Below are 56,664 nucleotides of genomic sequence, written 5' to 3' on the forward strand. Positions count from 1 at the left end.
AATGGTGCTGCCGGCTTTCTGACGGATGGTTTCCTTCAGATGAAAAACCGGAAGAATTGCAGATTCCGCCAGATCCCGCAGCACCTGTCCCGGCCCGACGCTTGGAAGCTGGTCGTAGTCCCCCACCAGCAACACCGTGGTTCCTGATGGAATTGCCGCGAGGAATGCAGCCAGCAGCTCCGTATCGCACATACTCATTTCATCCGCAATGATCAGATCATACGGCAACGGTTCCGGCCGGATGTCCCGGTTATACCATTTCAGCCCCATGGATTTATGCATGGTCATGGCCGGGAATCCGCTTACTTCCGACATTCTGGAAGCCGCACGCCCGGTCGGGGCACATAAAAGGATCCGGTCCGACGGATGGACATTCCGGTATGCCTGTACCAGACCGTTGATCGTTGTGGTCTTCCCGGTACCCGGACCACCAAGAAGCACTGCAATACCGCCGGAAGAAAGAAGTTCGAATGCAGACTTCTGTTCCTCGTTATAACAGATATGGTTAAATTGCTCCACATCCTCAATGATCAGGCCAAAATCAGTGGAGCACGGCTTTGCCGACCGCATCAGTCTTTTAAAATTGGCAACGATCTCTTTCTCCATATCAAAAAGCGTCCGGTCCGTCACAAACATCGTTTCGCCGTCCTGACAGAGCCGAATGGAACTGCTTGAGCAGAGAGCGATTTCTGCCAGTTCTTTTGGCACATCCATTGTGCTCTTTCCATATTTGTTCGCATAAGCACAGATCCATTCTACCATTTTGTCATATTCCATCCGTGTGTGGCCACCATGTTTCATTCTGCTTACAGCATGCCGTACCAACGCATCCAGTCTTTCAAATGCCCATGGATCCTGTCCAAAACGCGCTGCCATCCGGTCGCAGACCAGGAATGAAACTCCATACCGATAAAGGATAAAAGGGTTTTCCATGACTGTATTCAGACTGCCTCCATGGCTCATATATGTACAGATCCCGTTATACGGAACATTCATGGACGCCAGGAAATAAACCAGACGATCATCTTCCATCCCGTCACGCAGGAATCCGGCAACGGCATCCGCTCGTTGTTCCCCCAATCCTGGGATACCAAGCAGGGTCTGCTTCAGGTCGTCATTCATCCGTGCGTACCCGAAGATGTCCGACCCGATCCGCTGCACCACCTTTTCAGCCCATTCCGCTCTCATGCCGGACACACGGTTCGTCAGTACGTGTACCGCTTCTTCTTCATTTTCCGTCCATTGGCGGGCGCTCTGCAGTCGAAATGTTCCATCGTAGGCATAATCTCCATCCAGCAGATAATTTGCCCGCACATCCGGGTTCCGGAAAAGTCCGACGGCTGTCACGCGTTTCTTTTCCGGTCGGATAAAAAAATCATAATAACCGATTCCCGTATCTGGATCACGCTGAAGTTCTTGTATGAATTTTCCTTTTAGCTGCATCTTCTTTCTCCTTTTCTGTCCGTATCGTACCATGTCCGTACCTATGTGCACCAATTCCTTCTTTCTGCGGATAAGCATTTTCCCTGCTTTGCAAAAAGAAAAACGGATTCCGTTTGGAACCCGTTTCTGTTCTTATTTTTTAACACCTGGGCCTGTGGCGCTGTCTGCCAGTTCGGAACTATCCGCGGTTTTCGAAGCTCCTTCCACAGTGCCATCTGCACCGATTGCGCGTCCGTCCGGCGCCTTTCCTCCGATCTGCATCTTTCCGTCTGCCTTGAAGTAATAATCCTTTCCACCCCAGGCTGCCAAGCCATCCGTTACCATGTAGCCGTCCTTATCAAAGAAGTACCAGGCATCCCCTTCCTGTTTCCAGTCCTGTTGGAGGTAGGATCCGTCTTCATTCCGGTAGAAATATCTGCCGTCTTCCGCCTGCTGCCATCCGGTGTTTAAATACGTCACCTGCTGGTTGGACGGGCTTTTTTCGCCTCCCAGGTAAGTCGTTTCGGTCAGCACCCTATATTTCTCTTTATTGGCGGCCGCCTGTTCCTCGGATACCTGGAAACTCCCTCCTTCCGTCCATTCCCCGAGTCTGCCATCTTCCGCAACCGGGCGTACTTTATAAGCGTAGGAGCCCGCTTTTGTCATGAATGGGCGGAAATCATACTGTACGCCGCCAGTCTGCGCAAGTCTGGTCTTATTTTTCGAATCTGTCAGCCGCAGTTTATAATACTGGGTACCGTTTGCCGCTTCCCAGATACCGTATCCGTCCTTGTTCCAGGATGCTGCATCCACGGTTCCAAGGTAGGATTCGATGTTATTCAGCTTTGCGGTAATAATCAGGGTAGAACCGTTATCCCGGCGGGATGCGCGCACGAACTGGGCGCCCTCACCGTTTAACTTGACTTTATCGGATTTGGTGATGTTGAAATAATAACCGTCATCCGCGGACAGTTCCACCACATAGGTTTTATTATCCCCTTCGTATTTTTTTGATTCGCTCTCATCCCCGGAATAATACTCTGAAGCTAAAGATACGCTCCCTGCCGAATAGTGGTTGCCGCGGGTATCCGCCTCCACATCCGGTTCTTCCTCCCCGGAATCTTCCGCGTGGAAGGAAATACTCACACTGTTGATCTTTTCTGCTGCATTTGCCGTCAGTGGCACTGCCATGACCACGGCTGCCGCCATGGCCGGCCATAACCATTTTCTCATGATGCCTTGTCCTCCTCTTTCTTTTTTGTGTTCTGACAAATATATTCATATATCTGCCGGATACATCGGTTTACGTTGTTCTGATTGATAAATAAAAGTTTTGCGTCCTTGTTCTTAAAATCCAGACATTTGTAATACATACTGTGGTTTGCATGCTGTAAATGGTACACCACAAAGTTTGCGTTACGGAACACGGACTGGGGAACTGAATACTCCCTTGGTTCGATAAACCTGGACTGCGGGAATTCCACCTTCATTGCCGTGCGCCATGAAGGATGTCCGCATACAAAGATAGTTCCGGCATCCACGATCGCTTTCTTCATTGCTTCAATCTCCCCAGTCTTGTCCGCAATATCCGTATCATCCTCTTCTGTTTCCTGTGCGGACAGCAACTGTTCCATCATTTCTTTTAACTGGGCATTTTCCGCAACCAGTGCACTCTTTCTGTTTTCTGCTTCCTTTTCCAGTTTTCGGCTCTTTTCCTTTTCTGCGCCAATTTTCGTCACCAGTTCCCGGTTCTTTGTGCGGAGCATTTGTATTTCTTCCGTATCTTTTTGCTTCTGCGGACCGTTTTTTATTTCCGGTACCGAAAGCTGTGTTGTTTCCGACTGCATTCCTGTTTCCTGTATGTTTGATAAAACCTGCTCCAATACATTTTCCGCATTGATGGCGCGCCTTGCAAGGATGCGAATCAGGAGAGCCGCGATTTTTTCCCACGTATGAAGGGACTCCCACATATCCGGTCCCAGATCCTCTTCCTGTACATCTTCTTGCTGAGCGCAGGCGGCGTTTACTGCCGTCAGATCTTCCGGGTATACCTCTGCGTTGTACAGCTCTTCCACACTGAGTCCGGAATTTTGCATCATACTGCAGATAAAAAACAGGTAATCCGCATTTGTATTATGTTGCTCCTTATCGAATGTCCGTTTCGCCTCTTTTTTTACTTCCGGATCCTCATCCCATACAGTCCCGGAAAATCCATCCTCACGTTCTGCTACTGCAGGATGTTCCAGGGCTTTTTTCATCATATTCGTACAGGTATTCGGCAGCTGCATAAATGGCCTTAAAAACTCATCCGGCCCATCCGGCAGTGGCTGGACGGCAAGTGGGAACTTCGGCATTTTTGAGAAAGCGCTTTTTTGTTTTTGTTCTTTTTCCAGTATCTGCCTAGTCGCCCTTGCGGTACGGTAATAGAATATTTCCGTTGCCCCCGCAACATTTCCAATCAGATCTCCGAACCGGATTCCTGTTTTTGCTTTGCACTTTTCCGGTATTTCGTTAAAATACGGCAATGGGATGTTACGGCGGACATGTTCAACAAAATCACGGACAACCGCATCCAGGCTTGGAGTTGTAAAGTCCATGGTTGTCCTATTAAAATATAATGACAGCCAGGCCGTGGCAATGTGTCTGGTATCAAATGCCCCGGCAGTCAATACAGCTGCCATATACATGGTGCCGTCTCCTTCCATGCATGCATTTGGTTGGGCTTTCTTTAGTAATTTAAACACCTGTTTCCATGTCTGACTGTTTTCATAGAGGCAGATCATGACGATTTCCCGGTATCTCACCCGAGCCTGCGGAGTCAGTGTTCTTGCCAGTTCCTCTACACCGTATTCCTGATAAAGCTTTTCGGTTTCCTCGTCGTCGACACGATAGGACTGGTAAATCCGGTCAATCCTGTCATGGATTCCCGGGCAGGATGCCAGGATATACGCTAATAGCGGTATGACTTCCCGGTGCATCTTCTCCCTGTTTTTTAAATTCTGTTCTTCTTCCTCATGAAAGATTCGGATGTCCCCAATCAGAGCATCCAGTTTCTTGTAATAATCTCTGAGTTTCTGCATTTGCCTTTCCTTTCTCCGGTACTATACTGATTGTTCCGGGTCGTCGTGTTCATTATCCGCAGGATTCACAGGCTGGATCGGATAAAAAGAAAATACCTTCATGCCCTCTCCGATTGCTTCCACCATGGCAAGAAATTCTTCCCTTGCATCTTCCATCCGCTCATAACTTGCAATCACCGCCCCGGAGTCCGGAAGTTTTTCCGTTCCCCGGTATGCGCGGATGGAAAAACGGTTGGTTTTGCAATCCGGCCGGTTTTTCCGTATGTGTTCCGTGTCATTCACGATCATGATGTCACTGCAATCTTCAGTCTTGAAAAGTTTTGTTCCGGTCTGATCCAAAAGATACATTTGATTCGCCTCCTACAGTTTTGATACAAGCAGTGCCGTAGCTGTATCCACACCTGCTACAAATGCGCTGCAGACTGCCATGGAAAGCATGACAACCGCGGTCCCCTTGGCGGTTTCCAGCTTCGACGGAAGTGTCAGGCCGACCGGCTTTTTCCAGTTTTTCCACGTCTGTGCGACTTTTTTATGAAATGCCAATTTTTCTTTCTGCTTTTTTTCTTTTCCCATTCTTTTCCTGCCCGGCACGGTGCCGGGCGCCTCCTTTCGCTATCGATACGTTTTGGCAAGACCTGCCGGGATCAGAAAATTCTTTCTTCCCATGGACCGTAATGCAAGGCCTGCGCGTACTTTCTTATACTCTTCCAGCGCTACGTTTGCGCAGATGAAGCTGGATGTTCCCGCAATGGATACGGAACCGATCCCTGCCGCATTGCAAATGCCGTATGAGGCAAGTACCACCGCTACCATAATGAGGTTGCCGCGCATGGCTACTTTTCTGCTGAGCCGTCCGATGTAATCTGCCGTCGGTCTTCCCGGGCGGATTCCCGGGATAACTCCACCCTGTTTCTTTAAGTTATCCGCAATTTCTACCGGATTAAATCCAATGTCCAGATAAAAATAGGTAAACAGAATAGTGAGTATCAGGTAAAGTGCGGCACCGACCGTGTATTTCGGCATATCCGGTCTAAACCACATGGAGGTGTTTAAAGCACGGATCACCTTTCCAATCAGTCCTTCCTGCAGCTTTGGAACAAACTGTGCGACCAGGATCGGGAAACTCATCATGGATCCGGCAAAGATTACCGGCATGACGGAACAGGTTAATAACGGAATCGGAAAGGTACTGTCTGAACCGGCCACCGTTTTCCTGGTCTGGACAACCTGCAGTTTTTTCACCGTTTCCTGACATACCACGCAGATTGTAAGCACTGCCATGGCCAGTACGGCTGCTGCAATGCAGGTCACGATCATCCCGGTGCGGCTCTTGACCGATGCGTATTCCCAGATGCCGGTCAGATCGGACGGGATGGATGAAACGATGTTGCAGAACAGAATCATGGAGATTCCGCTCCCAATCTCAAGCTTTTCCAGGAATTCCCCGAGGAAAATGATAAAGATGCCGCCGACGGACCAGATCAGTGTTGCTGCCAGGACGGTTTTCCAGTTATACGGGTCAAGCAGGCCCCGCCCGCCAAGGCCAATGGCCATGGAAACTGCCTGGAGAATTCCCAGTACGCCTCCTGTGATATTGATCAGCCGTTTATAACGATCCATTCCTGTTTTGCCATCTTTACGCATTTCTTCCAATGCCGGGAACACCACGGTAAGAAGCTGGATGATAATGGATGCAGTGATGTATGGACTTACGGATAGTGCAAAGAATGACATCTGAAGCATTGATCCGCCCGTGATGGAATTGAAGAATCCAAGCCCGTCCACGTTTAACAGTGACTGGATATAAAGTCGGTTTACAAACGGTAATGGGATGTTGGATCCCACCCGCACAAACGCCATGCTGAGAATGACAATGGCGATTTTCTGCCATAAAGGAAGCTCCTTTAAACGGCGTGTCATGGATCTGTAGCTGTACATTTATGATTCCTCCTGTTCTGTTTTGGTTCGTGCGGCACGCAGGCGTTCTGCCGCTTCCTGCCTCTGTTCTTCCGTGAGTTCCCGTTTGACAATGGATGAGCGCGAAGAGATCAGACGTTTCTTAGTGCGGTATACCTTTGCTACCAGATTGCCGTACATGTCACGGATTTCTTTCAGGCATGTCCAGTCCGGGCAGTCATCACTCTGCGCGAATTTGTCATATTTTGTCATCATGGTGGTGTCCGATGTATAAATGTTTGCGTATTCCTCATCCCGTGAAAAGGTGATACATGTTTCCTGTTCCGCGATGCTTACTCCCATGCTTTTTCTCCTTTCTCTTTCCAATAGACCCTGAGATTTTTACAAGCTCCGAAGCAACGTTCCATACGTTCCGGCAGTTCTCCTGCTGCTTTCCCGCCAGCACATACAATATATACGGTCTCTTCATCCGGGCGCAGGGCCTTCATCCTGCCGTACAACGCGCACAGATCGTCAAAACCATAGGCTTCTTTGCCTGCCAGGGTAAAATCATACACAGCAACCATACCGCGTTCATCCCGGAAACGGAACACATCAGCTTCTGGTTCATCTCCGTATACCCGGTAGCACCGACGTTTTCCCATGTTGCGGTACATAGCCAGTTCCATGGCATTACGTTCCTTCCGAATCCTATCGTTTGCCGCCGGCCCCTGGGTTTCCGGCTGCTTTGTCATAGTTTCGGTACAAGTCTTTGTTATTTTCGGTTCCGGGTCTGACTGAGCTATTGCCATGGCCGCCCTCTGCATTGCCATAGCAGCTTTCTGCTCCGGCATCTGTTCTGTCTGCACTTTTTTCAGACTGCGTTTTTCTTTTTTTATCTTCTTTGGTTCCGGCAACGTCTGCGTATCTGCCGTTACCGGCTCAGTGTCCTTTGCAACCGCTGTCTTTCTGGCTTCCGGCTTCGTGTTTAAAAATTCTTCCGGAATATGGATGTTTTCCTTCGGCACCGTCATCAGGTCTTCCTGATTCTCATAACTGAAACGTTCCAGATATTGCTGTCGTTTCTCCGCATCTTTTGCCGCTTCCTGCAGTGTCTGGATACAACCGTCAATTTCAGTTCTGAGTACTTCCGTTGTTTTTTTCGGCGGTTGCGTTCTTTCTCCAGTTTCCGGATGAATTTCCGTTTCGTCCTGTTCATATCCGGCTGCCATTTTCAGTTCCTTTAAGGTAACAAGTCCCTGGGATGATGCCGCGATCTGTTGCATAATGCCGATGCTCGGCGGCTTTTTCACCTGCATGGTCATCAATCGGTCTATGTACTCACTATTCAGCTTTGATAGCCTGCAGTATTCAAATGGCGTTTTTTCTCCCATGGCCTGCTTGACCAGCTGGGACATTTTCTGCTTGTCAAATTGCTGTTCCAAAATTCTCCCTCCTTTGTTCGTGATACGAAAAAGTATACTGCGCGTTCCGTTTTGCATCGATTTCGTGACCCTTGCGGATAAGCGATTTCATACTTTTTCCTGTAGAAATTATGGAAAGAAAACACTTCTTTTTGGTTTCCTTTGCCGCGCTTTTGAAATATGTGATTTTCTGATATCCGCAGAAATTCATTTACGGGGCTACGATATATTTCATGCTATAATAGGTGCATCAAAATAGGAAGGAGCTGACCGGGATTTCCCGGCAGCATGGAAATTTATGGACAGCATTTTAGAAAGAAAGCAGAAACGGATCCATGAGCTGGACCGTGAAATTGAAAAAGCTGGTCTTGAGTGCGGCTGGGATGACGGCAGCGGCACCTTTGAGGTCTTGGATCGCCTGGCAGAAGGCAGGGCATCCGCACTGGAACAGAAACGTGCGGATAAGCAGCCGGTCGGACGCGAGCTGGAAGTCCTGCGTATGATGCATGAGCGCAGCCGGCTGATCCGTGACCTCGAAGCTGGAAACAATAATGAGAGGGGAAGATAACCATGAAGAAAATGATACTGGTATGGCTTGCGATTCTTTCTTGCGGCGTCGCATTTCTGGCGTTTTTAGCATACAAAGGAATTCCCGCATCGAAAGAATCCTGGAAACATGCGATCGTCGAAGAAGCAAATTAAGAAGGAGGAAAACTAAATGAGCTATCAGACAGATTTGGAGTTTGCCAGAGGTAAGGCAAATGCATGGAAACATTTACAGGAAAAAGCGGCGAATGGCTGGCGTCCTGCTTATGCAGAAGAGCTGGAGCAGTATGCATGCCGCAAGCGCATGGAGGCTGAGGATGAGATGCAGAAAATCCTTGCAGAGATGCCTTCAGAGGAGGATTCCGCAAAACCAGAAGGTGGCAGAAAAATTACATTAACCAAAACCGGCACCAACATTTGCGTCGATTCGAATCTCGAAGATCAGGATTTGATAACATCAATCGTCGCATACTCGTGACTTCAGTCGTGAGTTAGGCGATTGTCAATTTGTGCAGCGATTCTTCCATAATTCTCACAGAAAGGAGGCTGCCAGATGAAACTCAGTATGACATACCGCATCAGAACAAAGGGATTTAATCACATCTTCAATGAAACGGTCCGTCTGTATCGTCAGGCCGTCTCTTTCTTCGTGGATGTATGCCTGAAAGAATGGAACCGTATTTCTGTCATTCAGGGACAGAAGATCCGTTCCGGCTTCGTGGAATCACTCACGGTCAAAACCAAACAGAATCCCGTTGTTCCTTATGACTTCTCGGCGAAGTTCTACAAGTTCCCAAGCTACCTTCGGCGGGCGGTCATTGCGGAAGCACTGGGCAAGGCATCTTCCTACCAAAGCAACCTGGAAAACTGGGAGGCAGCGGAGCCGGAGAAACGCGGTGCGAAACCGTCGCTGCCGCAGACAGGCTTTGTGTATCCGGCCATGTACCGTTCCGGTATGTTTATCCGTACCGGTATGTATCAGGCGGCGGTAAAAGTTTTTATCCGAAACACCTGGGACTGGGTTCTGGTGGATCTTCGGAAAAGTGACGTGGATTATATCGAACATCACTGTGCAAATTACAAGGAATGCGTGCCGACCTTACAGAAACGCGGAAAGAAATGGTATCTGGACTTTGTGTTCCAGACAGCCGTGCAGCTTCCGGAAGTTTCTATCAAAGACACCCGTATCCTGGCGGTGGACTTAGGACTGAACAGTGCGTGTACATGCAGCGTCATGACTTCGGAGGGCGCGGTCCTCGGAAGGGAATTTCTTTCCCTTCCGGGAGAATACGACTCCCTGGAGCATGCGGTAAGCCACATCAAACACGCACAGAAGCTCTGTGCCCGTAAAACACCGGGTCTCTGGAAACAGGCAAAGGGCATCAACGATGACATTGCGGTCAAGACCGCCCGGTTCATCGTGGATACGGCCATAAAGTATGACGTGGACTGCATTGTCATGGAATACCTGGATTTCGCCGGAAAGAAGCGCGGCAGCAAGAAGCAGCGTCTCCACCTCTGGCGGGCAAAGTATGTACAGTCCATGGTAACGGACAAGGCACACCGGAACACGATCCGGGTTGCCAGAGTCTGTGCCTGGAATACATCAAGGCTTGCATTTGACGGAAGCGGCAGAGTCATGAGAGGGAAAGAAGCAGATCTTCCAAGCTACAGCCTCTGCCGGTTTCCGACCGGGAAGCAGTACAACTGTGACCTGAATGCAAGCTATAACATCGGTTCCCGGTATTATATCCGGGAACTCTTAAAGACCCTTCCGGCAACGGCGGGGCAGGCGGTTGCGGCAAAAGTACCGGAACTGGCCCATAGAAGCAGATGTACCTTATCCTCGTTAATTAGGCTGAATGCGGTGCTTGCGGCATAATGCAGCAAAGCCACTGAGTTCAGCCTGTATGGAGGAAGGGCAGCCCGGAAGCCCTAAAGACTTCAACCGGACAGGAAATCCGGCGATCGGGACACTTTCATGGCAGAGCTTTCAGGAACGGGATCCAACCGGATACCGGAAGCTTGTGACTTTAGTCATGAGAGACAGCTTCACGAGTGCTCTGGCAGTGATGATCAGCTATGTAGGCGGACATTTACAGGATCCATCACAGATTTCATATGTCTGCGGTCTTGCATGTGGTGATGCTCTTAAGATGTTGGAAGAGAAGGGATTAATTCGGTCAGACTCTGCGCAGGATCAGGCAAATCCTTCCAAGACTAAGCAGGTATAGGCATTCTTTCTGTGTTGGAGACTACAACCACCTTATGTGTAACTGGCAACCGAGCGCCGGCACCTAGAACTTACAAAAAAAAGAACCGAGAAGAAATATTCTCCCTGGTTCTTTTTTCATTTTCCTGCCTATGCAATCTGTGCCGGGAAGAGGATATCATACATCTCCTCTTCTGTTGCGATCCAGCCCATGGCCATCTCATAGACTTCGTCGATAAGATCCCATTTTGTCTGGGTTTTATTGAAGTCTCTGATAAAGCCGGCAAGGAAACTGCATCCGCTCTCACGGTTCAGTCTTACGACCTGACCGATCAGGCGGGTCAGCACCTGTACCTCCGTTTCGCGCCGGATGACAATGCGCTCCGGTGACATCGAGTACTCGCTGGTTCGCGCCTGGAAAGCGTAGAGCTGTGCAATGCCGCGAATTAATTCACGAAACTTTGCGTTGAGTTCCTTGTCCTCGGTTACCATTCTTTTTGCTTCGATTGCGTTAATATACATATAATTCCCCTTTCTGCCGCTACATGCGGACTTACATACGCGGGAAACCGGCATGAAAACTATTTCTCAATGCCTATCCCTGTCTGGGAAAATTATGGAAGCGGATGTATTGCGTTACTGCCCGATGAAAAAGATACGGAACAGCCCGATCACAAGCAGGTGTACCGGATAAAAGGCATAGTAAAGGTATTTGTTGCCGTGTACCTTTCCGCGTTTGCCGTTATAAGAACGGATCAGGTATATGTATATCCCGCTGATGGCCAACCCCAGCAGACAGGCAGTGAAGCCGGCACCGCACAGCTTGTACACTCCAAGGAAGATTACCCCTGCCCCGGCTGCTGCCTGTGTCCATGGATTTTCGAAAAAGCAGGCATACAAGACCAGAACGCCGGCCATTCCGTAATCGGCATGCAGCAGTCCGGCCACAACCAGCGCCGTTAAGAGCACCATCCCTTTGATGAACGGATTTTTTACATTTACTGTTACCCAGTATGCGGTTACCGCCAGCGCCAATGTGAAGTACACATTTTGACTGTGTGGCCAAAACGGATATCCGAAGGCAGCCAGGTCAAACGGAATCTCAGAAAGCAGGGCAAATCCCCACAGTGATACCGCATACTGCTTGGTGTCATGGGAATGCCGCACGCCCTGTGCTGTTAAAAAGCAGTACAGCGGGAATGCAATGCGTCCGATCGTTCTTGTGCAGAGGTAATACTGTAAAAGCGCATCCGTGACGCCGGCTTTCATGAGCGGCAGTATGATACCGTCTGCCACATGATCCAACAGCATGCAAACCATAGCGATGTATTTGAGCTGCATGCCGCTTAACTGCAGGTCATTTCTTTTCTGATTCTTTTCCATTTTCCACACTTTCTTTGGCATAAACAAAAAGAGAGGCGCCTGCCCCTCTTTTTTGCTCCTCAGATAACTTTAGATGTATGCGTCAATCGGTTCTACCTTATCCGCAAGTTCTTTCAGCTCATCATAATGTTCGCCAAGACTTAAGAAGATATCATTGGCCTCATTGCTGTTGCTGATCACTTCGTTCAGACGATAATAGAAGGTATCCGCGGAATCGGTGATCTGGAAAACGGTCAGGATATAGGGTACCATGGCATGCTTTGCGCCGTATTCGGTTGCCAGCTTTTTAAATGCTTCGTATGCTTCTCCTTCAATGCCGCCACCGTCAAAATCATCCGGATATACCCGTGCATTGACACGGTCTGTCTGATCGTACACGATCTGGGCAGTCGTTTCGGCTGCGTCCTGTGTCTGACCGAAATCTGTGCTTTCATCTGCATCCGTGTTGTCTGTCGAATCCGTAAGCGCTTCTTTTGTGGCGACCTCCTGCATGGTATTGTCCGGTTCCATATCGGTTCCGTGTACGACTTCTTCTTCCGGGGCATTCATGAAGGCATCGTCAGGATGATTGGCCTCGTCCGTTCTCTGTTCCGGTGCAACAGTCTTCTGCTCCATGGTGACCGTCGCTTCCGTGTTTCTGGTCTCCGGTTCTGTTACGGTTGCCGGTTTTACGGTTTCTTTCTCCTTACGGCTCTTTCTTACAGATGCCTGTTTCTTCCCGGATTTCTTGTACGCCTCCAGGGCATCTTTGATGTTTCCAGCAAACAGAAGGGAATATTTTCCATTTTCCACCCTGCCGGTATTTAAAAGCGTCTCGTCATCGGTGATCAGAATGCCATCCGTGGCCAGCGCGGATAAAGATCCGGCAATCAGACCATTATCCAGGATCGGATTACCGGTCTTTACGAAACTGACATATTCCAGTTTCAGCCCGGCTCCGGAAAGCCAGATGTGATCCGCTACGGACAGGCTGTCTTCCATCTGACAAAGCGCCTTTAACGGTGCTCCTGCCAGTTTCTTTGCTTCGTCTTTCTCCTTCAGCAGTTTTTCCAGTGCTAATGCGATGTACATATATTTCTCCTTTCTCTAGGCCACGTGGCCGGTCAGTATATCATAAAGTTCCGTTGCCTGTCCGGCCACCAGAGTTGTGTTATGGCGGACATACGGAAGCGTTTCCCGTGGGATTTCCATCATTCCCTGACGTTTTAAGTCCAGGCAGGTGCGATTTGGCTTCAAAATAAACTTAATCACGCCGCTCTCTAAGACAAATGGGGAAGCGATGATGTTTAGTACTGCATCCCTGTCTTTTAATGACATGCAACTGCCTCCTCCATCTGACAGGATATTCAATTCCACCGGATAAACAATCTCTCTGTCCAATGCAAGGGAAGTCAGAAAATACTTTGCGGATACAAAGACCCGCTTGGTAGTCGGGGTTCTTTTTTCTTTCTGATCACGCATCTTCTTTTTCCTCCATTGCGCGGCCATTCTCGCGGATGACACGACTGCCACTGATCTCATAAACCTCACGGGTTTCAACTGTTCCGTCTGCACGTTTTTTCTGATATGTGCGGCTCTGAATACGTCCGTTGACGGCAATTCGGTCTCCTACCTGACAGCCAGCCGTCAGATCTGCCAGCCTGCCCCATGCAAGTACCGGAATATAGTCCGATTTTCCGTATGGACGGTTTACCGCAAGCAGCAGGTCCGTAATATGGCGTCCACTCGTTTTCTTGATACGGAAGTACGGCGGCTTGCATAAGAAACCATTCAGATAAATATGGTTATCTCCGTTTCTTCCGGTTGTTTCTTTTTCCTGTTCCATGGTATCTGCAAACAGGAAAAGATCCAGATGGTGCTTTCCGCCTTCGTCCATGTGAGTGTAGGAACGGAAGCTACCGGAAATTTTCAGGCATGTTCCAGGCTTGATTGCATTGACATCCCCTTCTCCCATCAATACTTCCGAGACCATGATACGGATGCGATCAACCGTTCCGCTGAGTCTTGGAGTTTCCAGGATGGAACTGTAAAATTTCTCTCCGAAAATTTCATGATCCATGGCAAATGTTTTTGCCAGTGTACCGGTTACGGTTGCCTGGTTGTTGCTGTGCGGCTGAATACCGCTATTGATATCTTTTTCCATTGGTATCGCTCCTTTTGTTTTCATATTTTCATTTTTTGCATTTGTTGCGTCAGGCAAAAAGAAAGGCTGCATATCCGCAGCCTTCCTTTCCACTCATCACTGTGTCAGGCGTCTGCCTTTGCTTAATTGAACGGCAGTCCCTCGTCTTCTACCCCATCCGGGATATTCATGAAGCCGCCATCGTTACCGTAGCCATAACCGCCGTCACCGTAGCCTCCGCCATAGTTCTGGGACTGGTCACCGTAAGCTCCATTGTAGCCACCGCCGTTATTGCCGTTGTTCGCTCCGTTTCCATTGCCGCCGTTACCACCGTTACTGTTTGTCCGCTTGGAATCCGCGAACTCCTGGCTGTTTACTACAACCTCAGTGGTATAGACCTTCTGCCCGTCACGGTTTGTGTAGCTGCCTGTCTGGATACGGCCACTGATCAGGACACGCATACCCTGGCGGAAATACTTTTCCGCATGCTCTCCGGACTTGCCGAATGCCACGCAGTTAATGAAATCCGCACCGGGCTCCTGATTGTTACGGGTCTTCGGACGGTCCACTGCAAGGCTGTATCTTGCGATCGCCATGGCATTCTCTCCCTGGCTGTAGCGTACCTCCGGGTCACGAGTCAGTCTTCCCATTAAAATTACTGTGTTCATAAAAATCCTCCTGTTCTGAGTGGAGCTCTTTCCTCCACGCCTTTTATTTTTTTCAGGATAATTATGGAGACGGATTCCTGCAAATAAATTACGAGTTTGTTTGTAGCGGACTGTCTGTCCAGAAAACAGGTGTATGGGTACTGTGTGAGACGTATTTCTGAAAACTGCATCGCTGGTTTTCTAATTTCTGCAGTGCCTGTCTGACATGTTCTTCCTGCAGTCCGCCTTCCTCCATGGTATGGCAGAAATACCTGGTCCTTACCAGGCAGTGACCAATACCGGTTTCGTCATATGCTTCCTGTGAGAAATCATCATCTAAGCTGACAAAACAGATCTGTCTGTCCGTCTGCATTTCCAGCCATGCCCTGATTTCTTCCGGACGATTTCCGTGGATGCGCGGTGTCATAGAATATACAGACATACCGTAATGGCCGAGTGCCTTGAGAAGTCCCTGATACATGTTCCGACACTGTGTGTCTCCTGCGTCTTTCAATTCCCGCCAGGTTGAAGACAAAACGATCTGCGCCTGCGTTTCCCGATATAAGACTGCCAGGTCTCTCAGATTGTCTTCGCTAATGTCCACATAACTTCCGATTGGTGCGGTCTGACAGTACGGAAGGGAGTTAAGGACGCCGTCCACATCCAGGAAAATAATGTTGATCGGTTCTGTCATTCTTTATCCTTTCTCAGTTCCATGAAATAGGCATCTTTGTGTGCGCCAAAATCAATGTCCGGATGCATGACTGTCATGTCCTGCTTGACCTTCTGAAATACTTCTTCCGTGACCGTGGAATCAAGCAGGTGCAAATTCCCGTCATTTGCACCGAAATAATATGTTTTCGGTCGAAGGAGTGCCAGCCGCTGTCCGATGTTGACTTTAAACATCGCTCCAATCGTTCCATCCTGGTCTGTCATCAGATAGGCGAACTCCACTTTGACCCTTGGCATGTCCGCAAGGGTCATGTAATGCATGTTCAGCAACACGGAGAGAGCCGTGTCACATAACATTTCCTTGGTTTTCCGGTTGGCAATTGCGTTTTCCCATACTTTTTCTTTTTTGATCATGATTTTGATCTCCTTTTCATTTTTCTGTGGTAATTATGGAAGAAATGTTGGAAATATTGGTTTTGGTGTCTTACTCACGACTAAAGTTACGAGAATGCAACGCTAATGGCTCTTTCAAAATTTTTTCATGATTAGGCATAAGAAAACGCAGGCCATGAAGACCTGCGCTTTCAATCAATTCTTGATTATGATGATGGTGTGAAGGTACCGCTGCTATTCCATGTACCTTTGCGTTTTGTAAAGTTCGGATGGGATGGCGCTCCCTGAAAGGCATTTCTGAAGTTTGTGACTTTGCCAATGTCCCAGTTATTGATTGCGGAACAATCCGTTAATTGATCGCAGCCACGGAACGCCTCTGCTAATGTAGTGACCTTACTTGTATTCCAGTTTTCCAGTCCCGATAAATTCTTGACAGGTATTCCGCGGAATGTCGAACGCATAATTTTTACATTGCTGACATCCCAATGTGATAATGGTGTTAAATCTGAAACTTTAAAGCAATTAAAGGTACTCTCCATGCTTGTTACACTGCTTGTATTCCAATTTGCAATCGGGGACAAATCGGTAATGTTCTGTGCGCAATAGAACAGGCTGTCCATAATATCCGCCATTCGCATCATAGGTAACTGTAAACGGTGCTTTTGGAATCTGCGGGTTAATCTCAACACTGAAGGCGTCCGTTACCGTGATTCCATTTTCCGCATAGGAAACATTCACCGTATATCCCGCGCCGGAAGCATTATTGCTGCCGGTTACCGTAGCCGGATCAATGGTAAGGTCCGCAAAGGATACGTTTTTGCTGCTGCCATCATCATAATAAGCGACAGCTTCCAGATCATCTGCGGTAAAGGTATATTCGCTTTCCGTATCGGATTCGATTTTTGCCGGTCCTTTATAGGTTATCTGGAACCCGGTCAGTTTTGCTGCTGTATTAATGATGCTTGTTGTGATTCCCGAGTGGCTGAATTTTTCATACTGCATCATGGTTCCGGAGAACGTCACTTCCGCTTCTTTTTCGGATGTGAGATTTGCGGTTGCTGTTCCGTTTGACACGGTCACATTCTTACCTGCCGTTACATTATCCTGCTTGTAGCGTTCAACATTCTTTTCCGTTACCGTATAAGTGCCGGAAGGGATACCGGCCAGAACCGTGCTGCCGGATTGGGAACCGCTTGATAACGCAATTGTTTTATTCCAAGTATGGGACGCGCCATTGATATCTGTTCCTTTGATCTCAAATAAAAATACCGCGTTCCCAAATGGCTCGTACTGCTCGTTGATCGTCTTGTTGATCATGATCTGCACTTGCTCAACCGGACTGTAATCGGTCAGGTTCTGCACGGTCGCGCAGTTTTCCTCGTTGACGGAGAAACGGATTTTGGAAGCACTGAGCCCATATCCTGCCGGGGCTTTGGTTTCCTCAAAATAATAGGATCCCCACTCCAGATCCGCTACGGAAATCGTTCCGTTTTCATCTGTTGTAAGTCCTGACTTTAAGAGGCTTCCGTCATTTTTGTAAAGGCAGAACTCTGCCCCCGTAATTTTTTTACTCTTTGTTGCCGCATCCAGTTTTGTCAGTACTACGGAACCGAGAATACGGTCATTGACGATACGTACCGTCTGTACTGCGTCCGCGTTTTCCGCCGTTACCGCAAACTCAAACCGTGTCTCTGATTTCCGGTACCCGGTTGGGGCTTTTGTCTCCGCAAAATAATAATCTCCCCATGCCAGTCCAGAAACCACATCTGTGGAACCCTCGGTTCCTGTGGTCAGATTTTCCTTTACAAGCGTATCAGCCGTTTTGGAATTTTCTGATTTTTTATAGAGTGAAAACTGTGCACCGGCGAGCGGCATGCCGTCTGCGGAATCTTTCTGCAGCTTTACGGAGCCTGTCTTTCTTGAACCGGTCTGGCTGATCTTTACAATCGTGCCAACGGTTGTTTCGTCCAGGTCTGTTTCCACCGGGTCGGATGAGAGTTTGTATCCGACTGCCGGCATGGATTCCACAAACCGGTAATGGCCAAATTTCAAATCCTCAACCGTTAATTCACCGGCTGCATTGGTTTTTAAAAACTCATAGATTTTTTCATAAGTTCCATCTGCTTTTTTCTTATATACGTCATAATAAGCATTTTTCAGCAGATCTCCGTTTACTGCATCTGTTTTTGTCAGGCAAATGGATGCCGGAAGTTCCGCGTCTTTTGCCTCCAGTGTGGTGCTGACCGTATCAGAATCTGCATGATACTGGGCTTTACCAACTTCAAAGGAAAGCTGTTTGGTATTCAGCTCATACCCGGCAGCAGCTTCTGTTTCCTGCACGTAATAACTGCCCCATGGCAGATTTGATATCGTGACGGTTCCATCGCTTCCGGTCATGAAGCTATCCTTTGTGCCGGATTCGCTGTATGCATATGTTCCATTTTCTTCTGTCAGGAATATCTGCGTTCCGTCTGCTTTAAAAAGCTGGTACTTTGCATTCGCGAGTGGGGCATGGGTCTCATCATCTGCATCCCGCTGTGTCAGTGTCATGCTTCCCGGGATTCTGTGGTTTTCAATCAGAACCGTTTCCGGAATATCCGTAATCGTGAATGTGTGTTTGCCGCTCAGTTTCTGGTATCCGGCCGGTGCCTGCACCATTTCCCAGGAGTACTCTCCGCCGCGGATGTTGTTTAAAATAACGCGGCCAAGGACATTTAATTCTTTGCCACCATTCTCAAACAGAGCGGTTCCATCCGGATTGTAAATCTGGACTTTTCCTCCGGTCAGGGAGGTGTAATGTACGGTACCGTCTTCGTCTGTTTTCTGAATGTTGTCCGCATCCACACTCTGAAGGATCAGTTTTCCGACATTGTCCAGGCATTTTACATAGGTTTCCGCTGACGGCAGGGTGTATGTTTTTTCAAACCCGCTTGTCAGTCCGTATGCATCATACTGAACTGTGTACTGGTTGACCGCTTTCTTATCGATCGTGGACCGGTCCGCCGGTGCCTGCATGTTAACAGTCACGTATGCCATCTGCTGCGTTTTCATGACACCATCAGTCATCTGTGATGTGTCCAGCGCAATGGCGATGCTCTTTACCTGTCCCGGCTGCGTTGTCGTCCATCCGGACGCGGTTAAATCAAATTCCTGACTTGCATCCTCGGAATAGTATACAGTCGGTACCAGGCCCAGTTTTTTCACTGCGGAAGTATCAACGGATATGAAGGTACCCTGCCATGCACTGCTGATGTTTTTATAGTTACTGTTTCCATCTCCGTCCGTTTCTTCAATCTTCGCGCCCTGCTCGATATTATCAAAGAAAATGATATTTTTCGCGTTTGAGGAACCAAGACCAAAATCCAGACGATAGGAATAATCGGATTTTTCTTTATTCTCTTTGGTATCTTTGCTGTCATACAGTCTTGCAACCGTGTCATCCACATAACCGTTTGAGTAATAACTCTTCACATACTTGGAAACAAATTCGCGCCATTCCGTTGCATTATCCTGTACGTTGATGCTTCCACATGCGTAAGCCATTTTATTATCGGTGCGGCCATCTTCATCCAGATCATATTCATCTGCCCGGATGGAATATCCGCCAACCTTATCCAGACCCTCATCATGCGGCATCAGGTAAGCGGCTGTGCTGTAATGGGTGCCATAAACGGTATAGTCTGCGTAAGCCAGGTAGACATTAAAGGTCATTTCTGCCGTGGTGAGCTTTGAAATATCCAGCGGCGAATCTGAAAAATCGAAATCACATACGACTACTGTCTTATCATTCACTTCCCTTGATGATGCCGTCATGTAATCCCCGAAGTTTGTAACCTCGTTACCATTTAAGTCCGTAGCGCTTCCGGTTACTTCAACCCCTTCCTCGTCCAGGTCTACTGTCATTCCATCCGGCACTTCCGTATAAAGGGAAAATCTCTTTAATTCCCCATGGTTATCGGACTGCAGTGTGCCTGTTGAAGTAATGGATGTTTTAAAACCGGTCTTACCGTTTCCTTCCATTGCCGGAACGAGCATGCTTGCGTTTAAGGTCAGGACCGGGTTTCTTAACCAGACGTTCGTGTAATCCCGCATCAGACACTCCCCATAGAGGCTCTGATCTCTTTCACTCAGTTCTTCTCCAAATGCGCCTTCATAGCTGCCTGCTTCCTGGGCACAGTCGTTTACTTCTTCCTCATTGTCTTCGTCCACGTATACGGAACGCAGATAAGAGAAATTTACAACTGCCTTCTCTCGGTCCACCTGTTCTTCCTCTGTTTTTTCCTGTTCCTCATTCCAGTCGAGGTGGAATCTTATACCGACATTGATCTTATAATCATACGATCCGGTGATTCCGTTCACGCGAACGAAAACGGCCTTGATACCTGCCGGAAGCTGTTTGGCTGTATAGGAACCGGTGGTTCCGGAACTGATAAGGACGTAGGAGTCAAGAGGTGTTTCGTCCGGATCCCCACTGGTTCCGAAAATTTCGTATCCATAACTTTTGGAGGTGTTTGGGATGAGTACATACACAATATCGTATTCATCCGGTTCCAGCGTTCTCATGCTGCCGTCATTTAAGGTAACAGCCAGTTTGTCATCACCGATGATTAAGGAGTGTTCCTGGTCGGCACCGATCTGGCTGGTTTTTGTTGCATTTTCGGATGCCACTGTAAGTGCCGTTGCATCTTTATCATCCGCGTCAGACGGTGTTGCGATATTGCTTGCGTAGCTGGTCAGGGAGAAAAGATCAGCCGGTACTGCTTTCAAAAGCTTTGAAAAAACGGAGGAAATCGGATGCCGTGTTTTCACAGTGGTTTCATCTGCATTTTTTGCTTTACCTACCATCTCGGTTTTATTTTCCGTTTCTTTTATCTTTTCTTTTCCTTCCTCGGATTCCATTGCAGCGGCGTTACTTTTTTCATCTTTACTTTCTGCCTTATCACTGGAAGAATCTTCCTTTGCCGTGGAATCCACGTTTTCCGTTTCTTTCACAGTTTCCTCCGTGGTTACTTCGGCAGTCTCTTTTGCATTTTCTTTTGTTTCTTCCGTTGCGTCTTTTTCGCCTTTTTCAGTTTCTGATTCCTGCGTCTCATCTGTTTCGGATTTGGAAGAATTTGAAGTTTCAGGCTGTGTGGTATCTTCGGCTTCGATATCAATATCCCGAAGTTCCGGATCTGCAGTTGCATCCGCATACAAATCTCCATATGTCATGCCATTCAGCTCTTCCGGTTCATACAGACCATTTTCATTCCAGTTTAAATCGTCCCAGTCAGAGAGTTCCATATCTCCGACACTGATATCTTCCAGGGACATCATATCCGCATCCGATGCAGTTGCCACCATTTTTCTGGCAGCACGACGACGCTGGGAAGCGGTGTATTTACGCTGTGATTTTCCACTGATGGTAAAATCTATGATTTTGCCATTGTAGAGATTGGTCGCCGGCAGGCGGTCTGCATAGTTGCTTGGATTTGTATGATCGAACCTTTCATACGTGTTTTTGGAATCAATACCGTAAGTGTAGCCTTCGTGTATAAAGGAATAACTGGTTACGGTAAAGGTCTGTTCCGCGTCCACGATTTCGTTGGAAGCAGCGGATTTTGTCCAAGTGGATTCATCCTGATACATTCTATCCAGATGACCATGGACCGTTACCTGTTTTCCATCCAGGGCAGTCTTTTTAAATCCAATCGAAAAATACTGGTATGTTTCCGGTCCTCCGTACTGTTCCTTAAACGGATAGAAACCGGTTTCTCCGTCCTCATTCCTGGTAAGTGTCAAAGTTTTTTTACCCTGTAAGACCTTAACGTCCGAAGTCTTGGCTTCGTCCGGAAGATCCAGGCTTACAAAATACGTGGACTTGTAAACGCCCCTGGAAAGAACATCCTTATCGAAGCGGGTTGTGAAATCATACCAGACATAATTCTGATCTGCATTCTCATACTGTTCCCCTGTGAGATTTTCCTTAGACAAATAGATTCTGTACCGGTCTTTTGCGGAAGTGAATTTGTAAGACAACGGTTCCATCACAATGCTGCCATCTCCGTCAATAGAAAAATACGGGCTTTTTGTCTGAGCGAACCCATTTTCGCAATTTCTTGCGTTGAAATTCCACATCAGCTCAAAACCTCCGGATACAGACTGGCCTGTTTTTACGTCAAACTGGTTCGTGAACGCATACAGGTCATTGCCCTGATCCCAGTCATAGCTCCATTCAGAATCAGACTGGTCTGCCGCAAGCTTGCTTGCTTTTGCCGTGGAATTGCGGTTGGCGTTTCCAATGCCCGGGATGGCAAAATGCATACTCCCGGCCGGATAATCCTTTTCTGCATTCTCGATCCGGTACGTGACAACAATTTTGGGCTGCCTCGTCGAATCCCCGGCTGCGTTCCATTCATAGTCTGTCGATAGCGTACTCCACGCCACATCAACTTTCCAGCCATCCAGATAATTGGAATAATGATCCGTGACGCCTTCCGCAAATGTCTGCCACTGAATATTAGTAAATGCTATTATGACCGACAAGCATAACGCGAGGAAGCGTTTCGGGCTGGAACACATCTTGTTTTTCATGTGTAACTCTCCTTTCTCAAATTTCTTATGACAATTATGGAAAGATATGTAGTGAAAATGGATTTTTATAATTTGACTGATGTTGCGAAGTTGTCTCTCCTGACTGAAGTCACGAGCTTCCGGCAGATGGATTTCCTGCCCGGTTGGACTCTTTAGGACTTCCGGCGGTCCTTCTTTCATACAGGCTGGATTCAGTGCTTTGCTGCATTATGCCGCAAGCACCGCATTCAGCTTAATGAACGAGGAGGTACACTGACTTCGATGGGGCAGTTCCGGTACGTTTGCTGCAACCGCCTGCCCGCCGTTACCGGAAGGGTCTTTAAGAGTTCCCGGATATCATACCGGGCACCGATGTTGTAAGACGCGTTCAGGTCGCAGTTGTACTGCTTCCCTGTCTGGCACCGGCAGAGGCTATAGCTTAGAAGATCCGCTTCCTTACCTCACATGACCCCGCTGCTTCCTTGTCATATTCACGATGAACCGCGCGGTCTTGACCACAATGTCATCATTGATGCCTTTCGCCTGTCTCCACAGTCCTGGAGTACGCCGGCACATAACCGCTGTGCGTGCTTGATGTGGTTTACCGCATGTTCCAGGGAGTCGCATTCTCCCGGAAGGGAAAGAAATTTCTTTCCGAGGACCGTGCGCTCCGGGTCATGATGCTGCACGTACACGCACTGCTGAGTCCCAAGTCCACTGCCAGGATACTGGTATCTTTGATGGGAACATCCGGAAGCTTCGCGGATGTCTGGAATACGAAGTCCAGAAACCATTTCTTTCCGCGTTTCTGCAAGGCCAGGACACATTCCTTGCAGTTCTTACAACGACGGAGAATGTAATCCGCATCACTCTTTCTGAAATCTACCAGAACCCAGTCCCAGGTATTGCGGATAAAGACATTTACCGTTGCCCGATACATCTCGGTACAGACAAACATACCGGAACGGTACATGGCCGGATACACGTATCCCACCTGCGGCAGTGACGGTTGCTTCCCGCGTTTTGCCGACTCCGCTGCTTCCCAGTTCGCCAGATTGCTCCGGTAGGATGAAACCTTGCCAAGCGCTTCCACAATGGCCGCCCGCCGAAGGTAGCTTGGGAATTTATAGCACTTCGCCGAGAAATCGTAGGAAACGATGGGATTCCTCATATGGATCGTCTGATTCCGAACCACGGGAGTGTTCTTTTCTGTCCGAACCCATACATTGGCAAAGAAGACAACCGGTTGATGTATACGAAGCCTTTCCGCAAGGGATGTGATTTCTGCCGATACAGTTATTGTTAACCGATGCATTACACAATGCCAGTTCCGCCTCTCCACATGATGGGAGGCAGCGTATACGACTCGGTTATTGATAACCAGTATGGTTCTGTATTCCGATACCTGCATCTGTACTGCGGATGGGATATTGTGGCGGTCTGTCCATGCGTTTCAAAAAAGGATATGTGATCTCTGCCACTACGTTGTCCTTCTCCAGTAACTTCGCCATAGACAATCCACATTCTCCAAAAGGGTTCAGTATGTAGAGGATGCTGATGCCTTTCCAAGAGTCGACACTGTTACTGGGTCATTTAACAGTGGCTGGGTCGGTCGGTTCTGCTTATGGGGAACCGGCTCCGTAAGCTTATCGCAGCGGAGTCCATTTGTGGTTTGTTCTACGATATAGTTTTTGCTTACGAGTTTCTTTTTCTTTTTTAAACTTTTTGGCGGTCGGAAAATTTTTTCCGCCACGAAATTTTTTTCGTGTTGTTTATAAATACTGTTTACGGCGCAGCCGCTTATTGCGCGCAAACCCTTACGCTGTGCGGGTTTCCGGGTTCTTTCCCGATCTCGAAAGGTCCAACAAATGACGTGAAAGGTCCAACTTTTGACGTATTTGGCCAAAAATCGGCCCATTTTTTGGCTTTTTTGAAGACCTAAATACGTCATTTTATGGACCTTTCGCAGCTGGTTTTTGTGTGGAAGTTATCACGTAAGCTGATATATTGATTTCTTGCAGATCCAGAGAAAGCTATCACATACGTGATAGTATTGTGGAATTCGTTGCTATCACGAAGCTGATATTTTCTGCTCCGGTGACTATCACGTATACTGATATCCGCAGCCCAGTTGTTATCACGTATGCTGATATCTTCCGGTACGCTGATTATCACGAAGCTGATATCTTTTTGGTTTTTATTTTGTTTCTGATATTTTGTCTGTTGGTATGCACCACTGTATAATCTTTTTTGATATGGGATTGGATGTAAATTGCGGATATGAAATAAATAATTTTTCTTTTTTGGCTCTTTTTATTCTTTGTTTTTACTACTGATATTGGTTTGGCATTGGTGCATTGGCCGAGGAATGTTGATGGATGGTGACTTGGTGTTGCCAACAGGCGGATGGAATGGGTGGAGTCTACGGATATATGATCTTGCGACTGTGTTGACGAAGGGTGAGTGCGTGGTTTGGGCTGATATGGGGAAATGGGAGGTGAGACGTTATACCGAAAGTAAACAATGTACCATATTTTACTTATAGGACTCTTAACTTTTTAGAAAAAGAAAAAATGCTTCGTTCTAACATTGTGACCGAAATAAATTTTGACATATAAAGAACGTTAACTTACTAGCAAATTCAAAATGCTAAATGAATATTAGCAATTTGAAAGCTATTCTATATAACCACACCTGATTTTCTCTATCCCACTTCCATAATTTGTTTATCACAGAATAGAAAGGATAATGGACATGGGAATGGACAATCTTATGCTTTCATGCATCCGCGCCCTGGCGGAAAACCGTATCCAGGACGCAAAACAGGCAGCGATCGCCTGCTGCGTGAATGATACAACCAAAAAGAATGCAGGAAAAACCGGATATTATAAAAAATTATTGGAAAACGGGACAACAACCCTGTTTGAGCTGCCGACAAACTTAAAAGGACTGATACTGATGCAGGATGTGTCCGATTTTAATGAATCCAGGTACTATCTCGGTGCCAAACAGCGGGCTCTGTACAGCCAGATCAAGATGGGAGCCGATGTGACGACCAAAATGCTGGCGTATGGCATCCCATACACCAATAGTACGCTGTTACACGGAGTCCCCGGGACCGGAAAGACGGCCAAGAACCTGAATCAGGTATTTGATTATTGCAAGGGAGAGAAATGCGTATTGATGCTTGATGAAATCGACTGCATCGGACTCGCAAGAGGGCATGACCATGGCGTGGACGGAGAACTCGGAAGAACGACGATCGCACTGATGCAGTCTTTGGACAGTCTGGTTGACGGACAGGTAGTCATCGCTGCCACGAACCGCCGCGACCGTCTGGATCCGGCATTATTAAGACGTTTCCAGCGCCAGGAAGAATTCCTTCCATTTGAGTACGAAGAGCGAAAAGCCATGATACAGGCATATATGCAGAGTGTTAATCCGGACTTTCTGACGGATGAGATCCTGGGTTACGCAAATGATGCCCACACGCAGTCCGACATCACGAAATACCTGATCGAACAGATTGTGAGTAGGGTCACGGCCGAGGTAACCGGGGCGGTATAACCTTTATCCGCCAAGAAAAGCAAAAGCCCGCCGGACGACCGACGGGCAGATTTGTGGGAACGGGAGTCGAACCCGCTATCACCAGAAAATGAGTCTGGTGTTCGAAATGCAAGTATCTTTTTAAAATATTTTTTATTTTTTAGTGCAGACGGTCGGATTCGAACCGACACGGGTGTCCCCATCCGGGTTTAAGCCGAATGCGTTTGCCAATTACGCCACATCTGCCAAAACGATCGCGGCATTTTTCTTATGTAAGCGGAGAATCTGGGATTTGAACCCAGGAACCGAGATCTCCCGGTCTGCAGTTTTCAAGGCTGCCGCCAAATCTCCGTAATGCCGTTAGTGGGATTCGAACCCACATGCTTTCGCGCTTGCTCCTTGGGCAAGTGTGTATACCAGTTCCACCATGACGGCCTAAAGCGTGGACCGAGGGAGTCGAACCCTCACGACGAACCATTTCGCCTGCCGGTTTTCGAGACCAGTGCTGTACCAGTTGAGCCAGATCCACAGATACTGATGACCGGACTTGAACCGGTATGGATTGTTCCAGCTGGGTTTGAGCCAACCGCGTCTGCCATTTCGCCACATCAGCATTTATTGCACGAGCAGAGAATCGAACTCTGCAGGTATGCTCCGCATCACCATGTCCAAACAACGAATTGTTTTTATGGACACGATTTCTGCACGCCATTGCATACATCCCATTGCTTCCTACGCGTTTCCCATTTCGCCATCGTGCAGTGATCCCATCGGGGATCGAACCCGAGTTTACGCCGTGAGGTGGCGTTGTCTTACCGCTCGACTATGGGACCGTGGGGTGGCCACGGGGAATCGAACCCCGATGAGCAGATCCACAATCTGCCGTTCTGCCGTTGAACTATGGCCACAGTGACTCCAACGGGTATCGGACCCGTGCCTGCGGCGTGAAGGGCCGCCGTCTTAACCGCTTGACTATGGAGCCATAAATCGGTGAGGGAGGATGTGCGCCTCCGTGTTTCTCATGTGCCTGATTTACAGTCAGGTGCCGTCGCTACTGGGCCACTCACCGTTATATATCCGGGGCGCGCTTCGCGTCCCGTTATGCTGTTTTTCTGCCCTCTGCGGGCATATCAACGATCAACAGATCGTCAATTTTACATCCAAGGGTTACTGCCAGGATAACCAGGTTATCTATCGTCGGCATGGCCGTCCCATTCTTCCATTTGTAAATGGCCTGCGGTGTTGCGAATCCGAAGATTTCCTGCAGGTCTTTGACCGTCATTCCTGCGGCTTTCATCATTCTGGTTATATTTTTCCCGGTTGCTGTCATATCGATCGTAGGCATTTCGTTTTCTCCTTTTCACATTAAAAAACCGTCTGCCCATCAGGACAAACGGTTTATGCGAAAAAGATATTTATCATGCATGACGATACTTAAATCGCTGCAGTTTAAATGCCCGGACCTAAAGACCCATCTTTGCATAATGTCTGAAACCTGTATGAGCACATCTCAAATAATCCCTCGTAACTATGTTCGAGTGATAAATGACTGAGGCTATACAGATATGACAATGCAAACATGTTCTTTCTCATAGTTCTTTTCCTTTCCGGGATTTTCTTTCTGATTTTTGTCCCTTGTTGTTTATGTCAGTATCATAGCATACTTTTTTCTGGTTGTCATTATACTTGTGGTATAATCCGCAAATGCTACTCCTTATACAGTTTTTTGAAGTTGAATGACACTTCTCCCGTTTTTTCAGCTTGTAAGCATGTTTTCCAAGCATCTGGAAATGTAGTATGCAGCAAAATCTGTTCCGGCAGTTTTTTGACCGTCAGTAAAAATTCAATCATTAAGCTAATCTGTCTTCTGGTAAGTCTATCGAATTCCGTTTCTTTTTTGTCCAGAAAAACACCGGTTTCATTACGCAGCTGTTTTACAAATCCGATCTGCCGCGGCGTAGCCGGTAAACCCTTTCCGATGGAACAGGTTAGCAATACAGGCATAATATGATTTGATTTTGCTTCTTCCAAAATTTTTGCTTCCTGTTTTTTCTTTTCCACCTGTGTTTTAATCATGTTTTCTCCATGTAGGCATATTTCATTTTTGAACCGTTGAAACACTTCCGGTTTCGTAAGAGTGATCTCCCCACTTGATTCTTTCACGTATGAATCTACCAGTATTTTTGCGGTAGCGGCCTTTTTTGTTTTCTTTCCGGATTCTGCCTGTTTGAATGCTTCAGCAAGTTTTAAATTGCGCTTATATTCCATTGACAGGTCAATTAGATTGGATGCTTCCAATTTATTGATCTTTACATTCGGTGGCACATGTATGTCCTGATTAAGGTATGTATGAAATAGTTTATGTTTTTGCGCTTCGGTTGCATCCGCACATCCCCAGACGCGTCTTGCCGACTGACTCCATGAATAGGAAAGATAATCCGGCTGCGCAACGCAATAAAGATAAGCCAACTGTACGGCATCTTGAAGCTTCATTTTTGCAGTTAGATTCCTCTTTGATGGATCATATTTTTTGTTTAGATGAAACTGGATAATCACATCATCAAGTACATCAGGTTCCGAAATCCAGATTTCTTCGTCCCAGTTTGGCCGAATCCGGTATCGTTTTCGCTCATCTGGAAATACTTCCACATTCAGATCTCCGAATACAGATAAATCTACGCCTTCCAGCTGATTCTTATTTTGAGCATTCAGATTTCTAGCCAGAATTGAGATATCTTTATTTCTCGCTTCTGCAAACAGATGTTCTGTTTCCTCTACAAATCGATTCACGTTCTGGCTGATGATGGCAATTCTTTCCGATGCTTCCTTGCAAAGAAGACTGATACGGTCACAAAATTCAAGGAGATCCTCATCTTCTGTCAGCTTTTTATAATCCCCGGGGCTTAATAATTTTGGGTCAAGACCAAACAGGGTCGGTGCTGTACAAAGCGAGCGCGGAGAGGATTCTATATTATCCGGTATGATATCGATCACCAAACAGTATTCTTTTTCAGAATACAATCTGGTTCCGCGGCCAACCATCTGCTGATACAGGGTATTTCTGCAGGTAGGGCGCAGATTCAGGATTGCATCACAGATTGGTAAGTCTGTTCCTTCTGTCAGAACCATGCAGTTAATCAGACACCGTACGCTTCCGCTCTGAAAATCCGCAAGAGCTTTTGTACGTTCGTCTCCAGGCGTGTCGCCAAGAATGACCCGTATGGTATCATGCTCCGATTTTGGTAAAGATTTTTTCAAAGTTTCTGCCAAAACCATGCAAATCCGTTTTGTCACGCAATAAATGATTGTATGCTTTCCTGCGTTATGGCATTTCTCAATATATGTTTTCGCCGCTACCGGAATTACACCCAGTTCATTATCGCCAAGTAGAGCGGCTTCTACCTGCGTCGCGCTGTAATCGCCGTTTGTTTTCGTGATTCCAGCCAGGCTGTATTGTCCGCGGATTTCTTCGCAGCGTATGCGTGAAAGATATCCGTGCGTAATGCCCCAACGGATATCCCTGTCAAAGATAATATCGTCAAAAACGCATGACAGACCGATATCGTCCCCTCGCTTGGGGGTTGCTGTAAAACCGAGAATTCTAGTTGCGCCTGAAAAATGATCCAGTACCTTTCGGTACGTTGGTGCGGCGGCATGGTGTGCCTCGTCTACAATGACGGTATCAAATGTATCAGCAGCATAACTGTTCAGTCTTGTATCCTGTGATAAGGACTGTATGCTCGCGGAAACGATGTCTTCACCATTGGCATGCTCATCTGCCTTTTCGATGCCAAAACTTATTCCTCTTCCTTTGTAGTATTTTTCCGGCTGGCGTACCAGTTCATCCCGGTGTGACAAGATCAGTGTGCGTCCACGGTTTGGAATGCCGGTGAATATCACGGTCTTACCAAGACCGGTTGCCAAAGCAATCAGGTGTTTTCCAGCTCCGGCGGATTCAATGGCATCGAGGCATTCTTCCTGATAAGGTCGGTACTGTAAGTTCTGCATATATGGGTTCTCCTTTTGAATGTTTTGTATACGGAAAATACCGAAAGGCAAGCTTACTGCGTCTTTCGGTATCCTGTTCTATCTATAATTATAATATATACATTATGCTGTGACAGATCGCGTAAATCTGCGGATAAGTAGAATCTATGTTTTTAGACACATTTAACATGCAATTCGAATCATTCGACTGTTTAACGCCTCTCTCAGTACATCTTCGCGGATCTGCCTCTGTGTCTCCTCGAATAAAACGGCTCCACGTTTCTGATATTCCAGCAGAGGATCTGTCTGCGCATACGCAATTAGACCGATTCCTTCTTTCAGTTTATCCATAGCTTCCAGATGCCGCATCCAGTTCACATTCATCGCGCGCAGCACGGTACGGCGTACCAGTCTCTGCATGGCTTCTTCTCCGCCGGCTTCTACTTCCACTTTCTTATAATGTTCCCGAACCAGGTGCTTCAGTTCCTGTTCAAGATCCTTGGTATTCTTTTTGTGGCCATCTGCCAGGAAATCTGCATTCGGGCGGACACCAAGCACATCGCAAATTTTATGCATGTCTGTGTGATTATCGCCGTTTAAGGTATCCGCAATAAAACCATCCGCATAATACAGGAGCACATCTTCCACACTGCTGTTTTTCAGGAAAATATTTCGCATCTCATACAGTTCTTCCCTCTGTCTGCAGTTTACCGTATCATATTTCAGTAACTGTTCTCTGGAAGCAAAGTTCAGGCTTTCGATTTTTTTCTGCGCATTGGTGATTGCTTTGGAAAGCAATGGGCTGCCAATTTCCTCATCTTTTTCGATATCCATGCTGTTAAAAAGATCCATCATGTTTTTACCTGCAAAGATTCCCATAAGCCGGTCTTCCAGGGAAATATAGAATTTTGACTCCCCGGGATCCCCCTGTCTGCCGGAACGGCCGGACAACTGGTTGTCGATTCTGCGCGATTCATGTCTCTGGGTTCCAATGACATACAGACCACCGGCTGCCCTGGCTTCATCATCCAGCTTAATATCCGTGCCTCTGCCGGCCATATTGGTCGCAAGGGTCACCGCTCCATGTTTGCCCGCCTGCGCAATAATCTCTGCTTCCAGTTCATGGTTCTTTGCATTCAGGACTTCATGTTTTAATCCTTCTTTTTTTAACATGGCGGACAGAGTTTCGGATGTTTTGATATCCGTAGTGCCGACAAGGACCGGCTGTCCTTTTGCGTGTACCTCTTTGATTTTGTGGATAATGGCACGGTACTTTTCATCCATGGTCTTATATACCGCATCTTCGTGATCCACACGAATCACCGGGCGGTTTGTCGGGATAGCAATCACATCCATACCGTAAATATCGCGGAATTCTTTTTTCTCAGTCATGGCGGTGCCGGTCATTCCGGATTTCTTCTCATATTTATTGAAAAAGTTCTGAAAAGTAATGGTAGCGTAGGTTCGGTTCTCCTCCATCACCTGCACGCCCTCCTTGGCTTCAATAGCCTGGTGTAGTCCGTCCGAATAACGGCGGTCCGGCATCACGCGCCCCGTGAACTCGTCCACAATCTGGACGGCACCGTCTTTCACCATGTAATCCTTATCGCGTTTCATCAGCTCTTTCGCCCGCAGAGCCAGAATCACGTGGTGATGAATGGTCAGGTTTTTGGGGTCTGACAGGTCATCAATGTGGAAGAACTGTTCTACTTTGCGGATACCGTTTGCGGTCAGGACAATATTCTTTTCCTTTTCATCAACAGCATAATCCCCGGTTTCTTTCATTTCATCCGCATCAAAAATTTTTGTGGCAGAAAATTCTGTCTGCGTTCCACGCTCCAACTGCCCGGCAAGCACATCACAGATCTCATACATTTTTGTGGACTTTCCACCCTGTCCGGAAATAATGAGCGGTGTCCGGGCCTCGTCGATCAGTACGGAGTCGGCCTCATCAATGATGGCATAACCAAGTCCCCGCATGACTGTCTCGCTTTCGTCCATAGCCATGTTGTCGCGGAGGTAATCAAACCCCAGCTCATGATTTGTGGCGTATGTGATATCACACGCATATGCCGCCCGGCGTTCCTCCTGCGACATTTCGCCCAGGATACAGCCAACCGTAAGACCAAGGAAACGATGAATCTGCCCGATCTCATCCGCATCACGCTTTGCCAGATAATCATTTACGGTGACAACGTGTACAGGTTTTCCGCTCAGAGCACTTAAGTATGCAGGAGCCGCACATACCAGTGTTTTACCCTCACCAGTCTTCTGTTCTGAAATGCAGCCATTATATAACATCAGGCCGCTCAGTAACTGCACCGGGTACTGCTTCATGCCCAATGTACGGAAAGAAGCTTCGCGGACTACAGCGAATGCCTCCGGTAGAATTTTTGCAACCGGTTTGCCGTCACGGATCCACTGTCGGAATTTTTCTGTTTGCCCTTTCAGTTCCTCATCGGACATCTGCTGCATGGCAGAGTCAAGACGCAGAATCTCCTTTACGATTGGTTTTACCTTTTTCAATACTCTTTCACTATGTGTTTTGAAGATATGCATAAAAAGCCTCCTTGTTAATTTTCTGGAGGAATTATGGGTGAAAATAAAAGAAAATTGGTCAAAAAAGAGGACTGGCTGGCAGTCCTCTTTGTCGTATTAGGGATTATTGTTCTTTTGTTCGTCCAGATACTTTCAGAAGCGAATCGAATCAGCCGAGTCTGCATGAATAGTATTTGCGCACGTTCGCTCATTTGATTTCCTCCTTATGTGCAGTTATTCTATGGATACATAGTATAGAGTGAAACGATAGGGCTGTCAAGTTTCTGACAGTCCTATCAGATTTTGGGTATCTGCTGCAGATATATGCATTATTTAGTCTACACAGACATTTCTGATCCACATTTTGGGCAGTAGAGCCATTTTACAGCAACGTACTCTGCGTCACTTCGTCCGGCTTCTACGGCATTGTACATCTCCGTTCGATATCCGCATTCAGAACACTGTGTCCACAAATAATCGTTGTATTGTGCACGGTTCTCCCACTTTGCCTTTTTCCTTTTTGATGAACTTACTTCGGAAGGCTGTATTTTTGCAGGCATACCATCGGTGCTTTCAACTACGCCCAGAATTTCCACAATTTTCCACTGTCCTGTTCCAAACTGTTTGGTTTCTGCCCAAGCCTCGTCATCCGAGAATCCGGCTTCATCGTTCTCTGACGCCTTGATGATTTCATCCAAAGAAGCATAGTTGGTCATCAGCAGAATATCTTTAACCATAGCGTCAACCGCTTCCTGTTTTGTTGCACAGAAATTCTCACTAATGCTTAGTTCATCCCTGGTTACGGACATTAATATAAACATTTCTTCTCCTATCCACAGTATCTCCTCCCTTACAGGAGATACTGCTTTTGTGCCTGTAAGGGAGCTTATGATGAATGGTTATTTTCCGAATTTTGCAACGAATATATCTTCCGACAGGATCGGAATATTCAGTTCATGCGCTTTTTTATTCTTCCCACTCGTGCTTTCCAGATCATTATTGACCAGATACGTTGTTTTGGAAGAAACAGATCCTGAAACTTTGCCGCCACGTGCTTCTACAGAAGCTTTAAATTCGTCGCGGTTTTTGTAGATGTGGACATTTCCGGTAATCACGAATGTCAGTCCCTTTAAAGACTGATCTACTTTCTGAGCCGGCTTCTCCACTTCCAGTTCTTCCATCAGAATATGAATCATCAGGTTCTTCACGGCGTCTGATTTCGTAAATCGGCACCAGTCATAAACAGAACATGCTTTGACATCGCCGATGCCATCCAATTCTACTAAGGTTTCGTAAGACGGGTTCTCATAATATTCCAAGAACTTTTTCGGATCTCCTTCCCAGAAAGCAGATAACTTTTTGGAGAGGTCATTCCCGAGCAGCGGGATTCCCAGACTGAACAGGATTTTCTGTAGTGTTGTCTTTCTGGAAGTGTCAATGGCATCCAGAAGATTTTTCCAGGATTTTTCGCCCCAGCCGTCTTTCGCCGCTAATGCCGCCGGAAGCGTTCCGTTGGTACGTTTTTTTAATGTATATGCTTCTGCTGGATAAAGTTCCAGTAAGCCGGTCTGCTGCAGATCCTCAATCTGGGACGGTCCAAGTCCTTTTATGTTCAGTCCTGAACGGCTGAACGCATTTACTAACATCCCTCTTGTCCTTGCTGGGCACCCAGCGTTTGGGCAATACAGCACTTTAACGCCGTTACGGTTTTTCTGTAAAGTCTTTTCACCACACACCGGGCAGGTTTCTGGCACATGAATGGGATGCATGGCTTCAGCTTGTCCCGGAGTCTGTGTGTAGACTTGTGGAATGATCATGTTTGCCAAGCCAACCTGGATTTTTGAACCAATCTGCAGTGTGGAAGGTGTATCTTCCTCTTCCGAAGGAATACTTTCCATGACGGATAAGTTATGCATGGAAGCTCGCGTTACTGTGGAACCCGCACCGAGACGAATCGGATCAAAAATTGCCACCGGAGTGATGACGCCGGTTTTCCCGACGGACCACTCGATATCACGTAAAGTGGTTTCTTTTGTTTCATCCGTCCACTTCATGGCAATGCTGCCACGCGGATGATGCTCTGTACTTCCCAGGCTGGCTGCATATTCTTGATCGTTATAGGCAAGAACCAGTCCATCCGTTGGGCATGGATTGTCTTTTAACTGTTCCTGCCATTTTTCAATATCCGCAAGGATATGCTCACGGTCAGTCAGGCAACTTGTTACCGTCTGGATGCCAAGGCCACGCAGAAAGCTGAAACGGATATCTTCATATCGCAATGTCTTGACAGAAGCATCTGGCTCCACCAGTTCAAAGGCATAGAACTGGATTTCGCGTTTTCTGGAATCACGGCTGTCAAGCATACGAACGGTTGCGGCAGCCAGATTTCTGGCGTTCTCGTAAATCCCATCATTTTCTGCGTTGACGCGCTCAAATTCCGCATACGTCATGACCGCTTCGCCGCGTACTACAATATGGCGTTTGTCTGCGATCTTTTCAGGAAGCCCTTTAAAAAATCTCGCGTTATGTGTGACTTCCTCACCTTCCTCTCCGTTACCTCTTGTGACAGCACTGGTCAGTCTTCCGTTGTCATAGGTGGCTACCACAGTCAGACCGTCCATTTTCCAGGAAAGCATGCCCGGTTTATCGGACAGCCAGCTAAGCAAGGATTCGCGCTCTACGTACTTGACTTTATCCAGTGACTGCGCGAGCTGCTCATGCCGCACAGTTTTCAGTTTTGTTACGGCTACCGGCGCCCCGACAGCAATGGTTGGACTTCCCTCATAAACGAATCCGTTTTTTATTTCCATCTCTTTGAGTCTGGCCGCTTGGCGATCAAACTCAAAATCTGACATGGAGGCAGCGCCTGTGTTGTAATACTGATCTGCTGCAATTTTCAGGGTTCTGGTTAAAAGTGCCTGCACATCTTTATTTGCATCTGTTAATGTTCTGATTTCCATATTTTATCTCCTTTTATGTTCAAATCCATCTTTTTTTTGCATTACCTATTATCATGAGCACTGTTTCTCTTTCTCACTCATTGTAGCACAAACATGTGTTTGCGCATAGCAGTTTAGCTCATATACAAATTTATCGCAGGGATGTTGGAAGTTTCTTGAAATGTTCATCGCTGTCGTACTGGAACAAGGTTTTGCACCATTCTTCTGACCTCAGTTTTTCCATAACGGCATTACGAATGCTGGAATGAACGTAAAAGCATTTATGGGTTTCTTCCTGTGCATCTCTGCTATGGTCGGTCCATTTGGTAACTCGCATCAAATAATATTGTTCTTTATTTGCTCTAACTGGCTGCGCGTAAATTTCTCCGGTATACAGGGGTTTTATAGGCACATGGAATTGTCTCGCATGTTCCTGTTCCATTTTCTCACGTACTAGCGCCATTGCAATATTGATTGACTGACGCAAAACGGTGGCATCATACTCTTTCGCTGTAAACACCCGTTCTGGGTTTGCGCTCGGGTATCTCCAACCGCTTGGAAGATATCCGCATTTGATGCGGTCCAACTGCTGTAAAACTGTCTCGAAGTCCATATATTCAAGTTCTTTGATATCTTGATTTGTATATTCTGTTACCGTGTATGTTCTTGACATATTCATTATCCTTTCACGTATTTAAAAATGTTTTGTCTGGCATTCATAATGGTTTGCAGATCAAGTTTCATGATTGCTGCAGCGGCCTGTTTTTCGCATTTTCCACTGAAATCTGATTCCTGATAAGATGGTTGGAATAAAACTTCCATGACCGGGTCAAATTTGCCGATCTTTATTCCATGTTTCTTAAACTCTGCACCCATATAGCAAGCCATTAGCTGACGCATTTGTGTCCGTTTTTCAGGATGGTTCTTGTAATACACTGTGGCCTGATCAGCTGCATGCACGGTTTTGGGCACTTCAGGAATAGTTGTGGATTTTGTCAGCGTCGTTGCAGACTTGATGATTGTGCTTTTTGTTTTGGTTTTCTTTCCATCGCAGTACGGTTCCTCGCGTCTTGCACGTATACCTTTTGTCAACCAGAATCTGATAACCGGATCGTATCCATGATCTTTTGAAACGATTATGAATTCCTGTTTGTCCGGCTCGCAGAAAGCGATCATGAAACCCATGGCACTGACAATCTGGGCATCTAGCGCATTCTTCTCTCCGTTGGTACAATGTTCCAAATGAACTTGCTTTTGCCTCTGCAGGATGATTTCCAATGCCCCAAATGGAAGATTGGAAGACTCGTCCGTATAAAACAGGTGCAGTGCATCGTTATCTCCTATGGATCGAAGCAGTTCATAAATTGCCGCTCCGTTTACGTTTTCCGTATCCACCAGATAGTGGGTTCCATAATGCGGTACAAGCTCGGTCATGGAATCGCAGCGTTTGGACATGTCGAACTTGTTGCGGTCCATAACATTCTGTTCCGGATGAAGATGTGTGCTGTCCTTAACTGATGCGGATTCATTTTCTATCGTCCATGGTTCTGTCGATACCGGTATTTCACAGTTTTGTTGTCCAGGAAGCTGTTTATATTCCCAGAGATCCAATGCCTGTTGCACTGCTTCAATTAGGACGGCGTTGCGCGGATAAAGCGGCAGATTGTTTTTCAAAAACCGAAGTTGTTCTTTCATGGTTTCCACAATCTCCATTGCATTTCCATCGTGGATTGCCTCTGTCAGGATGTCGCCTGGCGTGCGTGCTTTCCAATCTGAAAACCAATATTCCGTTTGGAATGCGGATAATGTTTTAAGGATTTCCGGTGTCATCCGTGGAATATCCTGATTGTCTACCAACTCCTCGTGCCCATTTTGGGGCTCATCCGGCTGTTCGGTAGGGTCCGGTGCTGGAATCAGATGTTTATAACGGTACCAGCACGTCCGTACTGCAGGTACAGTCGTTTTTAGCTCCGCCGCAATCTCTTTCCATGATTTGCGGCTGGCTAAGCCGGCACAAATCACGTTGAGACGCCGCATACGCTCTGCCTCCTGTATCTCCAGCATTTCTTTTCTTGTAACACTCATTTTGTTTAATTACCCCTTTCTCTTATGACTTATGATTGTTTCGAGAAAATTATGGATGTGGATGCAACGCGCTGGGTTTTGGCATAAAAAAGAGGTGCCAGAAACAGGCACCTCATAGAAAGGATCACTACCATTTAGAACAGTGAGATTATTTTGTCATCCGCGCCGCAGCTTCACGGAGATCATCCGCACTATATCCCATCAGAGACATATGTATCCACTCTCCGTACTCTTCCACGCACTCGGCTTCCATATACAGGTCGTCCTTCGTGATGCGGCAGCGCACAATAATTTCATCCAGTTCCTTTTTCTCTTTCTCAGACATATTTTCCTCCATTTTCTAATCATATACAATTTCGATCAGTGCATACCGCTCCGGGTGCGCAAGCACAAAATCCATGGCTTTTTCCTCCATGGTTACACCATGACAGGGCCATTCCATGCCGTTTTGATCCTCGTACGTGAAGTATGCAAGGTTGGATAGGGAGCCGTAAGAAAAGATTCCGTCGGCCGCATCCAGTGCTTTTCGTAATTCATACAAGGATGCAGGATAATGGATTTCTTCAAATGTCCCGGTTTTGCTGATCTTTGCGGTTAAAAACTGCGACAGAGTTTCGAACCCTTCTTTTTCTGCCTGCTGTTCCAGATTTTGAAACTTGCGAATACACTGCTTGGCATTTTCTACGTTCCAGTTCTGAACGCATGTTTTGATACGCTCTGGAAATTCTGTGCCTAAAATGAAGCTGTCGCTGTCCTGGGAGACATCAGGAACATATTCTTTGATGTAGTCAATATGTCCTTTGTAATCTTCCATTAAGTCGTATTCCATCTTATTTCTCAAACGTTCTGCTAATTTTACACGGTTTTCGGGAGCCTGTATGCGGATACGAAATGCTTCGCGATCTTTCTGATCGATGATATCGCAGCCATTTTCGTCCTCAGTCACATTGACAAACACCATCATTGAACAACCCATATTTTTTCTCCTTTCGCTTACAAAGCCGATTCTATTCTTCTGGATCCGGGTCCCCGGTTTCCCAGAGGAAATTTCCATGTACGTCTTCTACAATAATGCAGTCGCCGTCAATATCTTCCAGTTTTCCGAAATCCGCATCCGTGTACTCATTGACGGCCAGTTCCTTGGCTTCCGTAACGGTTTCCGCAAGGACTTTCACGATAAACCTGCCTTCGACTTTCATCGTCACATAATATTCCTGCTTTTCCGGAATATAATGCTCACGGTAGAATTTCCACATTTCTTCATGGTCGTCCATCAGCTCGATCAAGCCCATCATGTAACCGGGATCCTGGAATTCCGCCTGTAAAAATTCATCCAGGCAGACCCACAGACTGCCATCGAATCCAGTATCCATAATGAAAGCATCGTGCGCTTCATTCATAAGTGCTTTTGTACTGTTTTCGTCCGTCGCAGCATTCATAGCATTATCTTCTACAGATTCTGCAACAATGTCACCGATTGTATTGAATAATTCTTTCAGCGTGTCTCCGTGGGCGATCATCCATCGAAGCTTATAAGCTTCATAGCATTTTTTCTCAAAAACACTTTTTTCTGCCTCCAGAGTGCTTTTCACTCCATCAGATCTGTTTTCTTTTTTCATCGTCTTTCCTCCATTATTCCCATGGCCCGGTATAATACCATTCGACTATGTTTGCATGTTCTTTTTTCGCCTTTTCTTTCGAGTTTTCCTCACCATCCCATGGATTTTTCCATGAAGTAGGGGTGTGCTGATAACGATCCACAAGCTCGAACAAATATCCTTCGCTGGTTAAAATACGATACAAATCCGGGATGTCTCCGTAGTTTCCGCCGTCTAAATAAATTTCAGTTGAAATGAGCGTTAATGGGTCAATGTATTTACGGGGAGCATTTGTTTCCCAGACGGTCAGTTCATCGTATAATTTCGTACCATGTGTGATCGCAATCAGGCGTTTATTTTCTGGTTCCATCGCAGAACCGTTTGCAGGTGCATCCTCCTGGAATTCCGGGAAAGAAAGACACCGCCCGATTAACTTCTGGCTAAATTTCTGCATGTCATCAGTAATAACGCTATCAACCACATGACGGTCAAAAAACATCTCCTGAACCACAGAGTGCTCGTCATACCGCAACGTGCCAACGAAATAATCCGACGTCAGAATATCCAAGCAGCCTTGCTCTTCGGATTTCCGGGCATAAAAATACGGTTCGATATGGCCTGTCTGAAAATCCATCATTCTCGTGAAAGCATTGGTCATTTTCGTGCATTTATCACCAAGCTTCCACAGCTGCACCAGAGGTTTCGTTTCATCTTCGATGAAAAGATAGATTTCATGCATTTTATAAAGAACCTGGCAAATTGGAGTGGTGATGGCCCAGTCATAGCCCAATTCCGATAATTCGTCCTTCACGCATCGCATGGATAATTTTGGATCGTCATCGTTCATGTACGGCCCGCTGATTAGTTCATTCCATAAGGTCTTCAATAATGCTGGTTCCGTCTGTGCTTTGCTGAATTCTTCAACGATCCATCGAAATTCTTCTGTCACCGTATCGCTGAATTCTTCTTTGCTAAAGATGGTTCGTAAGAACAAATACATTGCCATTGAGCATGCTTTCTCTGTCACATTTAACTCCTGACAAATTTCTTTTTCTTCTATTTTCATCCGTTCTCTCCTTTTTCGTTTAACACTTCCGGCGCCTTATGTACTGGTACAGGCTCAGGTGGCGCAGCCTTCTGCAAACATTCTTCTTCAGTCTCACATTTCACCAATATACCGTCTGTGCCCTGGCAGAAATAGGAATACTCATGCTTGCTGCGGTCAAATAACTGAATGCCCGTATATGTTTTTAAGTACTGCTGCACTTGCACCATTGCAGCATCAATATCCGGACAGTTCATTGCCCATGATGTCAAAATCCCATCCTTGATTCCTCTGACCTGGTATCCTTCCCACTCAAAATCTTCCAGATGCTCATTCATGAAGCGAAATGTGGTATAGGTAAGATCTGCAAGTAACCTTGCCATTTCCCGCATGGCTTCCTGACTATCCTCCAGAGTTTTGAAAGTGCCGAGCGGGATGACCGTGTGTTTTGGGTGTAAAAACTCCAATCCCACATCCAGATAAATGCCTTCGCTCATTCCATAGTTCAGAGAGTTCCAGAAATTGCATTCGTAGCTCTTAATTTCCACTGTCTTTGAATCTGCTAAGGTATAATCAAGAATTTTCGGTAAATCCACTCTCGCGCATAGTTCCGTGAAGAGTTCCTTGTTTGTGTACGGTTTTGTTCGTTTTGCTTTCATATTTTTTCTCCTTGTATGAAGCCGCCTCTGTGCCAAAGGCGCAAAATGAAGCGGCTGATGTGTGTCCCTACAGATAGCCAAGAAAAATGCGGTGGCCGCACCAGTCATACTGTCCGTCTGGCGTTTCCTTATCGGCATCATCAAGAATGTCTGCAATAAATGTTTTCAGTTCATTGATATCGTCTGGTTCCAGTTTGTCGAACAACTTGGCCGAAACCAGAAAATATGACGTGGTGTTTGCATCGCCGTCAATCTGGAGGATTTCAAACTCACCGGAATCAAGCAGTCCCATCAGTTTCTTGAGTCCTGCAGCAGTCATGTAATCATCTGGGCAAAACTGAAGCCCGGCAACCGGGAAAGGTTTCTTTACGCTGTCCGGATTCGCAAAATCGCTGTCAATATCCTGCGTTCCGAAGCGTTCCTGTGCCAGAAAACGATCAAATGGCTGATTTTCAAAATCTTCAAAGAATGAATCTGACGGTTTTGAATCCGCATTCGGAGTCATATATTTTTTGAAATACTTGATCAGCTCCAGTATCGGCATGCCATCAAGCACTTCATCTACTCTTTCCTCGATGTCTTCCTCTGGTCTTCCATAAACCGGTTCCTCAATAAAGTCACGGATTGCATCCTCTCCGCCGTTTAAAATAGCAGCCTTGATCTTTTCACAGATTTCTTCCAGATCAGAGGAGGATGGATCGCAGTTCTCGATATCTCCGCGGACGTTCACGATGATGCCGCCATCAGCGGTGGTACCGATTGCCTTATATGAAATATCTGACAGAAGTGGATCACCAACCAGACGATTAGACATACAATCGAGTAATGTTTCCTCGTCTCCCGTGACCAGTTCGCTCATATCAAAAAGAACATTTCCTTCCAGATATCCATTTTCATCGCATAACATCCACTGCTCCATCAGCGACATGGGATTCGTCAGAAAATCCGGTGCCCCGATCACATGCATATCTACGTTATCTGGTATAGTTACTTTTGTATTTTTCATGATTTTTCTCCTTTTTCTGCGTTTGATGCCGAGTAACTTGAAGGAACGTACATTGCATAGTCCGTTCCAATAGTTTCGCAGATTTGCATCTGTCTTGCACAGTCTCCTGTCAAAATCCAGGTAATTTTTCTTGCCATTTCCCAGGATTCCAGATCATAGTGACTCATGATCCAGGATATTCTCTCAGTCATACAATAATACTTGAAAGAAAATGGCCTACTGGTCTTGCGTAAATCTGCAATAACGGCTTTGATTTTCTCATTCTTTTCTGCGTTTTTGTAAAGCTTGATCATTGCGTATATTCTCCTTTTCTGTATTTTCTTTTCCTTACCATCTTTCCTTTCTGCTATTACCACACGATATCCAGGTGATCGGAAGCGATCTCACGGCATTTTAAAATCTCGCAGATGGATTTTTTATCCATATGCTGCCAGTCGTACGCATAAGAAATTGCCCCGAAATTATCCCAGGAATGATATTCTGTGCAACCGATGGCAAACTGAACCGGATCATATGTTTCTTCAGTCATGCCGAGAAAGTCCATGATCGCTTTTCGGTCACCCCAGCCATCATCCTTAAAATCATTCAGATCCACTTCTACCTCGCCGAACTGGTACAGATCTTCCGCATCCGGATAAGGTCTGCATAACAGCATTGGAAAACAGGTATCAGAATGTTCTGTATCCACCAGAACTCCGTGTTCAAAAAAGTCCCGGTCTCCATAGTTTCTGTACATTTTGTTTTTTCCTTTCTTCTCTTGTGTCTTTTATAGTTTCGAGAAAATTATGGCTTTGGAAGAATACTCATTACATTTAGTGCAAAAAAAAATACACTCCCGAGAATCCGGGAGTGTATTGGAACGATCAATGATTTCTGTTCTTGATTTCGCGATCCACATTCGCTTTATGCGCCGCATCTTCCGCAGTCAAGCCGCGCATCCTCCAACGAAGTGCTGAAGCATAATCCTGTTCTTCGTTGACCATGTGGCGAATCAGATCGGCTTCTTTTTGTCCAATTTTCAATTCAATGTCGGAAATCAGCATGCGAGAGTATTGGTCGAGCCCGCCTGTGCGGAGCGCCGCGAAGTCCTTGAAGGCCGGGGTTCGGTTTAAGATGAATGCTTCGAGACATCTGCGACAGGAAGGGTTCAATCCTTCAATGCCGCCCAAAGCGTTCTCCGCATATCGGCTACGCCATGAATGAAATGATGTATCCGCGGCTGTGTCCGCATCCTGGCATCCAGGTGCATCCGGCTTCTCGCCGTTTGCTCCGATTCCAGCTTCCTGGTCCGCAATTTCATTCCATTTGTTACCGTGGTGTCCTTTTACGTGAATGAACGTGATCTGAATTTCTTTACGAAATGCATGAATCTGTGCCGCGTAGGCTTTTGTGTATGATTTCTTTGCTTTCCATACGCCATCCGGCCATTTTCCGACACCTTCGTAGTCGTGATAAATCGTCAGGTCATCACAGCCGAGATCCATGGCTGTACGGATAGCCATGACTGCAGCTTCGATTTCTCCGTTAATATTCCAACCGTTTGCGCCAGCATCCGGTTTCCCGGTTTTGTGCATGCGGGCAATCTCCTGTTCATTCTCATCAATCAATACCGCTCCGCAACCGTAATAGCCGGTTGTGGAGTTGTAGCTGCCATCTGTATACGCAATCAGTTTCTTTTCCATGTGTAATTGTCCTTTCTCATAATCTGCCGTTATTTAGACACGGCGGCAAAATACTCTTCCACCGGTCTTTGTAACAGGGCCATCATGTTCAGTTCGTCCAATGCATCCTGAAGGGCATTGTGTGTTTCCCGATAGTTTTTGTTGCCAGTAAGCAGGCGCATGATGCCCTGTACGCTTCCGCCTTTCTTTAAACGTCCGGTGCTGAAGACTGGCATTTCCGGCGGAATTTTAGGATTGTACTGGCGGTATACGGCCACATCCGCAATATCACACCAGGTATAGGTATCGGATAACTCAAGCATTCTGCGATCCGCGGACGCATTAAAAGCAAACAGCAACCGGATATTCAGCGTATTCAGCATTAAACTGAGTAATGCCAGAGCTTCTGTCTCGCTGCCAGCCACCTCATCATATTCTTTCCCGCGCTCTCCGGTATAGCGTAACGCGGACGAATACATCGCCGCCTTATTGCAGGCCGGCGTAATCATGAGGTATTCCTTTAAAATAGGCCGGAACGTTCTCTTGTCGGCGATCACCATGCCAACGGACATCAATTCTCCATGAATATTGCTTTCCGTATCAATGACAGCAAAATATTCTGAACGGTCGTTCAGTGCTGATACGTGCACCTTTTCCATGGATGACGCAGTGTCAGAGGCTGCTTTTCTTCCTGATTTTGTTGCTTTTTTAATATCCGCAGAAACGTGTGGTGCCTTATCGCCGGAGCCAGTGACAGAATCCATTGTTTTATCAGATGTTTTTTCGCATTCAATGATATTGGTTCCGTCAATGTCCGTCGGTGCAAAGTAACCGCTGTATGCGTGTTTTGTGATGGTTCGCGCTACGGCATCCATGAGTTTCTTTTTGTCCGGGATGCGGATTGCGTACATACGGTTATTCATCACATTCCACAGGACGCCCTTTTCAAGCCCGAAGGCCACCATATACATGGCGCACTGTAAGGCATGCTCGTGAGAAAGTTCGCTGACGAATTTCAGTTCCCAAACCGTTCCGTCAAGGACAACATCGGCTCTGCCGGTTACGGTCAGCCCACGGAGTTCCCCTTCGGATCGTGCAAACGGGATTTCACATTCCAGCTGGATATTTTTTTCGTCCGGAGAAAAATGCTTTGCCAGACGCTTTTGAAGCTGCTGTTTTTCTGCTTCCTGTACATACGGCACCAAAACCTGCTGTTCATAACGTTTTTGTTTGGTTTCAAATGCCGTCAGCGCAAGGATCTTTTCCTCCGTGCTTTTTGCTTCCAGTTCTTCTGTAAAAAGATAGCTCATATCCTGTAATGCAAACGCTTTCTTTAACACATCGTCAATGGAGTAATGATCAAAAAATGCAAATTCCTGATACTCGCCGATGCACGGTGAAAGGTCGATCAAACCGTCTGATGAATTGATTGTAATTTCACTATGGTCCGCTTGAATCATTTCCGTGATCCGCAGAAGACCATAGCATTCCTCAATGTCTTCCCGGTATTTAAAATCAAACATGCCAGAGATTGGCATCGGTTTGAAATTTGCGCTTGGTTTACTGTTTTCTGACAAAGTCTGTTCCGATAATAACGCTGTGTCGCCCTTCACAAAAATAATTTTCTGTTTTCCGCGGCTGGCGGCCACACAGAAAATATTCCGCAGAATTTCATACGATGTCTGCGGCTGCCCGAGCCGGACCGACCAGTAATCTTCCGTGTAATCAAAGACTACGCAGATCGGCCGTTCCAGTCCCTTGCTTGAATCGTAAGTGGTAAAAATGGCGCAGGAGTTATCCGGCGTCGTTTTCTTTCCGGCAGAATCAACATCCTGGATACTCGCATACACGGTATTCTTGTTGAATTTCTGTGGATATTCCATTTCCAGGGTATTCAGGACGCGAACCATATCTCCATTGGTTCGTGAACCAAGACAGAGAATATCTTTTGGTTCCTGTTCCCGCAAAAATTTTATGACTTCCTCAATTTTCATGTGACTGATCTGGCAGTCTTTATTGACTCCTACAATATCTTTTTCCCAGATACGGCCAAGCATTTTTGCGTGCTCCGCGCATAAGCGAAAACACCTGGTAAAGTTCAAGATCTCGTAATTCTCCCCTAAAAACCGGTTCATAAATGCGGGCACGTTCAGGGTTGTCTTGTCATAAATTTTCTGTTGCATATCACCAACAGCAATAATCTGAATGGATGGATTCTTTTCCTTGACCCTCCACAACAGCTTTGCCAGTTCTTCTTCGATATCCTGATATTCATCAATGATAAGAACGTCGTAGTGGGCGATAGGTGGCTGCTGTCTTAAGAATGTCTGAATCAAATCAGATTGGTTCGCCGCTCTCATGCCGGCCCGATATAGGGTATATGCAGCGAATCCATGATAGTTCTGAACCAGAACGTTCCGGTTATGGATTTTGTCTTTCGCATCCAGCTTGAGCAGTCGGTTATAGGTCAGATATAAAATCCGTTTATATGCCGGGAGTGCATTACATAGTTCCTGAATAGCCGTCGTTTTTCCGCTTCCGATGCAGGCATCTACGAGGACATTCTTCCCATCCATAGCTTTTTGAATGAAAATTTGCTGTTCATTTGACAAATTTATCATTTTTAAGCCACCTCCCGTTCTGTCTCTACGACTGCAATTTGCTCCGCTGTCACGCAATCCATTACATATACACCGTTGTCGGCGCTTCTGCGAAACAGCACGTATCCATCCGCATTAGAAAGGATAGTGAGTGTTTCCGCTTCCTGAAACGGCGCAACCGTCCGAATCCAATGGACTTTGTAAGTATGACCTGATGCAGTTTCTGAAAACCGGATAATCATTCCTGGCGCGATTGTCTGTGTCTTTTTTTGAAGTGTGGATTTTGATTTTTGCTTTTTCCACCAGCCTGGATACAGCCATTCCATGATGCAGAAAGCCGCAGCATGGGCGAAAAACAAAATATCCAGCTCCAATAAACATAATCTAAGCATGTTTGTTCCTCCTTTTGTCTCTTGTGTCTTTTTATTGATTCTTGAAAATTATGGAAGCAGAATAGAGAAAATTATTTCTATGTAGAACTGCACAAGGTAATCGCGCCAGGGCTATCCAATCTGTTGTGATTAACACGCACACAGTACAAAACCCAGCACACTTATGCTGGGCTTGTATAATGTGATACAATTAGAAAGATGGATCTTACTCAGGCAAAATGTTCGCAAATCCGTCCATTCCATGAATAAAAATGCCGACTTTTGGCATTTGCGGCGTCTTACTCACGACTGAAGTCACGAGAATGTGACGCCGGAATTTTTCAAAATACGTTCGTCTTGTCACAGGATAATTATGGAAAGAAATGTGTTGGTTTTGGTTTTATGCAAAAAACAGAACCGCCAAAAGGCGATCCTGTTTTAAATGGCAAATATTCTTATGTGTTGTCTGATACGGAAAGTGCTGCCTTTGTCTGTGCATCCGCAAACATCTGCTGCATTGTCTTGTTTCCACGCGTCAGACGTTTAATTGTCAGATCATCCAGCTTATTATTTGCAAGCCGCAGATTGTTCTCCGAGGACAACAGATTATCCTTTACTTTCTGTAAATGATCGATTGTTTTGTCGATTTCATCGATTGCCTTGGAAAAGCGATCGCTGGCCAGTGTGTAATTGCGGCTGAACTTGTCCTTGAAATCCAGAAGTTTGGCTTCAAAGTTTGTCACATCAATATTCTGTGCTTTCTGTTCCTCAAGCTCCCGTTTATAAGCGATGGAGCTTCGTGCCGCATTACGGATGATGGTAATAAATGGAATCAAGAACTGCGGACGGATTACATACATCTTCGGGTACTTGTGGGACATATCCACGATGCCGGTATTGTAATAGTCGTTGTCTGCCTCCAGCATGGTTACCAGGACGGCATATTCACAGCCCTTTTCCCTGCGGTCCTTATCCAGTTCTTTGAGGAAATCTGCATTTTTATGCTTGCTGGCCGTGGTTTCGTTTTCATTCTTCATCTCCATCATGATGGAAACGTATTCCATACCGTTTTCATCGTAATCACGGAAAATAAAATCTCCCTTACTGCCGCTTGCGGATACTTCGTTATCTTTCTCGAAGTATGCATTCTGAAATCCGACGGCACGCACCTGATTGAATGCTGCCTCGCAGTGCTGCTCCAAAGTCTCGCCTATCATCTTTGTGGACTGACGGGCCTTTAAATCGCGGTAATATTCCACAAGCTCGTCTTTATCTTTTAACTGTCCTTCATAGCGGGCCACAAGCTCCTGCTCATGCAGTTTTGCCTGTGCTTCGGCCATTTCATTTTTGGCCTTCAGATCGGCAACCATTTCCTGCTGTTTTGTGAAGCGCTCATTCGCCTCTGCTTCCGCTTTGGCTACTGCCAGCTCTGTATCTGTTTTTGCGGAGCGTACCTGTTCATGCAGTTTTGCAATTTCCAGTTCTTTTTCTGAGAGAATGGCTCCGTATTTCTGTTCTGCTTCACTGGCAGAAAGTTTTGCGGCAGTTTCTGCATTTTCCCTTGCTGCTTTCAGATCGCTGCGCAGGTTCTGCATCTGGGAATCCAGTTCGTGTTCCTTTTCGCGGAACTCCATGGCAGCCTGCGTTTTTGCAAGCTCCACGGCTTTGTCACGTTCTGTTTCCATGACACGTTTCTGCTCTTCCAAGTCCGCCTGGAACACATCATCACGGATCTGCTTAATAATTGCAGCATATCCATTCTCATCAACCTCAACGGCTTTTCCGCAATGCGGACAAATAAATGTATATTCTTTCATCTTTTCTCTCCTTGTATTTTTGATTTAGAAACTAATTTGAACTGGTAACGGCACGATTTCGATACTGTCCGTGGCGCGTTTGTAGTGATAAGCATTCGCAGTCAGAAATTCCTCTTTTGGAATCCCAAGGGACATAAATGCCTGTGCCGCTCCGTTTTCCATGCCATCGGTCCAATATTGACCTGACATCACCATCCATTCATGCACGCCAGAAGGCAACAGATAAAGATCGTCTTTTAAAGTTGCCGCGATCAAAGCCAAAGTACCCGGATATGCAATGCATGCAGCCCCACCGTAACCTTCTTCGCAAGTCAGGATATACATAGTTCTATCGTGTGACATCATCCATATTTCCTCTTCGGAAAGACCAAGCTCCTTATCGATATCCGGCTGCGCTTTCAGTGCCTGTTCCCGACATTCCATTGCTGTATTCAGTGCTGCCGGCTTTTTTGCCATGCTGTTTTTAACGGCGACCTGAAACAGTTCTGTGGCAGATTTCTTCCATCGACTAGCAAGAGTTGTGCTGATCAGTGGACGGGTACAATATTCGTTATGTTCAGGATCTGGAAGCTCCACATAAAATACAATTTCCATATCCAGAAACGGAGTATGTACGACATGTTGCAATACTTCTCTTTCCGTGATCGGACTTGCCAGCCGAAAAAAAAGTTTATCTTTGACTTTTTCAAAACTTTCCATCTGGCTTTCAAGGTATATGTGTGCCTGTTCTGTTTCCAAAATACCATCACAGAAACGCTTCGCAATCTCCTTCGGGGTCAGCCCTTGGGATAACAGTTCCTGAATATTGCTAAGCAGATAGCCGCATGCGTATCCGGTCTTCGGATTTGCGATTAACATGACAGGTTCCGGTACATCCTGAACCGTAGTTCTTTCCACACGGTATCCCTTTAGTCTGATTCGGATTTCTTCCATGATTTTCTCGATTTCTTCCATTATTTTTTCTCCTTAATTTTTGTTTGAGTTTTCCGGCAGCAGGCTTTGAAGCCGGCGGCAGATTTTTTTTGCTTTATACAGTGGCAATCCATAAAACTCTACTAATTTCTGCATGGCATAAGTAAACATGACGTCTGTTTTATTCTGGACGTATCCACCGTGACATAATCCGATCCTTAACTCCATCATCAGTTTTTTGTCCGGTTCTTCATAAGTCAATTCTTTTACAACCCACTCAAGTTCATCCGTAATAGATTTACCATACCAGTCCCCGCAAAAAAATGTTTGCAGAAACAGATGTGTCATGGTGCTTATGCCGAGCCGTTGCGTTGTGTCTGTGATTAACATATTTCCTCCGTATACTTACAACAAAATACGTTCCCATTCTCCGTCCACATACTGCCACGCAGTAGGGTTAAGGGAATACAGTTCTTTTCGGAAGGCCTCTCTGTAACGCTTCAATAAGCCTTCGCGGCTTGCGAAAAATTCTTCCGTTCGCAGATTGCCTTTGTTTGATCCTGATAACTCATAGAATCTGAGCTTGTACTCATAATGCAGCATAATTCCCTCCTCTCAGGTTTTTTGCCAATGCCACTACTTCTTCCGGTGACATATAGCAGACATCTTCCCCGTATGCACTGGTCACCATATCTACCACGAAACGATATTCCGCATACTTGCGTGCATGTTCCATTTCATCCCTGGTTGCAGGACGAAGTGTGTAAATTCCGGTCGCCGTCCGTAAAATCACGGTCTTTGAAAATAATTTCTTTTTCACAGTCACACCGGACAAACGGAATCTGCGCTTCAATCCGTCACCGCATTCCGGATACCACATGATAGCAGTATCCGGTTCCTGCATGGCAATCAGCTCAATCACGCGGCCGATTCTGGTTTTTGCATGATCACTGCATTCTGTTACGTCGACAATTAACATATTTTTTAATTCTTTCATTTTTTTATCCCACGGGTGCGAACCCGCTCTCCTTTCTCATTAGTGTATCAGCACTTCCTTCATAATTTTGCAGCTCGGTTCGTCCAGAACGGCAAAAACAATGCGACGGAATGTTCCATAAAACAGCAGATTCAGTTCATCACGGAAAATCTCCGCTACCTCTCGGACATCATTTCCAAAAACGCCACAGCCGAATGCGCCAAGGATCAGAACTTCTTCGCCCTTGCTATGTGCAGCGTTCAGTACAGCCGCAATGCGCTCTTCCATCGCTTCTTTGCATACGGCATCCGGCACACCCTGATACTTCTGCGCTGCTTTTTTATTCGGTGCCGCGCAGGTGATAATGGATGCTTTAGCCTCCTCGCCGTGCTGCCAGAACGGAATATCCGGTGTATAAAGCATGTCCGAACGATATAATGCTTTGTTCAGATTGCCCTGGTGCCGGTCATAAAATATCGTTCTGGCCTGTGTGCTGTTCAGGACCGGGTACAACAAGGATGCATGACACAGACTTTCTTCCTGCGCCATGGAACCATCCAGAAACATACCGCCTGGATTTTTGTATGATGCAAAGTTTAATGCACATACACGGTTCCCCTTGGCATATTCCGCCATAATGGCATCTACCGTGGAGCACTGCACAACTTCTACTTCCGGCTGCTCAAACTTACACGGGCCGGAATGCATTGTTCCGGTATCCTGAATCAGTTCCGTGCGTTTTACAAGGTCTTTAATTTCCTCCTTGCAGTTGCGTTCTTCCCACTGGACGATCTCCTGTGCTTTTTCCATGTTTTCTTTCCTTTTACTGAAATAATTCAGTCCATTATTTTTTCTTCCCATTTTTTACCTCCATGTGTCTTTAACAGTTTCATGGAAATTATGGAAGAAGATGTCCTGCGAAAAATATCTTTCGAAAAAATGGCATATTGCTTATCCACAGTATCATTGCATCTCTTTTTTTCGCCACATCTCACGACACAAACCATGTGAGTTGTTATGTAGTACATCGCAACTACGCCCTTTGCGGACTTTTGCCACAGACTGATGGCATGCCCGTCATACGCAAAAAAGACCGCCATTGGCGGTCTTAAATCAACAATGTTCCTCGATCCACAGAAGCTGTTCCTGGTCATCCTGCTTTCTGTCGCGCTTGGACGCAACACAGCAATAATCAAGAAATGCAATCATAACAGCTACGGTAATGATACTGCCAACGATCAATGTGTTCATTGTGTCCTTCTCCTTTTTTCTAATTTTTTATACATTTAGGTTCCTGGTTGAGGCGTTCCTTATGCCAGACCACTGTTTTGTTTCCTGTTCTCTCCGGTTGTGTTTTCTTGGCTTCAGGCGTTTGTGGTGACTTTGGTTTGCCAACGCAACCACGCAGATCATCTGTTTTCAGTGTACTAACCATATAACGTTCCGTTTGGGCGAAATACTCCAGATTCACCTGACGGTGCCCATAATCTGCCCACTGAAGCGTATGTTCGCCGCAGATCGGGCAGTCATCTTCACCAAAGTTGACAAGCATATATCGTCCGCAGTGCTGACACATAACAAAATCACCGAATTCCGGATGCCGGTTGTGGCTTGTACGCAAGTCATAAATCGTGATTCCCATATTTCTCCTTTCTGAGTACCTTTGGTGCCCTGATTACCAAAAAGAGCAGGCACATGAAGCTATGCCCGCTCTTTTGAAAACTATTTGGCAGAGAACACGGTGAATTTATCACACCGCATTCTCTTTTCTGGCGGAGCAACACGTTCATAGCCCGGTACAGGTACCATGGCTACGACGTCGCCCGGGTAAGCTTGAGCTGCGATGATGCTGCCCAAGATCACCAGACGTTCACCTGGGTTTTTAACCTCTTCAAACCAACGCTTAATGCCAGCGATGGTCTGCTGGCCGGCCTCGTCGCCACAAAAGCTGGTAGATACGTACAGGTCATTTACCTGCGTTTCTACGGCCTTCGCGTTGACCAGAACGCCGCACTGTGGCACCTGTTTTAAGGTGCCACCAATATCCTGTAATGTAACGCTGTGCGGCGTGGTGTTTACTACCACCACACCGTTTTTGAAAGTCTCGCTTAAAAAATTCATTTTTTTCCTCCTTATGACGCCGTGTGCGTCTTGCTTTGTTTTAGTGAGTTTCGTTGAATATCCGGTTGTTTACAACCAGCTCGTCCAGTGTTGCCGGAGCAAAGTTGTTGATCATACAACCGGCATTCAACGCTTTCGGCAGGTTCCGCATGATGCTGTAGGTGCTGTTTGTCTGCGCATGAATGTGCGCAAAAACATGCCGCCATCCGCGGTTCATGCCGTTCCACTCTGCCATCGGATAATGGCAGAGGACGATCTGCTTCTCGCTATCTTTGATTTCCAGATAATACTGGATCTCATCGAAATAGCGACGAGGGCGCTCGTCCGCTAACAGTTCCGCATCATGGTTACCCACGATCAGAACTTTCCTGCCGCGCATCCGTTCCAGATAATGCCACGCCGGATATTTACTCCGGAAGCAGACATCACCCAGCACGTATACGAGATCATCGTCCTGCACGCGGGCGTTCCAGCGCTCGATCAGTCCCTCCGCCATGGTTTCTACATCCGGCCACGGCCGACAATCATACTTGATTGCGTTAAAATGACCGAAATGTAAATCCCCAGTATAATAAATCTTTGCCATATTTTTTTTCTCCTTACGGCACCCGTACGACCGCGGGCACCTTCCTCATCGGTTTATTTTTTTGTTATCGGGCTACGCAAGCAGCGTCCTCAGTTCCTCTTTCAGAACTGAAGACTCGCACTCCGCGACTTTTTTACAGGCCGCTTCATACGCTGCCAGGGCGCGCTCTGTACCGGCGTGGCCGATAGGGAAACGCCAATACAGGTGCTCCCAATCGTAGTCAACGGTCAACCACAACCAAATGTCGTTGTGGTCGCCATCGTACCCTTCGCCGGCGCCAAGCCACACATTGATGGTCTTCCCGTCAGAAGAAACCACCTGTGCGTTGCGACCCATGGTGTACGCTTTCGCGATACACCATTCGTCTTCTGCGCCCGCACGCCAGAGTCGTGCTTGTGTGCGATCATCCCAGTCATATTTCTGGAGAGCCTTTAACACTCCCAGAACATATGCCTGGTATGTCGGTGCTGTATCGCCTTCCATTCCGGTAACAAAAATCTTACCGAGAAGGGAAGCACTACGCAGGGCTTTGACCATGCTGCGCTGTGGGAACATTTTTAGATATTCATAGAAGAAATCATAGTTTCCTTTGATTTCAATCTGAATATCTTCCACACATCCCAGTGCTGCTGCGCGGTTGCAAATGGTGTTAATTTTTTTTATTTTTTTCATAATTTTTTCCTCCTTACGACATTGCGCAACGCAATGCCTTCTTCATGTGTTTTTTTGATATGTTCTGTATAAATCACAGTCCATGCGCACGGCACGACTGATTGAATACGGCATCCCCAACATAAAAGACAGCTGCCATCTTGTGACAGCCTGCCATAATTTTTTACGTGGAAACCCGTATGCGTTGCGCCGAATGCGCCTGAAATTCCAAATCCACGGTTGTTCATCCGTAAATGCAACGGATTGACCAGTATATAAACGACCATTGACATGGTCGGTTCAATACAGCATTCCCTCATAAAAGACAGCCGTCATCTTTGCGACGGTCTGACGTGATTTTTTATGAAACAATCTGTATGCGTCGGTGCCGGATGCACCTTTCCATTCTGTCAGCAGAATTTCTGCTGTAACCATTGTTGTTTTCATGGCTCCAATTCCTTGTATCAAACTGGAATAATTATGGAAGGTGATATTCAGCGGCAACAAAATTTCTTACGTGTTAATTTTCCCAAATCGAATACTTTCCACCGGGTGATACGATGATTGAAACAAGGAATACGGCATATCACAGTAAAGTTCCGATTTTGTTTCCACATACATAGTCGGATCCGTATAGCGCCAGATTCCTTCCTCGTCCCGCCACCGCAACATAGTATGGAAAGCACCGTCAGAATACCGCTGTACCACCAGGCACTCAGTTTCCATGCCGGATTCTCTCAGAATGGTGCGTACTGTACGGGCGAACTGCCAGCAGACCATCCGTTTCCGTTCCACCGCAGTATCGAGGCTTGCGTAGATATAACTTTCATCAAATGTGGTATCATCCAATTTATGCACTGCCTGGATCACCTTTGCGAGCCTGGAACATCCATTAATCGTTCCATATGTCTGGATGATTTTGTTTTTACAGTCATTTTGCTTATCCGCAGTTTTCTCCCATTGAACTATCCATTTCACTTTTCGAGCAGCGGGTCCGATGACCTGGCTGATACCGGGAACGTCTTCATCTGTCATCCGGTACTGACGCACATAATAACTTTCCCAGTCGATCAGCGCCTGGTCTGTTACAAATGAAAGTGCCTCGCCATTTTCATACGCAATACTTCTAACAAGATTTTCTTCCGGGTTCAGATTGGCACCATTGATCATTCTGCCGTCTGCGGCAAGGTAGGAGTCATCCTGTTTCTGATTTGTTGCAACGCCGGTTTGTAACCCTGGTGCGGTGTAATACAGTTCGCCATTGGACATGTCGATACCCCACCCTTCCCGGGCACCATTAGGGCCACATAGAAAAATCCCGTGTCCCGTATCAGTCAATGTCTGAGTCTGGGATATATCTGTCTGTTTCTTTGCGCTTTGAATGAGCATGGCAGTTGTATCTGCTTCGCACGCATATACGGGGAATGCGCTGCATAACTGGGCAGGAATCCATGTGACGGCCAGAACAGCCACAAAGGATATTTTTAATCTGTTCCACTTCTTATTCTGCATACGCCCCTCCTACTCCACATCATCGTAAAGATGCCCTGCGTGCCACAGTTTGACAATCTCTTCCATGTTCTCCATTTCTTTTTGCGCCCGAATGAATTCTTCATTGGTTCCGCCGTTATCCGGATGGTATTTTTTCAGGTACGCATTACGTGCGTGCTTAAATTCTTCCATTGATGGGATCTGCGAAAAACCCAGAGATTTCGCGTAATCCTGTATCTGCTGAATGGCCTTTTGTCTGGCCTCTTCCTGTTCCGTTTCCTCATAATATTGCTGTGCTTCCCAAACCATCCTGTTGATTCGATCTGTATCTTCCTGGTACTGTTTCTCTTTTTCTTTTTGAGCTTTTTTCGCCGCTGTATGCCCGGTAATTTTCAGAAAGAATCTTGTGATGTAATAGGGAACAAGCAGATGGATCATTGGTATGGCAATCAAAATTACAGATGGTATACCAACGATTACTCCGAGACAACGACACAACACAGAGAGAAATCCGAATGGCAATTTATCTGCTATTTTCCAAAGTGTCATTACAATAAATACCAATCCAAATGCACCAAGCACAAAGGAACAAAATAACCATCTGACATCGAACGGTGCCAATGGGTCCACGATTTTGCGATACAGTATTGGTAAAAATTCAAAATACATAGCATAGGCCAGTATGTAGAGAAATCCTACCAATGCATCATTGAACGGTACCTGATAGAATTTTTTCTTGTGTTCTGACATAATGTTCTCCTTCCAGATATCCACAGAATACGGTGTTTTTTGACTAAGCCAATTATGGAAGGAACAGGCAGTTTTTTGGATTTTTGCGCAAAAAAACAGACAGCTTTATGCTGCCTGTTTTAGAGAGCTAGGAATCATACCGGATAACCCGGACAAATGTACGTCCATTATCTGCGGTATTGATCATGTTTTTAGTCCCACGGCTTTTCCCGTCCCAGAACGCGACAAGTGCCGGAATACCTTCCTTTGCATATGACATCATCTGGGCATTACGCATTGGTCCTGCCATTTTCCCATATTTATTCCACTCCGCTGGGAATCTGCGGAGTGGCAATTTTCGTTCCATGGCGTACCGGATGCCAATCTGGTCAGCTCCCTTTGCGTCGCCGGAAATAATGACAATATGTGCACCCGGATAATCTTCCTGCAGTCCAAACACGATTCGATCCAACTTTTCCTTTGCCAGTTTATAATCATGAAAGGTACGGGATCCGGCTACAATCAGTCGGATCTCATAAATTCTGTTAGTTCTCGCATTGTCCTCCTACATCGATTCCATCAATGAAAAATTTCACGCTATCGAGCTTGTGTAGGCAGTCATGTAATGTGTAATGTTTTTCCTGCGCCAGTACGTTAGTTCCATCAGGTAACGCGATGACAATCGCAAAATCATCCCAATATTCCGGGAGAGTTTCTCTACTTACCTCAATTAAGATAGATGAACGATAACGTTCTGCGGCCCATTGGATTCCATCATACTGACTCGCATCTTCCGTATTTACATAACGTTCAAAAGCCAAGACTGCAGCTCTTTTTGCATCTTTCTCATACATGCCATACTGGGTTTCCAGTTCAGATTGCATAAAACTGCGGATAGCATCGTTATAGATCTTGCGGTTCAGGCCACGGCGATAGACTTCTTTTAACAGAACTTTTTCATCCATCTGATGGGCGTGGTATTCTTCTTCACCAAGAC

At 46.4% G+C, this 56,664-nt stretch carries 60 protein-coding genes and 9 tRNA genes (2 of these 69 only partly in view); 7 read left to right on the forward strand and 62 right to left on the reverse strand.

Going from position 1 to position 56,664, the window contains the following annotated elements; translation table 11 throughout:
* The 8 genes from ABCW45_RS00670 to ABCW45_RS00705 form a co-directional block, all read right to left on the reverse strand.
* Positions 1–1,443: the 5' portion of an AAA family ATPase gene (locus ABCW45_RS00670; RefSeq protein ID WP_343219989.1), read on the reverse strand. Its footprint begins 648 nt before the window's first position; 1,443 of the gene's 2,091 nt are visible here — the first part of the coding sequence; it begins with the start codon at positions 1,441–1,443; its stop codon lies beyond the left edge, outside the window.
* Positions 1,444–1,575: 132 nt separating this feature from the next.
* A complete protein-coding gene (locus ABCW45_RS00675) occupies positions 1,576–2,655 on the reverse strand; it encodes a hypothetical protein (protein ID WP_343219990.1) in 1,080 nt (359 codons plus the stop codon).
* Positions 2,652–4,502 carry a hypothetical protein gene (locus ABCW45_RS00680; RefSeq protein WP_343219991.1) on the reverse strand — a complete coding sequence of 617 codons (1,851 nt, stop codon included), beginning with the start codon at positions 4,500–4,502 and terminating at the stop codon, positions 2,652–2,654. The genes ABCW45_RS00675 and ABCW45_RS00680 overlap by 4 nt, the downstream gene beginning before the upstream one ends.
* A 21-nt stretch (positions 4,503–4,523) precedes the next feature.
* Positions 4,524–4,850: a hypothetical protein gene (locus tag ABCW45_RS00685; RefSeq protein ID WP_343219992.1), complete on the reverse strand. Its 327-nt coding sequence runs from the start codon at positions 4,848–4,850 to the stop codon at positions 4,524–4,526.
* Positions 4,851–4,862: 12 nt separating this feature from the next.
* Positions 4,863–5,075 carry a preprotein translocase subunit SecE gene (locus tag ABCW45_RS00690; RefSeq protein ID WP_215630881.1) on the reverse strand — a complete coding sequence of 71 codons (213 nt, stop codon included), beginning with the start codon at positions 5,073–5,075 and terminating at the stop codon, positions 4,863–4,865.
* A 39-nt stretch (positions 5,076–5,114) separates the two neighbouring features.
* Positions 5,115–6,440 carry a preprotein translocase subunit SecY gene (gene secY, locus ABCW45_RS00695; protein WP_343219993.1) on the reverse strand — a complete coding sequence of 442 codons (1,326 nt, stop codon included), beginning with the start codon at positions 6,438–6,440 and terminating at the stop codon, positions 5,115–5,117.
* Complete coding sequence (locus tag ABCW45_RS00700; RefSeq protein WP_343219994.1) at positions 6,441–6,761, reverse strand: hypothetical protein; 321 nt, start codon at positions 6,759–6,761, stop codon at positions 6,441–6,443.
* Positions 6,752–7,843: a hypothetical protein gene (locus ABCW45_RS00705; RefSeq protein ID WP_343219995.1), complete on the reverse strand. Its 1,092-nt coding sequence runs from the start codon at positions 7,841–7,843 to the stop codon at positions 6,752–6,754. The genes ABCW45_RS00700 and ABCW45_RS00705 overlap by 10 nt, the downstream gene beginning before the upstream one ends.
* Before the next feature lie 277 nt (positions 7,844–8,120).
* Here ABCW45_RS00705 and ABCW45_RS00710 point away from each other — a divergent pair, with 277 nt between their 5' ends.
* From ABCW45_RS00710 to ABCW45_RS00730, 5 genes are all read left to right on the forward strand, one after another.
* The gene (locus ABCW45_RS00710) at positions 8,121–8,390 is read left to right on the forward strand and encodes a hypothetical protein (protein WP_343219996.1); all 270 of its coding nucleotides are present in this window, start codon (positions 8,121–8,123) and stop codon (positions 8,388–8,390) included.
* A gap of 2 nt (positions 8,391–8,392) precedes the next feature.
* A complete protein-coding gene (locus tag ABCW45_RS00715; protein ID WP_276572148.1) occupies positions 8,393–8,524 on the forward strand; it encodes a hypothetical protein in 132 nt (43 codons plus the stop codon).
* A gap of 16 nt (positions 8,525–8,540) precedes the next feature.
* A complete protein-coding gene (locus ABCW45_RS00720) occupies positions 8,541–8,846 on the forward strand; it encodes a hypothetical protein (RefSeq protein ID WP_343219998.1) in 306 nt (101 codons plus the stop codon).
* A gap of 75 nt (positions 8,847–8,921) precedes the next feature.
* On the forward strand, positions 8,922–10,250 hold the full coding sequence (locus ABCW45_RS00725) for an IS200/IS605 family accessory protein TnpB-related protein (protein ID WP_343219999.1): 1,329 nt from the start codon (positions 8,922–8,924) through the stop codon (positions 10,248–10,250).
* A gap of 28 nt (positions 10,251–10,278) precedes the next feature.
* Positions 10,279–10,602 (forward strand): hypothetical protein, encoded by a 324-nt coding sequence (locus ABCW45_RS00730; protein ID WP_343220000.1) that lies wholly within the window; start codon positions 10,279–10,281, stop codon positions 10,600–10,602.
* Positions 10,603–10,730: 128 nt separating this feature from the next.
* Here ABCW45_RS00730 and ABCW45_RS00735 read toward each other — a convergent pair whose 3' ends face one another.
* The 11 genes from ABCW45_RS00735 to ABCW45_RS00785 all read right to left on the reverse strand — a co-directional run bounded on the left by ABCW45_RS00735 (position 10,731) and on the right by ABCW45_RS00785 (position 23,544).
* Positions 10,731–11,102, reverse strand: coding sequence for a hypothetical protein (locus ABCW45_RS00735; RefSeq protein ID WP_215630875.1), 372 nt, complete (start codon positions 11,100–11,102; stop codon positions 10,731–10,733).
* 114 nt (positions 11,103–11,216) lie between these two features.
* Complete coding sequence (locus ABCW45_RS00740) at positions 11,217–11,963, reverse strand: TraX family protein (RefSeq protein ID WP_343220001.1); 747 nt, start codon at positions 11,961–11,963, stop codon at positions 11,217–11,219.
* Positions 11,964–12,032: 69 nt separating this feature from the next.
* Positions 12,033–13,034 (reverse strand): hypothetical protein, encoded by a 1,002-nt coding sequence (locus ABCW45_RS00745; protein WP_343220002.1) that lies wholly within the window; start codon positions 13,032–13,034, stop codon positions 12,033–12,035.
* A 15-nt stretch (positions 13,035–13,049) separates the two neighbouring features.
* On the reverse strand, positions 13,050–13,424 hold the full coding sequence (locus tag ABCW45_RS00750) for a hypothetical protein (protein ID WP_215630872.1): 375 nt from the start codon (positions 13,422–13,424) through the stop codon (positions 13,050–13,052).
* On the reverse strand, positions 13,417–14,106 hold the full coding sequence (locus ABCW45_RS00755) for a single-stranded DNA-binding protein (protein WP_215630871.1): 690 nt from the start codon (positions 14,104–14,106) through the stop codon (positions 13,417–13,419). The genes ABCW45_RS00750 and ABCW45_RS00755 overlap by 8 nt, the downstream gene beginning before the upstream one ends.
* 122 nt (positions 14,107–14,228) lie before the next feature.
* Positions 14,229–14,753: a single-stranded DNA-binding protein gene (locus ABCW45_RS00760; RefSeq protein WP_215630870.1), complete on the reverse strand. Its 525-nt coding sequence runs from the start codon at positions 14,751–14,753 to the stop codon at positions 14,229–14,231.
* 88 nt (positions 14,754–14,841) lie between these two features.
* On the reverse strand, positions 14,842–15,426 hold the full coding sequence (locus tag ABCW45_RS00765) for an HAD domain-containing protein (protein WP_215630869.1): 585 nt from the start codon (positions 15,424–15,426) through the stop codon (positions 14,842–14,844).
* Positions 15,423–15,818 carry a hypothetical protein gene (locus ABCW45_RS00770; RefSeq protein ID WP_215630868.1) on the reverse strand — a complete coding sequence of 132 codons (396 nt, stop codon included), beginning with the start codon at positions 15,816–15,818 and terminating at the stop codon, positions 15,423–15,425. The genes ABCW45_RS00765 and ABCW45_RS00770 overlap by 4 nt, the downstream gene beginning before the upstream one ends.
* Positions 15,819–16,003: 185 nt before the next feature.
* Positions 16,004–16,438, reverse strand: a complete 435-nt coding sequence (locus ABCW45_RS00775; protein ID WP_343220003.1) for a BspA family leucine-rich repeat surface protein — start codon at positions 16,436–16,438, stop codon at positions 16,004–16,006.
* Positions 16,320–22,370 carry a SpaA isopeptide-forming pilin-related protein gene (locus tag ABCW45_RS00780; RefSeq protein ID WP_343220004.1) on the reverse strand — a complete coding sequence of 2,017 codons (6,051 nt, stop codon included), beginning with the start codon at positions 22,368–22,370 and terminating at the stop codon, positions 16,320–16,322. The genes ABCW45_RS00775 and ABCW45_RS00780 overlap by 119 nt, the downstream gene beginning before the upstream one ends.
* Positions 22,371–22,950: 580 nt before the next feature.
* Positions 22,951–23,544 carry a hypothetical protein gene (locus tag ABCW45_RS00785; protein ID WP_343220005.1) on the reverse strand — a complete coding sequence of 198 codons (594 nt, stop codon included), beginning with the start codon at positions 23,542–23,544 and terminating at the stop codon, positions 22,951–22,953.
* Positions 23,545–25,103: 1,559 nt separating this feature from the next.
* Between ABCW45_RS00785 and ABCW45_RS00790 the strand changes: the two genes are divergently transcribed.
* Positions 25,104–25,916 (forward strand): AAA family ATPase, encoded by an 813-nt coding sequence (locus ABCW45_RS00790; RefSeq protein WP_343220006.1) that lies wholly within the window; start codon positions 25,104–25,106, stop codon positions 25,914–25,916.
* A gap of 143 nt (positions 25,917–26,059) precedes the next feature.
* Here the strand turns inward: ABCW45_RS00790 and ABCW45_RS00795 are convergent.
* The 12 genes from ABCW45_RS00795 to secA form a co-directional block, all read right to left on the reverse strand.
* Positions 26,060–26,141: transfer RNA gene (locus ABCW45_RS00795), tRNA-Leu, on the reverse strand.
* Between the two features lie 31 nt (positions 26,142–26,172).
* Positions 26,173–26,246, reverse strand: a tRNA-OTHER gene (locus ABCW45_RS00800).
* 4 nt (positions 26,247–26,250) lie between these two features.
* Positions 26,251–26,330 (reverse strand) — tRNA-Leu (locus tag ABCW45_RS00805).
* 6 nt (positions 26,331–26,336) lie between these two features.
* Positions 26,337–26,424 (reverse strand) — tRNA-Ser (locus ABCW45_RS00810).
* A 3-nt stretch (positions 26,425–26,427) separates the two neighbouring features.
* A tRNA-Leu gene (locus ABCW45_RS00815) sits at positions 26,428–26,508 on the reverse strand.
* Between the two features lie 149 nt (positions 26,509–26,657).
* Positions 26,658–26,728, reverse strand: a tRNA-Glu gene (locus tag ABCW45_RS00820).
* Between the two features lies 1 nt (position 26,729).
* A tRNA-His gene (locus tag ABCW45_RS00825) sits at positions 26,730–26,803 on the reverse strand.
* Positions 26,804–26,805: 2 nt separating this feature from the next.
* Positions 26,806–26,877 (reverse strand) — tRNA-Glu (locus tag ABCW45_RS00830).
* Between the two features lie 5 nt (positions 26,878–26,882).
* Positions 26,883–26,964 (reverse strand) — tRNA-Tyr (locus ABCW45_RS00835).
* A gap of 30 nt (positions 26,965–26,994) precedes the next feature.
* Positions 26,995–27,240 (reverse strand): helix-turn-helix domain-containing protein, encoded by a 246-nt coding sequence (locus ABCW45_RS00840; protein WP_343220007.1) that lies wholly within the window; start codon positions 27,238–27,240, stop codon positions 26,995–26,997.
* Between the two features lie 362 nt (positions 27,241–27,602).
* On the reverse strand, positions 27,603–29,903 hold the full coding sequence (locus ABCW45_RS00845; RefSeq protein WP_343220008.1) for a DEAD/DEAH box helicase: 2,301 nt from the start codon (positions 29,901–29,903) through the stop codon (positions 27,603–27,605).
* Between the two features lie 162 nt (positions 29,904–30,065).
* Positions 30,066–32,441: a preprotein translocase subunit SecA gene (gene secA / locus ABCW45_RS00850; RefSeq protein WP_343220009.1), complete on the reverse strand. Its 2,376-nt coding sequence runs from the start codon at positions 32,439–32,441 to the stop codon at positions 30,066–30,068.
* 33 nt (positions 32,442–32,474) lie between these two features.
* Between secA and ABCW45_RS00855 the strand changes: the two genes are divergently transcribed.
* Positions 32,475–32,636 carry a hypothetical protein gene (locus ABCW45_RS00855; protein ID WP_343220010.1) on the forward strand — a complete coding sequence of 54 codons (162 nt, stop codon included), beginning with the start codon at positions 32,475–32,477 and terminating at the stop codon, positions 32,634–32,636.
* 122 nt (positions 32,637–32,758) lie between these two features.
* Here ABCW45_RS00855 and ABCW45_RS00860 read toward each other — a convergent pair whose 3' ends face one another.
* From ABCW45_RS00860 to ABCW45_RS01010, 31 genes are all read right to left on the reverse strand, one after another.
* The gene (locus tag ABCW45_RS00860) at positions 32,759–33,241 is read right to left on the reverse strand and encodes a hypothetical protein (protein ID WP_343220011.1); all 483 of its coding nucleotides are present in this window, start codon (positions 33,239–33,241) and stop codon (positions 32,759–32,761) included.
* Positions 33,242–33,319: 78 nt separating this feature from the next.
* Positions 33,320–35,380, reverse strand: coding sequence for an NAD-dependent DNA ligase LigA (gene ligA, locus ABCW45_RS00865; RefSeq protein WP_343220012.1), 2,061 nt, complete (start codon positions 35,378–35,380; stop codon positions 33,320–33,322).
* Between the two features lie 130 nt (positions 35,381–35,510).
* Positions 35,511–36,032 carry a hypothetical protein gene (locus ABCW45_RS00870; protein WP_343220013.1) on the reverse strand — a complete coding sequence of 174 codons (522 nt, stop codon included), beginning with the start codon at positions 36,030–36,032 and terminating at the stop codon, positions 35,511–35,513.
* A 5-nt stretch (positions 36,033–36,037) separates the two neighbouring features.
* The gene (locus tag ABCW45_RS00875) at positions 36,038–37,444 is read right to left on the reverse strand and encodes a PIN domain-containing protein (RefSeq protein WP_343220014.1); all 1,407 of its coding nucleotides are present in this window, start codon (positions 37,442–37,444) and stop codon (positions 36,038–36,040) included.
* Between the two features lie 148 nt (positions 37,445–37,592).
* Positions 37,593–37,769 (reverse strand): hypothetical protein, encoded by a 177-nt coding sequence (locus ABCW45_RS00880; protein ID WP_343220015.1) that lies wholly within the window; start codon positions 37,767–37,769, stop codon positions 37,593–37,595.
* A gap of 15 nt (positions 37,770–37,784) precedes the next feature.
* Entirely contained in the window at positions 37,785–38,420 is a 636-nt protein-coding gene (locus ABCW45_RS00885) for a hypothetical protein (RefSeq protein WP_343220016.1), read from the reverse strand.
* Positions 38,421–38,451: 31 nt separating this feature from the next.
* Positions 38,452–39,063 carry a hypothetical protein gene (locus ABCW45_RS00890; protein ID WP_343220017.1) on the reverse strand — a complete coding sequence of 204 codons (612 nt, stop codon included), beginning with the start codon at positions 39,061–39,063 and terminating at the stop codon, positions 38,452–38,454.
* 13 nt (positions 39,064–39,076) lie between these two features.
* Entirely contained in the window at positions 39,077–40,108 is a 1,032-nt protein-coding gene (locus ABCW45_RS00895) for a hypothetical protein (protein WP_343220018.1), read from the reverse strand.
* Positions 40,105–40,746: a hypothetical protein gene (locus ABCW45_RS00900; protein ID WP_343220019.1), complete on the reverse strand. Its 642-nt coding sequence runs from the start codon at positions 40,744–40,746 to the stop codon at positions 40,105–40,107. Before ABCW45_RS00900 ends, ABCW45_RS00895 begins: the two co-directional genes overlap by 4 nt.
* A gap of 67 nt (positions 40,747–40,813) precedes the next feature.
* Positions 40,814–41,752 (reverse strand): hypothetical protein, encoded by a 939-nt coding sequence (locus tag ABCW45_RS00905; protein ID WP_343220020.1) that lies wholly within the window; start codon positions 41,750–41,752, stop codon positions 40,814–40,816.
* Positions 41,749–42,045, reverse strand: coding sequence for a hypothetical protein (locus tag ABCW45_RS00910; protein ID WP_343220021.1), 297 nt, complete (start codon positions 42,043–42,045; stop codon positions 41,749–41,751). The genes ABCW45_RS00905 and ABCW45_RS00910 overlap by 4 nt, the downstream gene beginning before the upstream one ends.
* A gap of 56 nt (positions 42,046–42,101) precedes the next feature.
* Positions 42,102–42,488 (reverse strand): hypothetical protein, encoded by a 387-nt coding sequence (locus tag ABCW45_RS00915; protein WP_215630706.1) that lies wholly within the window; start codon positions 42,486–42,488, stop codon positions 42,102–42,104.
* Between the two features lie 127 nt (positions 42,489–42,615).
* Entirely contained in the window at positions 42,616–43,434 is an 819-nt protein-coding gene (locus ABCW45_RS00920; RefSeq protein WP_343220022.1) for an RNase H family protein, read from the reverse strand.
* Positions 43,435–43,463: 29 nt separating this feature from the next.
* Positions 43,464–46,034, reverse strand: coding sequence for an AAA family ATPase (locus tag ABCW45_RS00925; RefSeq protein WP_343220023.1), 2,571 nt, complete (start codon positions 46,032–46,034; stop codon positions 43,464–43,466).
* Positions 46,035–46,036: 2 nt separating this feature from the next.
* Complete coding sequence (locus tag ABCW45_RS00930) at positions 46,037–46,405, reverse strand: hypothetical protein (RefSeq protein ID WP_215630709.1); 369 nt, start codon at positions 46,403–46,405, stop codon at positions 46,037–46,039.
* A 434-nt stretch (positions 46,406–46,839) separates the two neighbouring features.
* Positions 46,840–48,201, reverse strand: coding sequence for a DUF2130 domain-containing protein (locus ABCW45_RS00935; protein ID WP_215630710.1), 1,362 nt, complete (start codon positions 48,199–48,201; stop codon positions 46,840–46,842).
* Positions 48,202–48,225: 24 nt separating this feature from the next.
* Entirely contained in the window at positions 48,226–49,059 is an 834-nt protein-coding gene (locus ABCW45_RS00940; protein ID WP_485020646.1) for a DUF5688 family protein, read from the reverse strand.
* A 108-nt stretch (positions 49,060–49,167) separates the two neighbouring features.
* Positions 49,168–49,503, reverse strand: coding sequence for a hypothetical protein (locus ABCW45_RS00945; RefSeq protein WP_215630712.1), 336 nt, complete (start codon positions 49,501–49,503; stop codon positions 49,168–49,170).
* A gap of 15 nt (positions 49,504–49,518) precedes the next feature.
* Complete coding sequence (locus tag ABCW45_RS00950) at positions 49,519–49,716, reverse strand: hypothetical protein (protein ID WP_215630713.1); 198 nt, start codon at positions 49,714–49,716, stop codon at positions 49,519–49,521.
* On the reverse strand, positions 49,703–50,110 hold the full coding sequence (locus ABCW45_RS00955; protein WP_343220024.1) for a hypothetical protein: 408 nt from the start codon (positions 50,108–50,110) through the stop codon (positions 49,703–49,705). Before ABCW45_RS00955 ends, ABCW45_RS00950 begins: the two co-directional genes overlap by 14 nt.
* Before the next feature lie 39 nt (positions 50,111–50,149).
* The gene (locus ABCW45_RS00960) at positions 50,150–50,899 is read right to left on the reverse strand and encodes a TIGR02452 family protein (protein WP_215630715.1); all 750 of its coding nucleotides are present in this window, start codon (positions 50,897–50,899) and stop codon (positions 50,150–50,152) included.
* 303 nt (positions 50,900–51,202) lie between these two features.
* Positions 51,203–51,340, reverse strand: a complete 138-nt coding sequence (locus ABCW45_RS00965; protein WP_215630716.1) for a hypothetical protein — start codon at positions 51,338–51,340, stop codon at positions 51,203–51,205.
* A 19-nt stretch (positions 51,341–51,359) separates the two neighbouring features.
* Complete coding sequence (locus tag ABCW45_RS00970; protein WP_215630717.1) at positions 51,360–51,731, reverse strand: hypothetical protein; 372 nt, start codon at positions 51,729–51,731, stop codon at positions 51,360–51,362.
* 80 nt (positions 51,732–51,811) lie between these two features.
* Entirely contained in the window at positions 51,812–52,210 is a 399-nt protein-coding gene (locus ABCW45_RS00975) for a hypothetical protein (RefSeq protein ID WP_215630718.1), read from the reverse strand.
* Positions 52,211–52,250: 40 nt separating this feature from the next.
* Positions 52,251–52,796 (reverse strand): metallophosphoesterase, encoded by a 546-nt coding sequence (locus ABCW45_RS00980; protein ID WP_343220025.1) that lies wholly within the window; start codon positions 52,794–52,796, stop codon positions 52,251–52,253.
* Positions 52,797–52,868: 72 nt separating this feature from the next.
* Positions 52,869–53,468 carry a hypothetical protein gene (locus ABCW45_RS00985; RefSeq protein WP_215630720.1) on the reverse strand — a complete coding sequence of 200 codons (600 nt, stop codon included), beginning with the start codon at positions 53,466–53,468 and terminating at the stop codon, positions 52,869–52,871.
* A gap of 279 nt (positions 53,469–53,747) precedes the next feature.
* Positions 53,748–53,894 carry a hypothetical protein gene (locus tag ABCW45_RS00990; RefSeq protein WP_215630721.1) on the reverse strand — a complete coding sequence of 49 codons (147 nt, stop codon included), beginning with the start codon at positions 53,892–53,894 and terminating at the stop codon, positions 53,748–53,750.
* 66 nt (positions 53,895–53,960) lie between these two features.
* On the reverse strand, positions 53,961–54,959 hold the full coding sequence (locus ABCW45_RS00995; protein ID WP_215630722.1) for a hypothetical protein: 999 nt from the start codon (positions 54,957–54,959) through the stop codon (positions 53,961–53,963).
* Positions 54,960–54,968: 9 nt separating this feature from the next.
* Positions 54,969–55,688: a hypothetical protein gene (locus ABCW45_RS01000; RefSeq protein ID WP_215630723.1), complete on the reverse strand. Its 720-nt coding sequence runs from the start codon at positions 55,686–55,688 to the stop codon at positions 54,969–54,971.
* A gap of 127 nt (positions 55,689–55,815) precedes the next feature.
* The gene (locus ABCW45_RS01005; RefSeq protein ID WP_343220080.1) at positions 55,816–56,208 is read right to left on the reverse strand and encodes a DUF2493 domain-containing protein; all 393 of its coding nucleotides are present in this window, start codon (positions 56,206–56,208) and stop codon (positions 55,816–55,818) included.
* 4 nt (positions 56,209–56,212) lie between these two features.
* Positions 56,213–56,664, reverse strand: partial view of a hypothetical protein gene (locus tag ABCW45_RS01010; RefSeq protein WP_343220026.1) — the 3' portion only. It continues 292 nt past the right edge of the window; 452 of the gene's 744 nt are visible here — the last part of the coding sequence; the start codon falls outside the window, past its right edge; it ends in the stop codon at positions 56,213–56,215.

Source organism: Pilosibacter fragilis (genome assembly GCF_032490495.1).
GTDB classification, from domain to species: Bacteria; Bacillota; Clostridia; order Lachnospirales; family Lachnospiraceae; genus Pilosibacter; species Pilosibacter fragilis.

Excerpts from the sequence above, each read along its gene's own strand:
- ABCW45_RS00760 (WP_215630870.1), bottom strand. The coding sequence starts at position 14,753 with ATGAACACAGTAATTTTAATGGGAAGACTGACTCGTGACCCGGAGGTA.
- ABCW45_RS00995 (WP_215630722.1), bottom strand. The coding sequence starts at position 54,959 with ATGCAGAATAAGAAGTGGAACAGATTAAAAATATCCTTTGTGGCTGTT.
- ABCW45_RS00990 (WP_215630721.1), bottom strand. The coding sequence starts at position 53,894 with ATGAAAACAACAATGGTTACAGCAGAAATTCTGCTGACAGAATGGAAA.
- ABCW45_RS00970 (WP_215630717.1), bottom strand. The coding sequence starts at position 51,731 with ATGGGAATCACGATTTATGACTTGCGTACAAGCCACAACCGGCATCCG.
- ABCW45_RS00875 (WP_343220014.1), bottom strand. The coding sequence starts at position 37,444 with ATGAGTGTTACAAGAAAAGAAATGCTGGAGATACAGGAGGCAGAGCGT.
- ABCW45_RS00985 (WP_215630720.1), bottom strand. The coding sequence starts at position 53,468 with ATGAAAAAAATAAAAAAAATTAACACCATTTGCAACCGCGCAGCAGCA.
- ABCW45_RS00740 (WP_343220001.1), bottom strand. The coding sequence starts at position 11,963 with ATGGAAAAGAATCAGAAAAGAAATGACCTGCAGTTAAGCGGCATGCAG.
- ABCW45_RS00950 (WP_215630713.1), bottom strand. The coding sequence starts at position 49,716 with ATGCTGCATTATGAGTACAAGCTCAGATTCTATGAGTTATCAGGATCA.
- ABCW45_RS00965 (WP_215630716.1), bottom strand. The coding sequence starts at position 51,340 with ATGAACACATTGATCGTTGGCAGTATCATTACCGTAGCTGTTATGATT.
- ABCW45_RS00935 (WP_215630710.1), bottom strand. The coding sequence starts at position 48,201 with ATGAAAGAATATACATTTATTTGTCCGCATTGCGGAAAAGCCGTTGAG.
- ABCW45_RS00775 (WP_343220003.1), bottom strand. The coding sequence starts at position 16,438 with ATGATGCGAATGGCGGATATTATGGACAGCCTGTTCTATTGCGCACAG.
- ABCW45_RS00770 (WP_215630868.1), bottom strand. The coding sequence starts at position 15,818 with ATGATCAAAAAAGAAAAAGTATGGGAAAACGCAATTGCCAACCGGAAA.
- ABCW45_RS00730 (WP_343220000.1), top strand. The coding sequence starts at position 10,279 with ATGGAGGAAGGGCAGCCCGGAAGCCCTAAAGACTTCAACCGGACAGGA.
- ABCW45_RS00880 (WP_343220015.1), bottom strand. The coding sequence starts at position 37,769 with ATGTCTGAGAAAGAGAAAAAGGAACTGGATGAAATTATTGTGCGCTGC.
- secA (WP_343220009.1), bottom strand. The coding sequence starts at position 32,441 with ATGCATATCTTCAAAACACATAGTGAAAGAGTATTGAAAAAGGTAAAA.
- ABCW45_RS00715 (WP_276572148.1), top strand. The coding sequence starts at position 8,393 with ATGAAGAAAATGATACTGGTATGGCTTGCGATTCTTTCTTGCGGCGTC.
- ABCW45_RS00870 (WP_343220013.1), bottom strand. The coding sequence starts at position 36,032 with ATGTCAAGAACATACACGGTAACAGAATATACAAATCAAGATATCAAA.
- ABCW45_RS00975 (WP_215630718.1), bottom strand. The coding sequence starts at position 52,210 with ATGAATTTTTTAAGCGAGACTTTCAAAAACGGTGTGGTGGTAGTAAAC.
- ABCW45_RS00895 (WP_343220018.1), bottom strand. The coding sequence starts at position 40,108 with ATGAAAATAGAAGAAAAAGAAATTTGTCAGGAGTTAAATGTGACAGAG.
- ABCW45_RS00720 (WP_343219998.1), top strand. The coding sequence starts at position 8,541 with ATGAGCTATCAGACAGATTTGGAGTTTGCCAGAGGTAAGGCAAATGCA.
- ABCW45_RS00855 (WP_343220010.1), top strand. The coding sequence starts at position 32,475 with ATGGGTGAAAATAAAAGAAAATTGGTCAAAAAAGAGGACTGGCTGGCA.
- ABCW45_RS00690 (WP_215630881.1), bottom strand. The coding sequence starts at position 5,075 with ATGGGAAAAGAAAAAAAGCAGAAAGAAAAATTGGCATTTCATAAAAAA.
- ABCW45_RS00840 (WP_343220007.1), bottom strand. The coding sequence starts at position 27,240 with ATGCCTACGATCGATATGACAGCAACCGGGAAAAATATAACCAGAATG.
- ABCW45_RS00900 (WP_343220019.1), bottom strand. The coding sequence starts at position 40,746 with ATGAAAGCAAAACGAACAAAACCGTACACAAACAAGGAACTCTTCACG.
- ABCW45_RS00745 (WP_343220002.1), bottom strand. The coding sequence starts at position 13,034 with ATGTACATCGCATTAGCACTGGAAAAACTGCTGAAGGAGAAAGACGAA.
- ABCW45_RS01000 (WP_215630723.1), bottom strand. The coding sequence starts at position 55,688 with ATGTCAGAACACAAGAAAAAATTCTATCAGGTACCGTTCAATGATGCA.
- secY (WP_343219993.1), bottom strand. The coding sequence starts at position 6,440 with ATGTACAGCTACAGATCCATGACACGCCGTTTAAAGGAGCTTCCTTTA.
- ABCW45_RS00960 (WP_215630715.1), bottom strand. The coding sequence starts at position 50,899 with ATGGAAAAAGCACAGGAGATCGTCCAGTGGGAAGAACGCAACTGCAAG.
- ABCW45_RS00765 (WP_215630869.1), bottom strand. The coding sequence starts at position 15,426 with ATGACAGAACCGATCAACATTATTTTCCTGGATGTGGACGGCGTCCTT.
- ABCW45_RS00790 (WP_343220006.1), top strand. The coding sequence starts at position 25,104 with ATGGGAATGGACAATCTTATGCTTTCATGCATCCGCGCCCTGGCGGAA.
- ABCW45_RS00710 (WP_343219996.1), top strand. The coding sequence starts at position 8,121 with ATGGACAGCATTTTAGAAAGAAAGCAGAAACGGATCCATGAGCTGGAC.
- ABCW45_RS00750 (WP_215630872.1), bottom strand. The coding sequence starts at position 13,424 with ATGCGTGATCAGAAAGAAAAAAGAACCCCGACTACCAAGCGGGTCTTT.
- ABCW45_RS00925 (WP_343220023.1), bottom strand. The coding sequence starts at position 46,034 with ATGATAAATTTGTCAAATGAACAGCAAATTTTCATTCAAAAAGCTATG.
- ABCW45_RS00700 (WP_343219994.1), bottom strand. The coding sequence starts at position 6,761 with ATGGGAGTAAGCATCGCGGAACAGGAAACATGTATCACCTTTTCACGG.
- ABCW45_RS00920 (WP_343220022.1), bottom strand. The coding sequence starts at position 43,434 with ATGGAAAAGAAACTGATTGCGTATACAGATGGCAGCTACAACTCCACA.
- ABCW45_RS00930 (WP_215630709.1), bottom strand. The coding sequence starts at position 46,405 with ATGCTTAGATTATGTTTATTGGAGCTGGATATTTTGTTTTTCGCCCAT.
- ABCW45_RS00675 (WP_343219990.1), bottom strand. The coding sequence starts at position 2,655 with ATGAGAAAATGGTTATGGCCGGCCATGGCGGCAGCCGTGGTCATGGCA.
- ABCW45_RS00915 (WP_215630706.1), bottom strand. The coding sequence starts at position 42,488 with ATGTACAGAAACTATGGAGACCGGGACTTTTTTGAACACGGAGTTCTG.
- ABCW45_RS00955 (WP_343220024.1), bottom strand. The coding sequence starts at position 50,110 with ATGAAAGAATTAAAAAATATGTTAATTGTCGACGTAACAGAATGCAGT.
- ABCW45_RS00685 (WP_343219992.1), bottom strand. The coding sequence starts at position 4,850 with ATGTATCTTTTGGATCAGACCGGAACAAAACTTTTCAAGACTGAAGAT.
- ABCW45_RS00860 (WP_343220011.1), bottom strand. The coding sequence starts at position 33,241 with ATGTTTATATTAATGTCCGTAACCAGGGATGAACTAAGCATTAGTGAG.
- ABCW45_RS00905 (WP_343220020.1), bottom strand. The coding sequence starts at position 41,752 with ATGAAAAATACAAAAGTAACTATACCAGATAACGTAGATATGCATGTG.
- ABCW45_RS00980 (WP_343220025.1), bottom strand. The coding sequence starts at position 52,796 with ATGGCAAAGATTTATTATACTGGGGATTTACATTTCGGTCATTTTAAC.
- ABCW45_RS00940 (WP_485020646.1), bottom strand. The coding sequence starts at position 49,059 with ATGTTAATCGCAAATCCGAAGACCGGATACGCATGCGGCTATCTGCTT.
- ABCW45_RS00845 (WP_343220008.1), bottom strand. The coding sequence starts at position 29,903 with ATGCAGAACTTACAGTACCGACCTTATCAGGAAGAATGCCTCGATGCC.
- ligA (WP_343220012.1), bottom strand. The coding sequence starts at position 35,380 with ATGGAAATCAGAACATTAACAGATGCAAATAAAGATGTGCAGGCACTT.
- ABCW45_RS00945 (WP_215630712.1), bottom strand. The coding sequence starts at position 49,503 with ATGTTAATCACAGACACAACGCAACGGCTCGGCATAAGCACCATGACA.
- ABCW45_RS00885 (WP_343220016.1), bottom strand. The coding sequence starts at position 38,420 with ATGGGTTGTTCAATGATGGTGTTTGTCAATGTGACTGAGGACGAAAAT.
- ABCW45_RS00780 (WP_343220004.1), bottom strand. The coding sequence starts at position 22,370 with ATGAAAAACAAGATGTGTTCCAGCCCGAAACGCTTCCTCGCGTTATGC.
- ABCW45_RS00890 (WP_343220017.1), bottom strand. The coding sequence starts at position 39,063 with ATGAAAAAAGAAAACAGATCTGATGGAGTGAAAAGCACTCTGGAGGCA.
- ABCW45_RS00755 (WP_215630871.1), bottom strand. The coding sequence starts at position 14,106 with ATGGAAAAAGATATCAATAGCGGTATTCAGCCGCACAGCAACAACCAG.
- ABCW45_RS00680 (WP_343219991.1), bottom strand. The coding sequence starts at position 4,502 with ATGCAGAAACTCAGAGATTATTACAAGAAACTGGATGCTCTGATTGGG.
- ABCW45_RS00910 (WP_343220021.1), bottom strand. The coding sequence starts at position 42,045 with ATGATCAAGCTTTACAAAAACGCAGAAAAGAATGAGAAAATCAAAGCC.
- ABCW45_RS00735 (WP_215630875.1), bottom strand. The coding sequence starts at position 11,102 with ATGTATATTAACGCAATCGAAGCAAAAAGAATGGTAACCGAGGACAAG.
- ABCW45_RS00725 (WP_343219999.1), top strand. The coding sequence starts at position 8,922 with ATGAAACTCAGTATGACATACCGCATCAGAACAAAGGGATTTAATCAC.